This is a genomic window from Acidobacteriota bacterium (assembly GCA_009838525.1).
Lineage (GTDB): Bacteria > Acidobacteriota > Vicinamibacteria > Vicinamibacterales > UBA8438 > VXRJ01.
In genome coordinates, this window is record VXRJ01000014.1 from 57672 (window position 1) to 115083 (window position 57412).

The window sequence follows — 57412 nt, forward strand, 5'->3', positions numbered from 1 at the left end:
GCTGCAGCGCGGACCTCCGCGACCGCGCCGTGGCGCTCGGCGCCGACGACAGTCGCGCCGAGACGCTGCTGCATGGCGTCGATGCCGACCGGTTCACCCCGAACGCCGATACGCGCGCCCGCGTGCGCGCCGCACACGGAATCGGAGCTGACGATCCGATCGTCTTCGCCGTCGGGCGCCTAGTCCGCAAGAAAGGATTCGAGTACCTGATCGATGCCATCGTGCGGCTGGCGCCACGCCATCCGCGGCTGCGGCTCGTCATCGCGGGCGGTGGCGATCTCGATACCGAGCTGCGCGAGCGGGCGGCGAGCGGCAGCGTGACCGACCGCGTGACGCTCCTCGGCCCCGTGGCGCACAGCGAGGTCGCCGACTGGCTGGCCGCCGCCGACATCTCCGCCGCGCCGTCGGTGGTGGACGACGCGGGAAACGTCGACGGCCTGCCGAACACCGTGCTGGAGGCGCTGGCGTCCGCCACGCCGGTGGTCGCCACCCTGGCAGGCGGCATCGGGGCCGTGGCGGTCGACGGTAAGACCGCACTCATCGTCCCGGAACGTGACGGCGGGGCGCTCGCCGGTGCCATCGAAACGCTCGTGCAGGATCCCGCGCTCCGCGAACAGATCGGCCGGACCGCGCGCGGACGGATGCAGACCGAGCAGACCTGGGCGCGTGTCGCAGAACGGTTCGAGCGGGCCTACGCGTTGGCGACCGAACATCGAGCCTCGCTGTCTTGATACGCTAGCGAAGCATGTGGCGCCTCGCCATCGCCCTACCCCTGCTGCTCTGGCTGCCGGGCTTTCTGCTCTACCGTCTGCCACGCGGAAACCGCGCGCTCCGCGCCGCGCTCCCGGCCGAGGAACGGGTTTTCTGGACGGTCGGGCTGAGTGCCGCTGTCACGTCCATCGCCGCCCTGGCCCTCGCGGCCGCGGGGGCGTACAGCCTCAACCGGGTCCTCTTGGTCAGCCTGGGACTCTGCATCCTGCTGGCCATCAAGGCCCGCGGCAACCTCCGCCTCGGCCCCGAGGCCGCACCAGTCACGCGCACCGCAGCCGCGCCAGCAGTCCTTCTGCTGCTCGCCGCAGGCATCTTCTTCTACGTGCCGCCCGCCGAGTACATCAACGGCGGACGAGATCCTGGCCTCTACATCGCCGAAGGCATCCAGCTATCGAGATCGGGATCGTTCTTTTCGGTGGACCCGCTCGTTCGCGACCTGCCGTCCGAGTTTCGCGATGCCTTCTTCATCCCGGTCAGGCGGATCTACGTGTCTTACGACCTGCGATTCCTTGGCTACAACATCGCCGATATGGACCGGGGCATGGTCGTGGGTCAGTTCCCCCACTTCTACCCGGTCTGGATCGCGATGGCATACGAGCTGAACGGCCTGACCGGCGCTCGGTACGTACATGGCCTATGGGCCATCGGGGGAATCCTGGCCGTCTACTTTCTAGGCGCCGCGCTGTTCGGCCGGCGCGCCGGGTTCGCTGCGGCGGGATTGCTGACACTCAACGTGGCGCAAGTCTGGTTCGCCCGCTACTTCATCAGCGAGCCATTCCTGCAGTGCCTCGTCTTCGCCGCCCTGTTAGCTTTCATCCGGTCGCAAGACAACCAGCACCGTTTTTTCGCTCCTGTGGCCGGAACTCTGTTGGGGCTTACCATCTTCGTCCACCTGAGCAGCGCCGTCGCCATGGCGGCACTGGCGGCCGCGGCCATCGCAGGACGACTACTCGGCGACCGCCTCCGTGCTTCCTTCTTGCTGCCGCTCTTCGCAACGGGTGCGTTGGCCGCCGCCTACTACCTGGCCGTCCTACCGCACTACGCCTTGGCTGCACCCGTGAGAACCGCTGCCGGACGACAACCGCTGCTGCTCATGTTTGTAACCATCATCGGACTGGCTGCCGGCATGCTGTTGGTGCGGTCCGCCGGCCCCCGGCTCGCCCGCCTGATGGATCGGTGGCTGCCCCCGGCGACTTTGGGACTCCTCGTGACGCTCGGCATATACGCGTTCTTCTTTCGAGAGTCGCGAAGCCTCTGGACGCAACCGCCCTTCGAACGCGAAGGCATCATCACGTTTACTTTGTACTACCTGCAGCCGCTTGGTCTCGTCGCGGCGCTTGCCGGCTGGGCGGTTGTCTCGGGGGCTCGATTCCGCCGCGCAATGCCCTTCCTGGCTGTAGCGGGAGCTTACGCGCTGTTCTATTTCTATGACGCGCGCATCACGCCCGATCACTTCTGGGCGGGGCGACGCTATATGCCGGTGCTGCTTCCCGCGGCGCTGTTGCTCGCGAGTGCTGCCGTCTTCATGCCGCTGGACGCCGGCGCACGCCGCTGGATGACGTGGTGCGCCACGCCGCGCGCCACCGCCGTGCGTGCCGCCGCAGGCGGCCTCGTGCTGGCCGTGCTGGCCGTACAGTACGGCGCCGCCACGCGCCCCATCCTTCGCCACACCGAGCATGCCGGCATGATTCCCGCGGTGGAATCGCTCGCGCGGCGGATTGGGCCGGATGATCTGCTGCTGATGTCGTCCCGCAATGCGTCGGACGCCCAGACCTTCGCCCTACCGCTCGCCTACATCTACGCCCGGAACGTCCTGCCCCTTCGCTTCAACGATCCTGATCCCAAGGAATTCAGCGCTTTTCTCGACTGGGCCCGGCCGCGCTACGACCGGATCCTGTTCATGGGGAGCGGCGGCACGAATCTCCTGACGCGCCAAATCACGCCGAAGCGGATCAGCACGGACCGGTTCAGCGTGCCGTTCTATGACCGGACGCTCAACGCGTACCCCCAGGGTGTCGATTCGTGGGAGTTCGACTTCGGCCTCTACGAGCTGTTGCCGGAGCCGGTCGCGCCAGGACCTGTCGAGATTGATGTCGGTTCGGGTTTCGATCTGTACGTCGGCAACATGCACGGGAAGGGTACGTCGAGCGAGGGCAGGTCGTTCCGCTGGACCCGCGGGACATCCACCGTGCGGATCGTCGGCACGCATCCGGAGGCCAGCGAGCTGGTCCTGACCCTGTCCGGCCGGCTGGAACAGGCAGGCATCGCGCCGGTGCAGATCGTGCTGAACGACCATCTCCTCGCCACGCTGTCGCCGGGCGACGGCTACGAACGCTACACGTTGCCGATCCCGCCTGACGTCGCTCGCGAGATGGCGGAACGCGACGAGGCGTCGGAACTTCGTATCGAGACCCAGCCGTGGGTACCGAGTCGGTTGCTGGGCTTACCCGATGATCGCACGCTGGGGATCCGGCTCGACCGCGTAGTCATCCACTGACGGTGCGCCGGCCTCCGGGCCGGCGTCCTCCGTCAACGACCACTCCGCCGCGATAGGATCGCCGACGGCATTGGACGTGTTCGAGCACCTGCAGATCGACAAGCGCTATGAGCGGTGGCTCGCAGGCACTGCCGACTTGGCGCTGGCCCCTTTGGCGGCAATCAATGCCTGGCGGCAGCCCGCAGCGAACCACGAGGCGCCGCCCAGGCGCGTGTTGCTGTTCCGGCTGGAGCGGATCGGCGACCTGCTGATGACGCTCGGCGCAATCAGCGCCGTCCGGGCGCGGCTGCCCAAGGCCGAGCTGCGGCTGGTGGTGGGAAGCTGGAACGCGCCACTGGCGCGCTGCATACCGGCGGTGGACGCGGTTGAGACGTTCGACGTGCCTTGGCTCTCACGCGAACGACCCGGATCGACACTGCGGGCCGCTACCGCGCAGTCGACCGCTTGGCGCCAGCACGACTACGAGCTAGCGATCAACTTCGAACCGGACATCCGAAGCAATGCGCTTGTGGCGGCGAGCGGCGCGCGGCATCGCGTCGGTTACGCGAGCGGCGGCGGCGGCGGCTTCCTGACCGTTGCCCTCGACTACGACAGAAGCATCCACTCCGCGGCGAACGCGCAACGCCTAGTAGATGAAGCGCTGCCGGCCGAGCGGTACTCGCCGGTGGTCGACGCGTCGAACGCCGTCCCGTTCGTCGTTCCGCAGTCGGCCCGCGAGACGGCAGACCACCTGTTGGCCGCATACCGCGGCAACGGACCGCTGGTTGGCATCAATCCCGGCGCGGGCCGGCTCGTCAAGGAATGGCCGCCGGAGCGTTTCGCCGCGGTCGCGGCGGCACTTGCGGCGGACGCCGCTGCCACCATCGTTCTGCTCGGCGGCGAAGGTGACCGTCAACAGGCGGAGGGCGTCCGGCAGGCCCTTCCGTTAGACACTGCCCTGGTTGACCTTGTCGGGCAGGCCCCGCTCGTCGACCTAGCCGCCGTGCTGTCGCGGCTGTCGGTCCTGATCACCGGCGACACCGGACCGGCCCATCTAGCCGCGGCGGTCGACACACCGGTGGTCACCATCTTCGGACCGACCGACCCGAACCGCTACCGGCCGCTGACCCCGCGCGCGGAGGCAGTACACGCCGATCTCTGGTGCCGCCCGTGCGGCCGGCTACGCCGCCCCCCCGCGCGGTGCGCCCACGGCGCGCCAGACTGTCTCACCGGAGTGGAAACCGGGGCCGTCCTCGCTGCCGCCCGGCGCTATTTGGCGTAGCTGGGAAGCCGTCGCCCCAACGCACTCCAACAGCCCCCCCCATTTGGGTAGTGCAAGGCAGCGCAGGCTTGCCTTAGGCTGCCTCGTCAAACGAAGCCCCGATACCCAATACGTTTCTACTCGTCCGCGCGGCGCTCATAGTTGCAGGTGCTGTCTGGAAGTCGTTCCCTCCTCGTTGATTGGCTCGCGCTCATCCTGATTCTGACCGCACTGGCCGTGGCCTCGTCAAAGACAAGCGGCCTGACTGCACCACACGACTTGGATCACTTCAGAGACGTCGCGCTGGCACAGACAGCTCGTGACGGCGCACCGCTATCGGACCAGTACTACCGTGACGAATGGGTCTGGTACAACCCACTGCTCCCCTGGACGCTGGCACTCGGGTCGGCGCTAACCGGCACCACCGTTGAGACCTTTCACGTTCGGGCAGGGCCATGGCTGAATCTCCTCGGCCCGTTGGCCTTCTACCTCCTGGGGATCAGATGGGTGGGTCGCACTGCCGCTTTCATCGCGCTCGCCATCTACCTGTTCTTCGCGATAGGCGACGGACCTGGCTGGGCCTACGCCACTTACTCCCCCTGGCTGTATTCGAACGACCTCGCGGAAGGCGTCTTCTTCATCTCGGCGCTAGCACTACAGGCGGCGTCCGACAGGCCCACACTGACTCGCGCCATTAGCGCGGGCGCGTTAATCGGACTGACGTTTCTCACCCACACGGCACCGGCCCTGATTCTGGTTGTAATGGCCTGCGCAGTCTTCGCCCGCCGCTGGAACATACTTCTTCTAACGGGCGCGGTAGCACTCGTCGTTGCTTCTCCATTTCTGTATTCCATCGGAGCCCAATATCACTTCCAGGTTGTCCACACGCGTCCGCTTTCCTGGACGTGGGATGCCTTGCCCACACTCAACGCGCTCCCGCAGTTCCTGAAGGACAATGCGATCCTGGTTAGTCTGGGGGTCTTCGGCGCGATCATCACAACGTCCCGTCTTCTTCTCGTGTGGCTTACCACCGCGGTGGTGCTTCTGCTGTACACCGTCTCGCCTGCCGCTCCGCTGATTCCGGCCTTTCATTTCTGGAAGTGGACGACTGCGGCCATGGCTCTTCTTTCCGGCGCCACGTTGGCGTGGCTCGGCTCCAACGCCCCAGCACATGCATGGGCAGCCGTACGCCAGCCAGCAGCCCTGCCTTCCCGCCAAGTCAACCTCCTCGCAGTCTCGCTAACCGTGGCGGCAGTGGCCTGGCATTGGCCCGTCTATGTGAACCGTGGCGACTTCTCGCCCGAGCGGACCCAACTGAGTCGCGACGACGTGGCAGCGGTGAAGTTCCTTCGTGGAGTTACGGAGCCCCAAGATGTCGTGCTCGGGGACGTTCACGCCGTGCTGAGGATCATCGGACCTGCCGGTCGGAAGACGGTTGCCCCAGATGCGTACCTGGCCAATCCGTATGTGCCATTCGCTCGACGCGCGCAAGCCCGGGAGAGCATGCTGGCCGCGATCGAGACAAGGGATGTCGGTACGTACAACGTTCTCGCACGCCAGTACGCCGTGACGATCGCAGTCACGTTGGGCTCCGACGCATGCGCCGCGGCGTTCAGCATGCTGCCCCCGCGAGCACGCTTCGGTGACGTGTGCATCGCCGGCTACAGCCACTCTGCCAGAACCGATCGCCTCGCTGCCGATCCGTGAAGTTGGCGTGCGGCCCACCCACCTGACGTGGTTTACTTGTGGCGGCCCGGACGCCGCACGACTAACAGCCCGCGATGAGCCCACCACTAGGATTGAGCATCTTTTTTCCGGCCTACAACGACGCAGGCACCATCGCCAGTATGGTGGTCGCCGCTGAGCTGATAGCCCGTGAGCTGACGGACGACTACGAAGTCATCGTCGTCAACGATGCGAGCCGCGACTGGACGCCTCACGTGCTAGAGGAACTGACCCGGGTCTATCCCCGCCTCCGTGTCGTGACGCACGCCCAGAACGGCGGTTACGGCGCTGCGCTGCGCTCGGGCTTCCGGGCCGCGACGAAGCCGCTCGTGTTCTACACCGATGGCGACGCGCAGTACGACCCGCGCGAACTGGCGCTCCTGTGGCGCCGCATGATGGACGAGCCGGACCTCGATGTCGTGAACGGCTACAAGATCAGCCGGTCGGACCCGTTGCACCGCGTCGTGATCGGCCGCATCTATCACCACACGGTGCGCCTGATGTTTGGCCTCCAACTGCGCGACGTCGACTGCGACTTCCGCCTGATGCGGCGCGCGATCTTCGATCGGGTGACGCTGACGAAGAACAGCGGCGTCATCTGTCTCGAGATGATGAAGAAGGTGCAGGACGCGGGGTTCCGGATCGCGGAAGTACCGGTCCACCACTTCCACCGCGCCTACGGCGTCTCGCAGTTCTTCAACGTGGCGCGCGTCGTCCGGGTGGGCTTCGACGTCCTGCGACTCTGGTACTTGCTCGTGATCCGCCGGAGCCACCTGACCGCCAGCGCTCCAGCGGACGACACGACCGACTCTAGCTGACTATTCCGTAAACCAGGGGACGACGACGCCGTCGATGGCGAGAATGATCGCGGCGTAGCGCAAGCCACGCCCAATCGCCACCAGGACGCAGAACGGAACGATCCCCATGCGCATCACCCCGGCCGCGACGGTAAGCCCGTCTCCGAGGCCAGGGATCCAGGTGAGGAGCAACGACCAGATCCCGTAGCGCTGGAACCAGGCCTGCGCCCGGGCGAGTTGCCGCGGGCTGGCGGGAAACCAGCGACGGTCCCGGAACCTTTCGATGAAGCGACCGAGCCACCAGAACAGCACGGCGCCCAGCGTGCTGCCAGCTGTCGCGGCCATCACCAAGCCGGGCCACGCCGCGCCCCCCGCAACCGCCGCGGCGAGGGCGGCGTCCGCGACGAGCGGGACGACGGTCGCGGCGAGGAACGCCGACGCGAAGGCGGTCAGATAGAGCAAGGCCTAAGCTGCGGGGGAAACGGACCGGACGGCGACCCTCAAGCCAATGCGCTGGGTCTCGCCACCGACCCCGGATTCGGGGTCGCGCCGCACGTGGCTGACGAACACCCAGATCTGTTCCTGACCTGCCAGCGCCTCGGCGGGCACTTCGACGGTTCGCGTCTCGGGCTGGTCGGGCGCGAGGCCCTCACAGAGGTCGCGCGACTGCCAGCCCGGCAGTTCGAAATGGCAGGACTGCGACGTCCACGGTGTGGAGACGTCGAGCGTCAGTGTCACGTCGCCTCCCTGTCCGACGGAAGACCCCGTCGCCGTCGACGGATCGAGGGGCAGGCGCGCCACCCGCGACCGGACGATCCCCTTCACCACCTCGTACTGCGGCTCGCTTTCGACCCGCGCGCGGACCGGCCGAGTATTCGCCAGCAGGGACGGCAGTTCGAAGACGGTCACCTGTGGGCTCCGCGGAATGGGCTGCGGATAGGTTTCTCCCTCGAAAACGCGCTGGACCTGCATCAAGGCGCGTGCTTCCTGGTTGCCTTCAGCGTGGTCGAACTCCGGTCCGACCACCAGCCGGTCGTAGCCCTCGAGGAAGAGTTGCACCGGGTCCATCAGTTGTTCGGTGCGGGCGGGCGACACACTGGGAACGCGATAGTTGGCTTGGGGCAAGCGCAGTTCCACCGCCATCGCGGTCTCCGGCGCCGGTTCAGTCTGGTCCAGAAGCCACGCGCTGGCCAAGTGGCGGCTCTCCGTTGCCACCGCCGAGCGGCGTTCGTCCAGCGCCCGAATCGCCGGCTGCGCCGCCAGCGCGACCACGCAGGCCGGCGCCAGTGCCAGGCCCGCGGCGCGCGGAAGGCGAGCACGGTACTGCAACACCAGTTGGACGGCACAGGCGGCGGCGATGGCGAAGAAGGGCGGTGTAACCAGCATGTTGCTGAAAGCGAAGACCCGTTGACCCAGCATCAGGGTAAGGAATCCAACCGGGAACGCCAGGATGACAAGTGCAGCCCGCCAGCGTGTCGCCAACATGACGGCCGCCCCGACGATGCCGGCGTAGGTCAGGACAAAACCGCCACCGGCCCTCGACATCCGCCCCAGGTAGCGTTGCGCGTGCTCCCAGCCCGGTTCGACCGTCGCGCCAACGTGGCCGAGGATGCCGTAGTGGATGATCTCCGTTGCCATTCCGTTCAGGAAGTCGGAGACCGCCAGCAACGCATACGGCGTGCCGATCAGGAACCCCACTGCCGAGAGACCGAGCGCGGCGATAACGGTGCGCAGATTGCACCGGCCCGACAGCGCGCACGCCAACAGCGGCGCCGCGACAATCGGCAATCCGTTGTACTTGCTCGTGACGGCCAGACCCGCCGCCAGTCCGGCCAGCGCGGCGCGTCCGGCCGTCGGATTCTCCATGACCCGTAGCGACAGCCAGACGCATAGCAGGCAGAACGCCGCCATCAGAGTGTCGACGGCAATGCGCGACGACTCGGTTATCAGAAAGGGAACGCACGCCACCAGCAACGCCGCGAGCACGGCGGGCCACGGCGACGCGACAACACGCCGGGTGATGCCATAGGTCGCGAGGATCATCACCAAGCTAAAGAAGGTGCCGACCGCCCGGGCCCACATGACGATGCGCGGGTGGGACGCCGTCCACAGAATGCCGGTCGGATCGTTTTCGTCGCTCCGTTGGATCTCTTCGATCCACGTGATCTCCCCTTCGCGGGCCGACCACAGAAACCCGCCTGCGATGGCCGGCAGGCGGATATAGAAACAGAGCGTCGGTTTCAGAAAGTAATAGGGATGGTAGTCGTTGTTCTGCAGCATCCGCACTGCGCGGTAGAAGTGGCCCGCTTCGTCCGCGTGATAGAAGTAGGGCATTCCTTCGCTGACTCGCGGGGCGCGAAACCAGAGCCCGACGAGGACCACAACGGCCAGTGCGACGAGATGCGGATGGCGGCGGAGCGCCGCGAGATTTCTCATGTCCGAGACGCTCGCCCGAGTCGGAATTGCACGGCCGGTGACGGGCGGAGTCTAGCATGCACCCGACGGGAGCAGACCGCCGCTATACTGCCCCGCCATGCAGTTCCTGGCGCGGCTCGAGCGGCTGCTCTTCAGGCAACTGGAGGCCTGGCTGGTCCTCCTGCTCCTCACGATCGTGCTGGTCGGCGCCCTTCTCTTCGCCGCCGTCGTCAAGCACCACACGGAGGGTCGGCGAAGGACCGGCGTTATCGGCGAAGTGGCCTTCTACGTGGCCGGACTTCCCGAAGAGACGCTACGAGTCTTTTCGGGACTGCGGGCCGGGTCGCGCTTCGCGACCGCGGAGTCGCGCTTCAACACCGGCGGGCTCACTGTCCACGCCGCGCCCCCGGCGGGCGACGACGGCTATCTGCTGGTGGCGCGCCACGACCCGGAGCGTAATCGCGGCGTGCTCGAACTGATGGACCTGGAGCGGCAGGAGACGATCCACGCCTGGCGACCGGATCTCGATCGGGTTGCCGAACGCATGCGCGCTGACCGCGGTCGCGTGCTGGATCGACAGCAGGGAATGACCCCGTACGTCTGGCCGGACGGATCCCTCGCGTTTCGCGGACTCGATGCATTCCTCGTGATGCTGGACCGTTGTTCCAACGTCGAGTGGGCAATTGGCACACCTCGCATCCACCATTCCGTTGAAGTGGACGCCGACGGCTACCTGTGGGCACCGAATCGACCCGAACCGCCCGTCCTACCCGGCGCTGTGGGCAGTATGTTGGACGAAGCTCTCACGAAGGTGTCACGGTCTGGCACGATCGTGTCGTCGATTCCTCTCGGCGACCTCCTGATTCGCAACGGTTACGGATCGCTCATCTACGTCATGGACCAGTACCCGATCGATCCAATGCACGTCAACGACATTCAGCCGGTCCTGAAAGATGGTCCCTACTGGCGTCGGGGCGATCTCTTCATCAGTCTGCGGACAAACTCGGTGGTCCTGCTCTATCGCCCTTCAACCGACAGGATTGTCTGGCTGCAAAGCGGTCCGTGGCTGCACCAACACGACGTCAACGTCCTGAACGACCACGAGATTTCTATTCTCAGCAACAACACGGCCCGTCTCGGTGACGGACAGTGGCACGTGCTCGGCGCAAACGAGGTCTACATCTACGACTTCGCCACCGGCGAATCACGGTCACCGTGGCGCGACGCTCTGCTGCAGCATGACGTGCGCAGCGAAACCCAGGGCCGCGCCACCGTCATCGACGAGGACGACGTTTTTGTCGAGGAGAGCGACCATGGTCGCGCACTACGCGTTTCAACCGACGGGACGCTCCGCTGGAGCTACGTCAACCGTGGACCGAACGGTAGAACCTACCAGCTCTTCTGGAGCCGCTACCTGAGTGCGGAGGAAGGCGACCCCATCGCCCAGGCGGTTACGGCGCACCCCTGCCCATGACTGGTGCGACGGCCTCACTGTGCGCCGGCCTCCAGGCCGGCAACGTGAGTCTATCTTTGTGCCGGCCTAGAGGCCGGCGAACCGGTGGGTTGCGCCCTCTGCGAACCGGCGAGCGTCTCCGCGTAGAGATCCAGCAACCGCTCGGTGACGGCCGGCCACGAGAACTTCCGCTCGACCAAGGCGCGCCCCGCCTCGCCCATCGCTAGGAGCCGCGCCGGGTTCGACAGTGCGCCGGCAATGGCGCGGGCCAGCGCCCCGGCGTCACCGGGCGGCACGAGCCAACCCGTGACGCCTTGCTGCACCTTGTCGGGAATGCCCCCCGCGGCGCTGGCGACTACCGCGCAACGATGCGCCATCGCCTCGAGCGTCACGAGCGAGCTGCCTTCGTAAAGCGTGGGATGGACGAATAGTGTCGCGGCGGCGTACCACCCATGTACGGCCTCGTCCGCCAAACGTCCGACGAAACGGATCTGGTCGCCCAAATCCGCTTCCTGTGCCTGCTTCTCCAGCGCGCCGCGCCGCGGCCCGTCCCCGACGAGCACGAGGCGCCACGCCGTCGCGCGCGGCTCGGCCGAAAGCCGCGACAGTGCCTCAATCAACACATGGAAGCCCTTGTTCGCTTCGAGGCGGCCGACGGCGAGCAGCGGTACGCTGCCGCCGTCACGCGGCACCCGTCCATTGCCGCAGGCTCCGATTCCCGGGTCGTCCGCACTCGCGTTCCCGGCGGCCGCCAGAGTGTCGATGGCATCGAGATCGACCGCATTCGGGATGACGCGGAGCCGGTCCTCCCTAACTGCGAGATGTGTCCGCACGACCGGGGCCAGTACTTCGTCCGTCGCAATCACGCGGTCTGCCGCATCGGAACATGTCCGCACCGCCGTCCGCAGCGGTCGATAGGCCAGTGTTTTCAGCCAAGCACGCGAAGGATCGGTCCCGCCGAACTCCTCCAGGCCATGGGGATTGAAGATGAACGGTACCGTTCCGATCGGATCTCGCATCCGGGCCGCTGCGTAGCCCAATGTGCTCGCGCCGTGGCCATGCACGATCTGCACGCCGCCGCCTTCGACCAGCCGGTACGCCAGCCGCCCCGCCCGCCGTCCGAAGTACGGGTAGGCGGTATTGCGATCGAGGATCGTCGTCCCGCGCCGACCGGCGAACGGAAACGTGACGTAGGGAACGAACTGCGTCTCGAATCGCCCGTCCGCGCGGGCGTCTTCAAGCCCGGGCAGCGTAGCGCCGTCATCTGCCCTCCCCTGCACCTGGGGGGTGGGCGGCGGCGTCACCAGCGTCACGCGGACGCCGCGCCGCACAAGGTGCCGCGTCATGTCCGCGACGTGCCGTTCCAGGCCGCCGACGCCGTGCCACGGCGCGACGGCCCGCGACAGCAGAACTACCCGAAGCCGTTCCGGGTTCACGCGGGCTCCCCGGTCGCCCGCGCGCAGCGCTCGACCAGCGACCCGTACACGTCTTCATGCTGCTCCGCCACGACCTCCGTGTCGAAGACGGCATCCACGCGTCGCCGCGCCGCCGCGCCGAGCCGCGCGGCCAGATCCGGATCGTGGCGCAGCCGACGCGCGTGCGCACGCAGCTCGTCGACCGTCCGGGCCAGCAGCCCCGTCTCGCCGTCGACGACGACATCGCTGACCCCGCCGGTATCCATCGCGACGATCGGGCACCCGAGCGCGCTTGCTTCGATCAGCACGCGCCCCAGCGGCTCCGGCCAGGTGGAGGGAAAGACCAGCAATGCGGCGTGCCGCATCCAGCGCAACAGCTCCGGCCGCTCCAGCCAGCCGAGGAACCGGACCTCCCGGCGAGCCGCGTGGGCCTCCGCCTCCATTCCCGCACGCGCGGGTCCATCGCCAGCCACCACCAGCGGCAGACTGAGATCTGCGGTCACCGGCAGCAGGGCGGAAGCCCCCTTGTTGGCCGCCAGCTTGCCCGCGAAGAGGACATACGGCCCGCGGTCCGGCGGCCCCGAGTGCTCGGTCTCGGCGCGGATAGCCGGTGCGTCCACCGGATTCGGGATGGTCGTGATGTCCGTGGCCTCCGGTTCCTCCAGCCGGTTGCGCAGCGTCTTCGCCACTGCGTGACTGATCGCAATCAGGGCGTCCGCCTTCGCCAGCGCCTGCCGCTTCCGGCGGAGATTTGCCCGCATGTACGGAATGAACGGGGTCGCGAGCGGCCACGCCGCACCCGCTCGCGGGCGTACGCAATGGCTCATCTGGCCCGGCGTGCACTCGGGGCAGACGGTTCCCACCGCCGGATTGAGCATCAGGTCGGTCCAATAGCAGAGCGGCCAGTAATCGCGGATGGTGCAGACGGAGGGGATGCCCGCGGCGCGCGCCGCCGTAACGCTGGGAGGCCCGCTGAGGGCGTGCTGCGCATGTACGAGTTCGATCTCGTGCTCGCGGATGACGCCCCCCAGCGCTTCGGCGAAGCGAGGCCAGTACTGCTCGTTCCGGAACCAGTTCCGGACGAACGGGATGCCTGGCGCCGGCGCGAAGACCGTGATGGGGCGGAAATCGTCGAATTCGTCCGGAGTCGCGGCGTTCCCCAGCCGTGGCCGCACGATGGTCAATTCGTGCCCCCGCGCGCGGAGACCACGCGCCAGCTCGTAGGCGCTCCAGCCGCTTCCGCCGCAAATGGGGGGGAAGACGTCGGTCACAATCAGCAGACGCATCGCTCAGACCCGCCGCCTCCGTTCTCGCGCCGCCTCGATCGCTGCGGCGAGCCGCTCGCAGTGGCGATCCCAGCCGTAGTCGCGCACCGCGCGGTCGCGCGCTGCCGCGCCGAGTCGCTGCCGCAGCGCCGGATCGCACAGCCGCTCGATCGCGCAGGCCAGCGCGGCGGGCTCTCCTGCATCGTACAGGACGCCCTCTTCTTCGTTCCCAACCAGTTGCGTGATCCGATCGATCGCCGGCGCCACCACGGGTAGTCCGGACGCCATGTACTCGAACAGCTTGAGCGGCGACCAGAAGAAGCCGAGCGACAGGGGCGGATGCCGGCCGACGTCGAAGGGAGCCACGCCGACGTCCGCGGCGGCGAGACACGCCGGCATCGCCTCATGCGCCACCGGACCAACGCACGTCACGCCGTCGACTCGCTCCGCAGCCTGCCGCACCACTGGCAGCTCCGGCCCGTCGCCGATCAGGACCGCATCGACGTCTTCACGGCCGTGTTCGCGCAGGCGCCGTATCGCGTCGACCAGGAGCGTCGCTCCGTGCCAAGCGCGGAAGGCGCCGGCGAAGACCGCCAGCGTGCGGTCCGGTCGCCGCTCGAACGGTACGTCACCGGTCGCGTCCGGCGTAAACCGCGCCGTGTCAGCGCCCCACTCCAGGCGCACGATGCGCTCCACCGGCACCCACGCCGGCAGGATGTCGGTCTGCGGTGTTACGAACAGGTCGGCGTTCCGGCACTGCCAGTCGCGCCAGCGCCGCATCGGTTCGACGAGCAGCGCCCGGTCGATCCGGCGCTTCGCGGAACCGAGATAGTCGATGACCGGCGCGTTCACCTCCAGCAGCGTCAGGGCACCGACCGCCTGCGCCGCCCGAACCCCCTCACCGCCGAAGTTGAAGTAGCGCTCGATGACGACGTCGGGTCGGATCTGCTCCGCCAGCGCGCGGATGCGCGAGGCGAGCGCCCAGCGCAGACGCCGCGCGCCGAACGGCGGACGCACCTCGATCCACGTGGCGCCGTCGTCGGGGAATGGGCCGTCGCCGCGAGTCACCGCGACGTGCACATCGTGGCCCAGGGTCGCCAATCCCCGCGCCACGGCGGTCACATGGACCGTTCCGCCGACATGGCCCGGCACCTGCTGATCGGTAGCAACGTAGAGGATGGTCACCGGCGAATCACGGTCGTGAAATCCGCAGGGCTGTTGCGGGTTCTCATGATACTCCGCAACAGCCTTGCGGATTGCCAGCACGCCTGGGCCGACCGAATGACGCGGCTCGAGGCCGTCGTTGCCACGAAGGACGAGCGGTACCAGTAACTCAACCTTCGAACAAACCGGGTTGCCCGGTCACCTTCCTGAACGCCGCAGTCGAGAGTTCGGGGTGCCGGGCTGGGATTCCGGCCTGCTTGCGGGCCGCGTGAAACATGTCGGCGATGGTGTCTGCCCAGACGCCGGCGCCGCGCATGCGCTCGCCGAACGCGGGAGCGGTGAGCTTGCCGCCGCGCAGATCCCGGACGCGGTTCAAAACCTTCTGCTTGCGGTCGGGGAAGTGCTCGTCGAGCCAGGCTTCGAACAGGTCCTTCAGGCCGTAGGGTAGGCGGAGCATGATGAAGTGCGCGAACTGGGCGCCGGCCTGGGCGGCACGAGAGAGGATGGGCGCCATCTCGTGGTCGGTGAGACCGGGCACGATGGGAGCGATGCTGACTCCGGCGGGGATGCCCCGCTCGCGAAGCTGCGCCAGCGCCTGGAAGCGCCGCTCCGCCGTCGCCGCGCGCGGCTCCATCGCGCGGCGCAGGTCCTCGTCGAGGGTGGTGATCGAGAGGGTGACGCTGACGGTGCGATGCGCCGCCAGCTCGGCCAGGATGTCGAGGTCGCGGGTGACGAGCGTGCTCTTGGTGATGACGCCTACGGGGTTGCGGAACTCGGCGAGCACTTGCAGGCAGCCCCGGGTGATCTCGAGCCGGCGCTCGATGGGCTGATAAGGATCCGTCACCCCGCTCATCGCGAGCAAGCGGGGCTTCCAGGAGCGCCGCGACAGCTCGGCCCGCAGCAACTCAGGCGCGCGCGGCTTGACGAAGATGCGCGTCTCGAAGTCGAGTCCGGCGGACAGGCCAAAGTACTCGTGCGTGGGCCGCGCGTAGCAATAGATGCATCCGTGCTCGCAGCCGCGGTAGGGATTGACGCTGCGGTCGAACGGAACGTCGGGACTGTCGTTCGACGTGATGATCGATCGGGAGGCGTCGCGGAAGTAGAGCGTCGGCTCGCCGCGAGTGAGCGTCGTATCTTCGGGATCAGCGCGAGCGTCGGCCCAGACGCTTGCGTCCGGGTCGGGCTCGACGTGCAGGATCTCGAAGCGTCCTGGCGGGTTCTTCGTCGCGCCGCGGTGGTGTCCAGGCGACACGCGACGATTGTCGCCGATCACGCGCCCGCGACGACTTCGTCGAGCAGGACTTCTATCCGTTCCGCGCGCCGCGCCCAGGTGTATTTGGCTACCTCTCTGAATGCGGCCTGCGCCATGCGCTCGGCTGCGGCCGGATCGTTCAGGACGCTACGGATGCCCGCCCCTAGCGCCGCCGCGTCTCCAGGCGCGACGAGGCGCGCGGTGCGACCGTCCTCGAAGATCTCCTGGAGCGAGACGAGGTCGGAGGCGACGATGGGCCGGCGCAGGGCGAGGTATTCGAAGAGCTTCATCGGCGAGTCGTACCGTGTATGCGGCATGTCGAGGAGCGGCGCCGCCAGCACGTCGGCCGCGGCCAGACGGTCGAGCACCTCGCCGGGCGGCACGAGGCCAGTGAACGTGAGTCGATCCGCCACGCCGTGGCGCTGGGCGAGCTCATCGAGCCGGGCGCGGTCCGGCGCGTCGTTCGGATGCCCGCCGATGATGAGGCCGTGCGCCTGCGGGACGTGCGCGAGCGCCTCGACCACGGTGTCGACTCCCTTGTAGGGGTGCAGCGACCCGGCGTAGGCAACGACCGGCGGTCCCTCGCGATGCCCTGGCGCGGCGACCGCAGGGATGCGATCGAGCCGGACGCCGTTGGGCGCGGTGGCGACGTGTTTTCGGTCGCCGAAGCGTCCGGCAAGGTCGGCAGCGAGAACACGGGTGGTGGTGACGTAGCCTTCAGCGCGCCTCCATACCCGGCGTTCGCGCCGCGTCAGCCGGCCGAGCTTCATGGCGCTCGCCCCACGTGAGCCTGTTTCGAGATGCGCCGCGGCCTGGGCGAACGACGGGCTGAAGTTGTGCGATTCGAAGACGACCGGCGGGCGCAGCGACCGCGGCAAGCGGAGGGCGGCAGCGGCCAGGATCAGGTTTGGCGTGTATACGGCGTCCCATCGGCGATCCGGCAGCCGCATCGCCATCCGCGCCAGGTAGGCGGCGCGCCGGACGGCGGGCAGACCGGGGGCGGGCGCCCGTTCGATGGTGATCCGCGGCGACGACGGCACGCCGTAAAAGGCGAACGGGTCGCGGGGCGGCGCGACGGTATCGCGCCGAACCAGCATGTGGACGTTGTGGCCGCGCTCGGCGAGCGCGGCGCACGTCTCCATGGAGTGGACGCCGTTGGCCCGCTCCAGCGGGAAGCGGATGTCGGCTAGGTAGAGGATGGTCACGGCGTCCCGGACGGCTCGTCGTAGCGTTCCGGGTCGAGGTAGAACGAGCGGCGGTCGAAGAGGTAGCGGTACGCGAGGGACGGCAGAACGCGCGGCAGCACGAACGTCGTCGTATAGGCGTTGCGGGCCAGCTCCACGCGCCCGCGATCCATCAACTGGGCGCCGTACTGTGCCATCAAGCCCACGTTCCAGATGACCCCGACGATGGCCACCGCCGCCACCGCCCGCCGCCAGACGGGGCGTTGCGCCAGCTTGAACAGCGCGGCGAGCCCTATCACCAGGATGATCGTCGTTCCGATGAAGCGCCGCTGGCCATACGTTCCTGACAGCTCCCACCGCAGGATGGAACCCGCGATATAGGCCTGCGACGCGAACATTGCGAGCAGGCAGATGCCGATCCGCCGTGCCCGCGCGTCGCCCCGGCCGTCGCCGGACCAGGCAAACCAAGTCAAACCGCCGACCGCCACCAGGGCCAGCGGCGTCCAGAAGAAGAAGCCGTGGTTTGGGTGGAACAGGACGTCGAAGAAGTGCGGCGCGTGCCACAGCATCCGGTCGTCGAGAGTGTAGGGCGTGGTGAGCTGGCCGTAGAGGGTCTGGTAGATCAACAACTGCGGCGAGTAGCAGAGCAGCGAGACGGCGGCGCCGGCCGTCACTCGCAGGACCAGCGTCCGGACCCGCGCCCAGTCGGCCGCCCGGGCCGCGCCGGCAACCGACCAGAGGTAGTCGATGGCCGGGCCGACCACAAAGAAGACGGCCTGCTCGCGCACCATCACCATCAGCGCGCAGACAGCTCCCAGCCCCATCAGGCCGCCGAGCAACCACGTCTCGCGCACACGCAGCCAGACCGCGACGAACAGCGCCGCCGCGAACGCGCCGCAGGCGTGGCTGAAGCCGGGCGCGATGTACATGTAGTGGAGTAGGGGCGTGCCGAGCCAGATGGCGAGTCCGGCGGGATGCGCCTCCCCCACCAGGCGACGCGCCGTGACAATGGCGATGCAGATGGCGAGGAAGCCGTAGAACGCCGAGCCCAGCGTGACGGCGCGCAGGTACGGCCGCGAGTAGCCATCGGCCGGCACTTCCGATCCGAACGCGCGCCGGACGCGCGTCGTCACGTCGGCCACGGCGTAGAACGGCGACCAGAGGATTGCCGGTCCCACCGTCCAGTAGCTGTAGCGAAGCCCGGTCGCCGTCTCCCGCACCAGGTAGCTCTCGTAGAAGGTCCACGCGGTGGCGATGCCGCGGTCGTAGAAGTAGCGGTATTCGTTATCGAACGAGACGTCGTGGTCGAACCAGAGTGACCGGAGGTTGGCGAAGTAGCCCACCTCGTCCGACGCATAGAGGCGCGGCGTGATGGCGGGCAGGGCGAGGACGAACAGCAGGACCGGCACGACCCACTGCCGGCTGTGGCCCAAGACGGACCGGCTGCGGCCTGCCGTCGTCATCGGCGGTCAGTATATCTCGCCCACTGAAGCGGCTCCGAACCCTGTGCTACGATGAGATCCACCCTCGCGACCAGCCGATGAAGAAGCAGTTTTCTTCGGTCCCAAAGGTGTTCCTGAGCTTTTCCATGGAGCACAAGCCGCTCGTCGAGTTGTTCCGGGATCAAGCGGTGGGCAGCAGATCTGGGCTGGTTTTTCGGGACTACTCCATTAAGGAGCCCGTTGAAGGCGCGTGGAAAGCTCAAGCAGAACGACTGATCCGGAAATCGAGCGTGACGATCTGCCTGGTCGGCAAAGACACTTGGCGCAGCGAGCCGGTGAATTGGGAAATCCGGAAGAGCGCGGAACTCGGCAAACGCATCATGGCCGTCTACCTGCAATCGCACGCCGTACGAACTCCCCCGGCGCTACTCGAGGCCGGCATAGCCCCCATGCCGTGGGACGTAGAGGCGATTGTGGATAGGCTGTACGATGACCAACGAACAGTCCATTGACAACGAACTGTTCGCCGGCCGCAAGCCAGACGACACTGACTCGGAAGCGTTGCTGGCACAATACAAGCTGTTCGTGCAGACGTCCGAGGCTTTGGCCGCTCGGCGCCAAGGCGTGAATACCTTTTTCCTCTCAGTGAATTCCATCGTGCTCGCAGCCTCTGGCCTGCTTCTGCGCGACGGGTTGCTTAACCACCTGGAGTCATTCGCACTGATCTGCCTGAGTCTCGGTGGTAGCGTGCTGTGTTTCGCTTGGTGGCGACTGATTGTCTCGTACCGCCAATTGAGCACAGGCAAGTTCGCTGTCATTCACGCGCTTGAGCGACGGCTGCCGGCACGGTTGTTCGCGGCGGAGTGGATCGCCCTCGGCTGCGGCAAGGATCCCAACAAGTATCGGCCTTTCACCCGAACAGAAACTGGTACGCCATGGGTATTCGTCGCGCTCCACCTGGCCTTTGTATGTGCTGGCCTCTATGTACTCAAGGTATAGGTCAATGAGCACACACCGGATCCACGTTTTCATCAGCCACTCATGGGCGTACTCAACCCACTACGACAAATTGACTGAATGGATATTCGGTACCAAGTGGCGCGTCGGCCAAGCGTCACTGGTTTTCCTAGACTACTCGGTTCCGAAGGATGATCCAATTCACAACGCGCCCACGCAGAAGGCACTCAAGGACGCCATCTACAGAAAGATCGCGCGCTGCCACGTGGTGGTCATTCCGACCGGAATGTATGCGAACTACAGCAAGTGGATCCAGAAGGAAATCGATGGAGCCCAAGACCGAGGTAAGCCCATACTGGCCGTGAATCCGTGGGGACAACAGAGAGCCTCGTCGGTCGTGGCGAGTGCCGCAGACAAGGCGGTTGGATGGAACAGCAAGTCGGTCGTCCAGGGGATATGGCAGCTCTACCGGGGCTGACCGTCGACAAGACAGGGTTCTGAACTGCGATGCTCGCCAACGTCCGCCGGGTCTTTTCGCACCTGGCGGTTTACGGATTGGGCGAGATCCTCCTCTTCGGCATCGGCTTTCTGCTGGTCCCGGTCTACACGCGCGTCCTGACGCCGGCAGAGTACGGCGTACTCGGCCTGCTTCTGCTGCTCCGCGCTTTTCTGCGACCGCTAAACCAGCTTGGGCTGGACGAGTCGTTTCTGCGCTTCTACTACGACTGCGGCGACGATGCGGCGCGCCGGGCGCTGACCGGGACGACGCTGGTCACCATCGGCCTCGCGAGCGGCGGCGTACTTGCCGTGCTGCTCGCCGGCGCGGACACGATCAGCCGCCTGCTGCTTGGCTCGGCCGAGCATGCCTGGACGCTCCGGGTGCTCGCCCTGAACGGCTTCCTGCAGGCGTTCCTGTGCGTCCCCCACGGCCTGCTCCGGATCCGGAACGAGCCGGCACGGTTCGCCCGGTGGACGGTGGGCGGCGGCCTCGGGGCCACGGCGGGACGCCTGCTGCTCGTGGTCGGCTTCCGCATGGGCGTGTTCGGAATCATGCTGGCCGACCTGCTGGTCTCGGTCGTGTTGGTCGCCGGCCTCTCCCGCGTGGTCGAGCGTCCCGTCGGGGGGTTCTCGTGGCAGCGGGCGCGCGAGATGCTGCGCTTCGGCCTGCCGCGCGTGCCGAACGTGCTCCTGCAACAGGTCACGATGATGTCCGACCGGTTCTTCCTGCGGTTGTCTCGTCCACTGTCGGACGTCGGCGTCTACCAATTGGGCGGCACCGTCGCCAACGTCCTGCGCATCTATCCGGAAGCGTTCCGCCGCGCTTGGATGCCGTTCGCGTTCGAGAAGATGGACGAGCCGGACGCGCCGCGGCAGTTCGCCCAGCTCGCGACGGTCGCGTTCGCCGTGCTGGTGTTCGGGACGCTGGGCATCGCGGTTCTCGCCGGACCGGTCGTTCAGATCATGACGCCGCCCGCGTTCCACGGCGCCGCAGCGGTCGTTCCATTCCTGGTGCTGGGCGTCGCCTTCCACGGCGCCGCCGTCTTCCTGACGACGTCGCTAAACGTAGCCAAACGGACGCGCGCCCTGCCCGTCGCCGCCGCTGTTGCGGCCACGGTCACGGTGATAGGCCACGTGACGCTGATCCCGCGGTTCGGCCTGCTCGGCGCGGCTGGCGCCACCGCGGCGGGTCAGGCGGCGCGCGTCATCGTGATGGCGGTGGCGGCACAACGCCTGTTCCACATCCCCTACGAGATGGGCCGGCTGCTACGCACCGCCTTCGTGGGCCTTGTCTTCTACGGCGCCGCCGGCTTTGCGCCCGCGGACGTCTCCGCGGAGGCCCTCCTCGTGCGTGGGGGCCTGCTGGCCCTGTTTCCGCCGGCGTTGCTCATCGCCGGCGTGGTCGACCAGGACGCGCTACGGCGGCTGCGGGCCCGGACGGCTGGACAAAGTGCGCCGCCGCCTTCCGAACCGGGAGAACTGGAGTGACCATCGCACGAACGGTCGAGAAGCGGTTCAAGCAGTTGCGCTCACTCGCCAGCCGCTGGACGAGCCGGTTTCCCGACGAACGCTTCATCTTCATCAGCGGCTTTCACCACTCGGGGACCACGCTCGTTCAGGAGGTGCTGCGCCAGCAGGGCGCCTTCATGTTCGTCGATGAACGCGACGACGGCGAACCGGGCCGGCCGCAGGAAACGCACCTCCGCGAACTCCATCGGCTGCGGCGGGAGGCCTGGCAGGGTGGGCACGCTTGGGCCGCGATGAAGTTCCCGAGCAACACGACGGAGGCCGTCGGGCGGCTGACGCGCGAGCTGCCGCTCCTCGCCCCGCGCTGTGCGCTGGTGCTCTGCTACCGCGATCCGGCGGCTACGGTGCTGTCGCTCGCCGGCCGCCACGGGTGGGATCCCGATCGCGCGTGGCGCGACGCCGCCGCCCAGCAGGCCGTCGCCGATGCCTGGCAGGCCTACACGGACGGGCATCGCGGTCGGGTCGTCAGACTCGCGCTGGAGGACTTCACCGCGGATCCCGAGTCCTACGTCCGGGCCATCCTCGGCCTCCGGATGGATCAAGCTCTTCCTACTGCCATAGGCGACAGAAAACGGGACCAAGGAGAAGAGTTACCAGAACTTCCCGATTCTGCTAGTCATGAGGATCGTCGCCGTATTCAGACACGCCTACCAATTTATCCGGTCGGACGCGACGACTGGCAAGACACGGCGACCGACGCCGCAGTTCTGGAAGTGCTGCACGCGATCCGCGAGCGCTACGGCACCTCGCCCGTCTTCCCGCCGACGAACTAAACTCGGCCGGGCCGGTTGGCCCACAGCCACGCCTCGTGGAGGGCGAGCGCAATCACGACGGCGCTGACCGGAATGAAGGGATAGGCATACCGCTCGAGGAAGTGCGTCCCGACGGCGAGGCCGACCGCCGTCCAAGCGACCGGCAACAGCAGGAAGGCGAGGGTGTACTCACGGCGGCACCAGACCAGGAAGGCGACGAGCCCGGCCCCTGGAAGCCAGAGTCCCCACGTGCCCCGCTGTGCAAACACCGCAGTCAGGACGAGCTGTTTTGGCCAGTTCTCGACGTAGACTTCGGCCGCAACCGCCCGCAGTGTGTCGTCCTGCCGCGCAAGACCAGCGGTGCGCCAGCCTGGATCGAGTTCGTCGGCACGGGCCGCCACCTCCCCTGTACTGTTCCGCACCCGGCGGTAGAAGCCCTCGTCGGCGTCGCGGTCGAACCGGGCGTAGCCGTAGGTGTCGGGCGTCAGCCATCGCATAGCCGGCTCGCGAAGGGCTGACAGTTGCGGCGGCAGGAACCAGGGGAACGCGCCACGCAGTTCCGACCAGGTCATCAGGCCGTACTCCGCGCGATGGGCAAGCACCTTGCCACCACCGCCGGAAATGGCGAACGCGCCGTCGTGCGTCCAGTTGCGGACCATCCACGGCAGCGTCACCGCCCATGCCGCGACGGCCAGCGCGGCAAACGCCGGCGCGGTGGACCGCCGTCGCTCCGGATGCAACCAGACGCCGGCCAACCAGATAAGTGGTACGCCGATGAGCGAGTACTGGTAGATCGCGTTCACCAACACGAGCAACCCGAGCGCAACCCCACTCGCCAAGCCGGTCAGGAGGCGCGGTCGGTTCCACGTGCTGGCCGCCAAAGCGGCATGCGCCAGCAGCAGCAGGCCGGCCAACAGCGTCGGCGTGTCCCGCTGCAGCAGGAGCAGACACAACAGGCCGCCGAGCGCGGCAGGCGTCAGACGCCCGGTGAACAGGAAGACGGCCAGTAGTGTGGCCCCTACAGTCAATCCGCGAACCGCTGCCGTGACGAAGCGTGCCCGCCATCGCACCCCGCTTCCGGCAGCGCATGACGCGTCACGAATGCACGGCCACGTGAGACTCGTAAACTCCGGAGCGGAGGCGAGGATCGCCGCGAGGTACGCGGAGTAGCCTGGAGGTTGCGGCGAGTAGGGCCCCGCGGGGGCGCCGTGCGGACCGTCGGGCTCGATAGGGCCCGGAAACCTGAATTCACCGTGTTGCGCCAGATGGTAAGCCTGCCGGCCGTGCAACTCCGGATCGGCCACCTGCGGCAACCCGTCCGCGTTGCCCGCGCCGCGCGACGCGATGGCGGCTGTCGCGCCCAGCATCAGCGTCAGCAATACCAGCAAGAGCCGGGACCTGCGCTGGGCGAATCGATCCATCATCGCGAGCCGACGGCAGCGTATCCTATTCCTCCAGATGCTGCGCTGGAGCACGATGCACTGGTGGGTGGTCGCAGCCCTGTTTCGGGAGACTTCTGCTTCGGCCTGCCAATGTCATAGGCGTGTTGACATACAACCGGTTACCGTATAGACGAGCTTTCTGGAAGCGACGCGAGGTGAGCTCTACGCCCGCGGTCGCCCTCGATGGGCCGTTGGGGTCCTGTGTGATCGGTGCCTGATGACGAGTAGCGCAGAAGATTCAGTGGAACGGGAGGCGATCTATGTCGTCGTCCCCGCCTACAACGAGGCTGCAATGGTCGGGTCGGTAGTGTTGGCGTTGCGCCAGCGCTACGTCCATGTTGTGGTGGTCGATGACGGTTCTTCGGACGATACCGCCGGGGTTGCTACCCGGGCCGGCGCGATCACGCTACGGCACTCTATCAATCGCGGCCAGGGCGCGGCGCTGCAGACGGGTCTTCGCTACAGTCTCCAGTGTGGCGCGCACTGCATCGTTACATTCGACGCCGATGGCCAACATGACCACCGCGACGTCGAGGCACTGACTCGTCCGATCCTAACGGGCCAGGTAGACGTTGCCCTCGGCTCTCGCTTCGTGGAATCTGGCTCGGCGGAGGGTCTGCCATGGCCCCGGCTTCTGCTGCTGAAGGCGGCCGTGATGTTCACTCGAGTCGTCTCGCGGGCAAGAGTTACGGACGCCCACAACGGTCTTCGGGCGTTCTCGCGGAGGGCGGCGGAACGCATCAACCTTACTGTCGATCGCATGGGGCATGCGAGTGAAATCATCGACCAGGTCAGCGATTCGGGATTGCCCTACATGGAGGTGCCGGTACATATCCGGTATACCGAGTATTCGCGGCTAAAGGGGCAGACCGAGCTGGGCGCTGTTTCCGTTCTCGCCGGATACCTCCTGGGAAGGTTGCGCCGATGAGTGGGTTTCAAATCGCCGGTCTCATGCTCGCGACAGTCATGGTGACTGTCATCCTGGCCGGCATGTTCCGTCAGCGGCAACAGACGCGCGTGCGGCTTGGCCTGATCGTCGTCTGGCTGACCGCGGTGGTCGCTATCCTCTTTCCTGACTTGACGATGAGCGCAGCGAACGCGCTGGGCATCGGTCGTGGGGCCGACCTTCTGCTCTATGTCGCCCTCTTGGCCGCCCTCGTAGCGCTGTTGGTCATCTACCTTAGATTCGCCGCTCTGGAGAGCCAGATCACGGAACTCGTTCGACATGTCGCGATTTCCGAGGCGCGACGCTCTCAACCGAGCGAGCCCGACTCAGGGAGAGAGTAGAGCGTTCGAGTTGTTGTACGTAGTTGGGTCCGGTCCAGCCGGTCTCTCGTCCGCGCGCGCCCTTCTCGCAAGCGGCCACGAAGTGACGATGCTCGACGCGGGCAAGGAGCTGGAACCCGGCGCCGGTGAAATCGTCCGACGCCTGGCTGCCTCTGAACCGGACGGCTGGAACACATCGGACATCGAGCATCTGCGAACCGGATCGATGCCGTCGTCACGGGGGATTCCGCTCAAACGCATCTACGGTTCGGACTTTCCCTATCGACCGGCTGGAATTCACCGTCTGATCGAAGAGTCACCGGAGATCGGAATCCGGCCGTCGTACGCTCGAGGCGGCTTTTCCAACGTCTGGGGCGCTGGCGTGCTGCCATACGCGGAGGATGAGCTGGTTGGTTGGCCCTTTTCTCGGACGGGCTTGGCGCCGCACTTCAGGGCCGTACTTGATGACATGCCGTTGGCGGGGCGCCGTGACGGTCTGGCGGACGCCTTTCCACTCTATACCGACCGGTTGAGCGTCCTTCGTACGAGCCGGCAGGCGGAACGGTTCCTCTCGGACCTCGACCATAACTCCACGGAACTCCGGCAACGCGGGTTCACCTTCGGCCGGTCGCGCCTTGGAGTGCGATCACGGGCCATGGGAGATGTCACGGATTGCGTCCATTGTGGACTCTGCCTCTACGGCTGCCCGTACGGGCTCATCTACAATTCGGCATCGACGCTCCGCTCGTTGATCCTGGAGGCTCCGAAGTTCCGTTACGTACCGGGAGTCATCGTTCACCGAGTAAGGCAGGTAGGTGAAACGGTCATCATCGAGGGTGCGGACCTGCAAGGGAGCCGTCGCTCGTTTGTGGGTTCGCGCGCATTCCTCGCGTGCGGCGCGCTCTCCACGACCCGCATTGTGCTGGAATCACTAGGCGCCTATGGCTCGCCGCTGTCACTCAGAGACAGCCAGTACTTTCTGCTGCCACTTCTGCGATACCGGACGGTCCCGGCCGTGGCATCCGAGAAGCTGCACACGCTTTGCCAGGTCTTTCTGCGCCTTCGGCGGCCCGAGTTGGGGAACCATGCGATTCACTTGTCCGTGTATACGTACAACGACCTCTACCGCGGCGCTCTCGCGGCGCTGTGCGGTTCGGCGGTGGCCAACGCCGACCATCTGACGAATCCGCTCTTCGGTCGTCTTCTCGTCGTTCAGGGACATCTCCCCTCCGATCGATCATCAAGTATCGTGGCGAATCTGTTCGCACAAAGAAACGGGGAAGCTTCCATTCTCCGGCTCTCGTCGCGTGACACGGATCAGACGAGGCGGACGATCGGGATGGTTCAGAGAGAGCTGTTTCGGGTGCGTCGCCTTCTTCGTGCAATCCCTCTCCCGCTGATGACCAGAGTGGGGAAGCCAGGAAGTGGATTCTATGCGGGTGGAGGTTTCCCCATGCGGCAAGATCCCGGTCGTCTCGAAACCGACCCGCTCGGGCGGCCAAAGGGCTTCCAACGGGTACACCTGGTGGATGCCAGTGTGTTTCCGTCAATTGCCGGTACGCCGATCACGTTCACGGTGATGGCGAATGCTCACCGAATCGCCTCCGAGACCGCCCGGCTTCTCGATCCGGCGGTCGGTGGCGAGAAATAGAGGTCGGAATCGAACCGAATGAGGAATGAGTGAGCCGAGTTCCCGGCGCGTGATCGTCACGGGATCGACCGGTTACGTTGGATCCGCTCTGTCGACCAACCTCCGATCCGCCGGGTGGCTGGTATGCGAGGCGCGCCGACCTGGCCGACCGAGCGATGAACCGTCGATTCCGTACAGGCTTGATTCGGCGCTTGATCCGGAGTGGTTTCAAGGAGTGTACGGGTTGGTGCATTGCGCCTACGACTTCACCCTTACCGATCCTGGCGACATCTGGCGGGTGAACGTGGACGGAAGTGTCCGTCTGTTCGAGGTTGCTGCGTCTGCTGGAGTTTCGAAGAGAATCCTGCTGTCGACCATGAGCGCGTTCGAAGGTTGTCGCTCGGACTACGGTCGCGCGAAGCTGGAGATTGAAACACGAACGGCTGCGCTCGGTACAGCGATCATCCGCCCCGGACTCGTATGGGGCGGAGCTGGTGGTGGGTTGTTCGGCGTTCTGGAACGCGTTGCAGGCACCCTGCCCGTCGTGCCGCTGGTTGCCGCGGACAGGCGAGTCCTGTATCCAGCGCATATCGAGGACCTGAGCGAACTTGTCCGGTCGATCCTGTCCGGCGATATCGACCATGGGAAAAGACCGATTATCGCGGCGGCGGGCGAACCGATCTCTCTACGGCAGTTGGTCCGTCATCTGGCAGCCCAAGCTGGACGAAACCCGATGGTTCTTCCCGTTTCCGCCAATGTTGTCGAGTTCAGCCTGAGATGCTGTGAGTGGCTCGGGATGCGACTTCCGTTTCGCAGTGACAGTCTTCGCAGTCTGGTTGGCCTGGACGCCGACCGGATGTTCATCGGGGCGGCTCTGGAAACACAGCGGTTCCGCCCCCTCTTGACCGCCACGTCTGGTTCGACGGGTAGTTCCTGACGTTCACGACGGTTGATGAAAGACGTGGTCGCGGTTGTTTGGCAGTTGCCTCGCTATGGTCGCGTCCCATCGCGACGCACAGCTACAAACAACGTGCCCCTGCTGGTCCTGAGCATTTCGTCGACGGCGTAACCACTGCGCTCCAGTACTTGCGTAACCTCGCGCCACGCAGTGGCTTCTCGATAAGCCACGAACCACACGCGGCGACCACTGAATGTCCGAAGGAATCGCTGCACGAGGTGGCCCTTGGGTTCGGCAATGCGGTCCTCCCTTGGCGGCAGGTGCAGAGTATTGGACCGATCAATTCTCACCTGCGTCCCATTGACTGCCTGGTCGTCGGCGGCGACTTCGAGCGGCCACTGGCCGTAGAATGCGATCAAGAAACTCGCAGCTCTCGTCATGATTACGCCATCGTCCGGCCGCTCGTTCGCGGCAAACGCTTTTACCAAAGGGACGTCGTTCCTCACGTTTTCGCCGTAATCCGAGGTAGGAGACCAAACCAGGGCCGCCGTAACCGCCAGGGCCGCGATGGCGAGTCGGAACAGCCGCGTTGCGGGCAGCGCTGCGGTTACCAGGTGAGCGCCACTAGCCAGGCACAGGATGCCCACCGGAAACGCGAAAATGTCCGTACGACCGGTGCCCAGTGGGTACACCTCGAACGCGCTCGCCAAGAGAAACGCGGCGTAGAAGCCGACGACGATCAGCCCCAGCGTTCGCCAGGAGCGGCGCGCAAACAACCAGAGACATCCCAGCCCGATGAGGGGCAGCCAGAGTTCGGTTTGTCCCATTTCCAGCAGTCGCTGACCGTTCGTGGTGAGGAAGCCCCCAGCCCCGGATAGAGAGTTCAGCGGCATGAAGCCGTCGGCGAAACTTCCGCGAAGCGTCTCGTTGGTGCGACTTCGCAGAAGGAAATAGCAGGCGAGCACCGCGAGATCATAGGTTGCAGTGGCACCCAGAATACGTACCGCTCGCGAACGATCGAGACGCCAGTCACGGATGGCGTGCAGGGCGCCCACATGCATGATCGAAAAGGTGATGAAAACCGACGGCACCGAAAAGAGCGGGGCGATGCCGCCGGCAAGTGCGACCTTGGCGAACCGCCCCGGATCGACACGCGACGTGTCGGCGAAGAGCATCACCGCCGCCAGCAGAAAGAGGGCGGTCACGAGAAAATCGAAGGAATACGCGTGAACGGTCATGCTGTACGTCGCCAACAATGGATTCAGCGCCGCCAGGCCAGCCGCCACCAGGCTCAAGTTGCGGTCCTTGGTCAGGTTCCGTACTGCTAGCGCCATGACCGGAACGGAGGCGATGGCGCAACCCAGGGGCAGGACCTGAAGCGACCATTCCGGATCCGGGAACAACTCGTAGAACCCGCTCCAGATGACGAAGAGCCCCGGCGCCACCGGGATTGGCGCCGTCAACATGCTCCACAGGTCGGAGCGTATGATGGTGGCGTAGACCAAGTCGTCGCCGCTTAGCGATCCGGGGTTCCAGCCGGGCAGGCGGCCAAACATCCCGCCGAGCGTGATGATGGCAACTCCAATGCCAGTCGCCACGCTGGCTACCGGCTGCCAGTAGCCTTCATGGGTAAGGGCGTAAGCCTCAAGATCGGCGCGGAACTTCGAGATGCGGCGCATCGCGAAGGCGGCGCCGAGAAAGGCAGGCGCGATCCAGACGAAGAGCACAAGTCGTTCGAACCACACGGCGCGCCAGGCTGATCTGACGTCGTCCAATGTGGGCCGACCCGGGAATAGATAGTGGGGAGGCAGGGGTCCTTCCGGACCGCCGAAGAAGGAGTCCGGCAACGAATACGCCAAGCGCATATCAGCTCGGCCGCCGTACTGTTCGTATTCAACGACGAGATGGTGGGCGCCTGCCTCCAGCGACAGGGAACGCACCTGGGTACGCATCTCGGCCGGCGCTCTGCGTCGCATTACGAGTTCGCCGTCCACCCAGACATCGAGACGGTCGTCACCACTCCCATGCAGGTTGATTGTGGTCGGCTCCGGCAGGTACCAATACCCCTGCCAACGGACGCTGAAGAAACGCCAGGGGAGATCCGGACTGTCTCCAAGGAAGTCGAGCGTGACGGTGTCGCTGACATTGTCGAGGATGGGTCTTCCCTGGAACCCGACCTGCGAATACACCGTGCGATGAAGGCCGTTACGCTCCAGAACCGGCGCGCTCACCGTGAGGAAGGTCGCGGTGGCGGAGATGGCCGTGGCGGCGTAGCCGACCGCGACAAGAACCCCGTTACGCCGGAGGAACGGGATACGGAGCATGCCCGACAGAGACATCTACTAGATTAGACTCCTATCGCCGCCGTCATCAAATCGCTCCAACGACTCCCAGAGTATTCTGTTCCGAATGTCGCTCTCCGGCACAATGCGCGCCCTTGCGGCGGCGTATCTGGCGATCACGGTGGCGTCGACCGCCGCATGGTTCCTACTCGACCAGCGACTCGAAGAACAGACCGGACTGCGCCGGCAGGTATGGCCGGTCAGCGACTTCCAAGGTGTCCCGTTGATCAACGACATCGGCCCAGCCGGTACGCTGGACTTTCTCGAGGACGATCCACAGGTGCCTCGCGAGTTCTTCAGCGCGCGCTGGCAGGGCTATTGGTACGTGCCGAGCAGCCAGTTCGTCATCCTGCACGTCGAGGCGGACGACTATGCGAACATCTGGTTCAACGACGAGCTCCGGTTCGAAAGAAGCACCGCAGCGGCACGGGGCATCCGACCGGACGCCGGCGTCCACCAACTACGCATCGATTACCAACAGTACGGAGGCGCGGCCCACCTATCGCTGCTTGCACGACGAGGAGATGCATATCCACGACCGTTCCGAACGGACTATCTGTTCCCGGATATACCCACACCCGCCACCCTGCGGTTGGTGGCAGTGGTCGGTTGGTTGCGCGTCGCCGTACCACTTACCTGGATCGCAGGCGCGCTGGCGCTCGTGTTGTTCCGGCGGCGACGCACGCCAACTGCCGACGACGACCGCCGTTTGCTGCACCCGGCAGGCCCATACGACGCGGCAGCATTGACCGCCCTATGCCTCGCGCTATTGATCTACGGCTACGGCAACCTCTCATTGAGCCAGTCGGGCGCCGACAGTCTGGAGAACCTAACCCTCGGCATCAGGCTGGCGCAAGAAAGCGTGTACCAGCAAGCACCCGGCCAGTTCGGTGACCATCGCCGGGAACCGTTCGGACCGTCTCTGGTCGCGGTCGCTGACCTCGCCGCCGGCGCACTCGGCCGCGGTGCCCTGCCCCCGGAGTGCTTAGGCGAATCCGTTTCCCGCGGCGATTCCTGCCAGCGGGCCTACGTCCCCTACCGCGCGTTGAATCTCGTGCTGTTACTCGCCGGCGCCCTCGGCGTCTTCTGGCTCGTTCTGCATCTGACAGGCTTGCGCGTGCTGGCGTACGGTGGGTTCCTGATGACGGCGCAGAGCGCCGCTCTATTGGGCAATGCCGACTCCTTTCTGACGGAGGTGCATGCCGCAGCCCTGATCGTGGCGGTCGCAGCGCTCTCGTGGAAAACGGCAACATCGCGACGCCCCGTCTACGCCTCGCTGCTAGGGCTGGCATTGGCGGGGCTGACGCTGACCAAGGTGGCCTTTGCGTACCTATGGATCCCGATCGGATTGTTGATGGTGGCCTCCGACTGCCGGCAACGGCGCTTCGGTTGGTCGACCGTCGGACTGGTCGCTGTTCTGTTCATCGCCCAGGCGGTCCCCATCGGCGGCTGGATGGTTCGCAACTATCTAACGTCCGGTGATTTCTCCATCAGCGAGGCCCGGTCGGCTGCCGTGCTCCGCCACCGCGCATCGTTCAACACGATGCGTCACGATGAATGGGTCGCAGGCTTTCGCTACTACCTTCCGGCAACAGGACTCGGCCAGGAAACCGCCGATCCAAACAGCGAATCGTACGAACGATTCGACAGCGAGAACGAAGCGGGCTTCTGGCGCACGTCTCGTCGAGACTATCCTCGGCGCCGGGCCGAGCTGTGGACGGACGATAACCCGGCCCTTGCGGGACTGGACGAACTCGGCAAGCGGCGCCGGGTCAACGACGAGATGGCCGACGAAGCCATCGCCCACCTCGTAGCCGATCCTCTCCAGCATCTCAAGGTTGGACTGTTACTTGCGTGGCGTGGCGTCTTTGCGGAGACAGGACTGGGTTTTCTAAGCGATCCGCTGAATCGCCGCCTCACCGACCTCGCCGGCAGGAATGACTGGGTGCGCTGGCGCCACGGCTATGGACCCATCGGCGCCACGCTCATTAATCTCGGCGGCTTCCTCGCGCTAGTCGTCGCCCCGGTGTGGCTCTGGTTGGGGCGCGGACGCTTTGAAGCGATCCTCATCTTTCTGCCAGCGCTCTATGCCCATGGTGCGTACGCCATGGTGACCCGGTTCGTGCCGCGCTTCGCCGAGCCCCAGATCCCGCTACGCGCGGCCGCCACAATGGTGCTGTTGTATCTCGTCTGGACCGCAATCCGTCGGACGCGTTCGGCACACGATACGATCTCCCGCCAATAGCCCGGTTCGCCCCACCTCGAGCAACTTGCCTCTAGCTCATTGCAACTGTAGCCCAATCATGTGGAGTGTTCCGCGACCATCCCGCCGCACTACGATTTCCTCTCCGAAACGCAAGACCACCCAGTTAGGGTCCGGACTGTCAAACGGCATCCACAAATCCGGGCCGAACAGGACCGCGTACTCAAACGCTCGCACCGCCTCCTCCGCTGTTCGCGCACTCGGACCAATACTGAAGTTGACGCCACGTTGTTCGAGATAGCCCGGCGGCGGTGTCCGATCGTGCGCGATGACCCGCTCTGCGTTGGGTGTCGTCACTGGATGCCGCGCCACTGTCCTGTCTGTCAAACCCCGCATATCCACTACTCGAAGATCCGGAACATAGTAGAACGGAATGCCAATAGCTTCGGCGGCCATTAACGCATCATCCGGAATCAAGCCTCGCTCCATCCCTGCGTATTCTTGCCACTCACCGATCCTCTGTTTGGCATACTCCCGGTGCTCAACAAACGGCGCGGCCACACGTTGTCGGCTCATTTCGAGTCGCAGACGGTTGGAAGTCTCGGCAATCGCCGGCATTCCGGGTGGGCCGAAGAGCCACTTCGCGTTGTGTTCGCCAAGCTCTATGTGGACAAGCCGCACCCGGGTGCGTATGGTCGTTGATCCCTCAAAGAGCAGCGCACCCTGCAATGCGCTGCTGTAGAACAGAACTACCGCAAAGACCGCGACGGCCCACGTCACGACATGGGCCGGACGCCGTATTCCGGCGCGTCCCCGGACGGCCATTAAGCGTCGGTGGAGCACCGATCCGAAGTCAACAATCCCGGCGGCCACCGGGATAACCAACACCGGCCAGTAGAAGTCCATTGGACGATACTCGAAGTGATCTCCACCGATCCGAAGAAGATAGGCCATGTGTGGCACGATACAGAGCAACGGCAACGCGTACCGGGCGTCTCGTCGCTCGCGCCACGCCGTTCGTAGCGCCAGAGCCGCCAATGGCAGCCACATGTAAAGCCCCGTCTCGAGTGTCGCGGCCGAAAGGTACCGAAAACCGGATTCGTACCATGGTCGGACGTGCTTCGCATAGTATGTGTTGGGCAGCCAGTCACCGTAGTAACCGTAGCGGAAAAGAAAGTGTGCCGCGACCAATACGATGAAAGGGACAACCAGCCAGCACAGGTCCCGCCCGAGCTCTTTTCCACTCTTCGTGCCAAGACGCGTGGCGGCGAACCAACTGAAGCAACACGCCGCGATCAGCGGACCCTCGGGCCGGGTATACGAAGCAGCCGACAGGCTCAACGACGCCAGGAGCAAACCCCAACGGCTGTCGGCCCGGACAATCAGACAGGCAACAGCCAAGGCGACAAGGAACGTAAACTGCCGTGTCTCCAATCCCCCGCCGGATGTCCAGACGGCGAACGTCGCACTACTGCACAGCAGACCCAGCGCCATCCAGGAGACCAGCCTCCTTTGCTGCAGACCCGGCATGCGCGCCGCCCACCATAGAACCACCATGAGCGTAGCAACCGTCAGGCCCACGGACAGCCAAGGGGCTACATGCTCGGGCCGCAAGTCAAGAACCGCCCAGAGCGCGGCCAACTCCAACACCCAGAGGAAGTTCGTGTAACCCTCTACCCTTTCGCCGGGGTTGAAGACCAAGCCGTGACCATCAATGAGGTTGCGTGCGTATCGAAAACTGATAAAGGCGTCGTCCGTGAGAAACCACGCCTCCATCGCCAACCAGGCCAGCACGGCCAGCCATGGCAGACAGAACAACACGTGGAGAATGAGAGCTCGCCGCGACATGCTATGGGCAGACGCGCGTCGAAACCGCCTCCGCAATGCGATCACCCTCGTCCGCAGGCAGATAGCGGCTCCAGGAAAGTTGATAGACCTCACCATCCGTACCGCGGTTGACGTAAGTCCAGTGGAGTTCACCGTCGGCTGAAAGACTCAGCGCCCTGCCATAGTCTGACTCTTCAACGAAGACGGTATCCTCGTCTATCATTGTCGCGCGACCTTGAGTCTCCGTCCTGACCTGATAGTCCGCTAGTGCGTCCCGCCACGGCGATCTTGTCTTGCCAGTCTCAAAGTCGTAAATGAATACGTCGCTCGCGTCCAGCACCAATTGTACTTCTCCATCGACGTACCCGACGTTGTTGCTGAAGACCGAGATCTCGTGGTTGCTCACGATGTTGACATCGTGCTGGTGTAGCCACGGACCAGTCTGCAACCAAACGACTTCGTCACTTGACGGCCGATACAGCAGCACTACCGAGTGCGTCCGCAGACTTATAAACAGGTCCCCGCGGCGCCAATACGGACCATCCCTCAAGACCGGCTGTATGTCATTCAGGTGTAAAGGGTCGTCGAGAACAGAGTCCATTGCGTAGAACAACGAGTGATATCCGTTCCGACGCAGTACGTCCTCGAACTGTATCAACGAAACGACCTCGCCGGTGCGCGACATCTTGGCGAGTCCCGTGCTGTACCTCTCCCGGGCGGAAGGAGGATTGAGGCCATATGGCACCCATAGGAAACCGTCCGCGTCCGTCTCGACAGAATGGTGGGGGGGGGGAGTACCGACTACCCATCTCACGTTTGAGCAACGATCCACCATCGCCACGTAACTGGCATGCATGGAAACAGTGAGCGAACCGTCCGGCCAGACGTAAGGAATCATGAGTCGCTCGTATACTTCATGCTCCCGCTGGGTGCGGGCACGCGCGGCCATCAGATCGAGAGCGGGCTGCCAGGAATGCACCGTCTCGCCTCGATCCAGATCGATCAGTTCCACAAGCGCTCGATCGGTATCAACATCGTAGCGACTGATGAGAAGGTAGCCATCGGTGCCGGGAGAAGCGTGGAAGGTAAGGCCACTACCTCCAATATCGGATTCGTTAGCCAAGTAAGGGGATTCGATCCTCAATCCCCTAACACGCCTCAGCGTCCATAGCGTATCTCCGGGAATGTTCGCTATGCGGTAGGCCGCTTCACCGAAGACACCAAAGGACCGTCGCTGCTCTGCGTGATTCTTCACTAGAGCGGCGAACAGCACCGTACCAATGACGCAGATCGTTAGCGTCAACAAAACGAGCCACAACTCAAGCTTCAAAAAGAGGAGACGCTCGAAGCGGTGCCTCGGGAAGTGTGACACTTGCCAGCTTGTCCCAAAGAGTGTGCGACAGGTGCCTCAGAGTTGAAGCTCCGGCCGTCTGTCCGACTGCCCCCTCAAACCGGATGGGCCGACGCTAGGAGACGCCGTCTGTGAGTATACACGTCCGGTGCGTCGAAACCGGATAGGTCTTCCTTCAGCGTAAGGTAAACAGCTTGAATTGTCAGAATTGGCGCAAGTAGCGCCGCGTACCGCTTCGGTGCGGGCGCTCGATCCAGTAGCTGGGCATATTGCGATCGGGCCTGCGGTGCAGCGTGTCGCCGCGGACAAGACGCGAAAGCAGGCCGATCGGCGTCACAACGCAGTAGTACATGACGCCCATGATTAGGTGCGAGACGGTCCAGCCGATGGGCAGCGCCGCATACATCCAGCCGACCAGAATGGGGCGGCGAAACGGTGGCACGAGCCAATAGAGTGCGGCGAGCGCGCCGCCGGCCGACCAGATGCCAGCCGCGACGGGCGGGGCGCCGAACTGCCACCGGGCGATCACGCCGACGAGGGCGACGAAGAACGGCAGCAACAGGCCGAACCAGCGTAGGTCGCGCGGCGACGGACGACGGTTGACCCGGAAGTGCGACATGGGCCTCAGTCCATCTCGAACCGGGCGAGGTGCGCCTCGGCCTCGACCTTCGCTCCTTCCGGCTGCCGTTCCTTCAGCAGGACGGACCGGCCAAGGACCAAGGCGTCCATTCCCGTCGCCATGAAACAGCGCCAAGCATCGTCGGGCGTCCGAACGATCGGCTCGCCCCGGACGTTGAAGCTGGTGTTGACCATGACCGGGCAGCCCGTCTTCGCCTCGAACGTCCGCAGCAGGGCGGCGAAGCGTCCGTGACGCTCGGCGTCGACGGTCTGAAGTCGAGCCGAATAGTCGACGTGCGTCACGGCCGGCACGTCGGAGCGAATGGCGCGCAGGCGGTCGAAACCCTGCCGGCCGTCTGCGTCCACCGCCCGCCGGCGCGCCACGGCAACCGGCGCGACGATCGACATGTAGGGCCGGTCGTCGTCCGTACGCACCTCGAAGTAGTCACTGCACCGGTCGCGCAGCACGGCCGGCGCGAAGGGACGGAACGACTCTCGGAACTTGATCTGGACGTTCATGCGCGACTGCATGCCGGGGTCGCGCGGATCGCCGAGAATGCTGCGTGCGCCCAGGGCGCGCGGCCCGAACTCCATACGGCCCTGGAACCAGCCGACCACCTGCCCCGCCGCAATCAGGTCCGCGACCGCCGCGCCGAGCGCCTCATCGGTCACATAGTCGTCGCGCGGCGCGCCCACGCCATCGAGGAACGTCCGGATCGCGTCGTCACTCCAGTGCGGTCCGAGCAGCGATCCCTGCTGCGCGTCGTGCGGTTGAGCGTTGCGCGGATGGTCGAGCAGTTGATGCCAGATGAAGAGCGCCACCCCGAGCGCGCCGCCCGCATCGCCCGCCGCTGGCTGAATCCAGATGTCGTCGAACGGCCCCTCCCGCAGGATCCGGCCATTGCCGACGCAGTTCAATGCGACACCTCCGGCCAGACAGAGGTTTCGCATCTCGGTCTGCGCGTGCACGTGGCGCGCGGTCCGGAGCATCGCTTCCTCGGTCACGGCTTGGACCGACGCCGCGATGTCCATCTCGCGTTGGGTGATCGGCGTCTCCGGCTTCCGCGGGGGACCGCCGAACAGCGCGTGGAACTTCGGCGACGTCATCCGGAGCCCCTCGCAGTAGCGGAAGTACGACAGGTCGAGACGGAACGACCCGTCGTCCTTCAGGTCGATCAGATGCTCCCGAATCAGGCCGGCGTAGTGCGGCTCGCCGTACGGGGCGAGGCCCATCAGCTTGTACTCGCCCGAATTGACGCGGAACCCCGTGAAGTACGTGAACGCCGAATAGAGCAGGCCGAGTGAGTGCGGGAATCGGATCTCGTGGGTCAGCTCGATCCGGTTGCCGCGCCCTGTGCCGTAGGTCGTCGTCGCCCACTCGCCCACACCGTCCATTGTCAGGATCGCTGCCTCGTCGAAGGGCGAAGGGAAGAACGCGCTAGCCGCGTGCGATTCGTGATGCTCGGTGAACACGATCGGCTTGCAGTAGCGCCCGTCCAGGCCCCGCGCAATCTCCCGCGGCAGGCGCAGCTTCTCGCGTGTCCAGGCGGGAGCGAAGCGGACGAATTGCCGGAAGCCGCGGGGTGCGTAGGCGAGATAGGTCTCGAGCAGGCGGTCCAGCTTCAGGAACGGCTTCTCGTAGAAGCCGACGGCGTCGAGGTCTTCCGGGTTGACGCCTGCTTCGTCGAGGCAGTAGCGGATGGCGTTCGACGGGAACGACGCATCGTGCTTCACGCGCGTGAAGCGCTCCTCCTGAGCCGCAGCAACAATCTCGCCGTCCACCACGACCGCCGCCGCCGCGTCGTGATAGAAGGCGGAGATGCCAAGCACCGCGGCCATCAGAAGAGGGTATAGACGAAGGGTGCGGCGACGGTGCCAGACAGCGCGATGAGACCACCCAGGAGCAGGAGAACAATGACAATGGGGCCGAGCCACCACTTCTTGTTGTCACGCATGAACTGCCATAGCTCGACGAGATAGGGGACCTGCTCCGCTTCATCGAGTTGTTGCGCGAAGTCGTCCCGCCGCTCTTGGCCGTTGCCCGTGCGCTCTGTCATCACTTCGTCTCCTCCGTTGCGGTCCCGGCGCGTAACCTCTGAAGTGTTTGTGGGCCGACCTGTTCCACGTACAGTGCATGCCGACTCGAGAACCCCATGGATGCGAGATCATAGACTGTCGACGCGGCTGGAGCGATGTCCTTCCGAACGCCCCACGGCCAGCCGGACAACGACTCCCGTATAGCCATGACTGCGATTCTCCAGATACGCCGCGACCTCTGGGTCGTTGCGGCATCCGGCGATGCCGGCCATCTGCCGCTGGCCGGACTCGGAGCATCCGCGGCCATGCGCCGCTATTGGCGGCACCGTTGTACCATCGCCCCGTGAGACTGGCGACAGGCTGGACGTAGAGCCGGTCGGCGCAACCTCGAACTATGGCCTTTTCTTCGGCAGGCGATAGTAAGCTCTTGCCGGTGCACTGGCTCTCCGACCTGTTTGCCAACTTCGAGCGGCATCCCGCGAGAACGTTCGTCGCCGTCGGCCTGCTCTTCATCCTGGCTTACATGGCGGCACACGTCTGGTTTCCCAAGCCGCCGGGCCGCGTCATCGACGGCGACGCTCTTGGCTACTACGCTTGGCTCCGGTCCGTCGCTTTCGACGGCGATATCGATTTCTCGAACGACTACCGGCTGCTGGACGCGGGCTTTGCCGAGGACTCGCCGGAGCTGACGCCGTTGGCGACGGGGCTTGTTCCCAACAAGTGGCCTCCAGGCTCGGCGATCCTCTGGGCACCGCTGTTTCTGGCCATCGGCGCAGTGGTTGCGTTGCTGAACCTGCTCGGAGCGCAGATCCCGTTCGACGGCCTCTCCCTGCCGTTCAAGATCTCGGCCGGTGTCGCCGGCATCGCCTACGCGGCCGCAGGGGCTTGGCTCTGCTACGACCTAGCGCGCCGCGTCTATCCTGCGGCGTCCGCGTTCTGGGCGACCATCACCCTCTGGTTAGGCGGTTCCCTGCTGTACTATTCGCTCGTCTCGCCGACCTACTCCCACGCGACGTCCCTTTTCGCGGTCGCGTTGTTCACCCACACTTGGTACCGAACCCGCGACCGGGGCAACCTGCGACGGTTTGCCCTGCTGGGCGGACTGGCCGGACTTGCGGGACTGGTCCGTTCGCAGGATCTGATCATCCTGATCATCCCTGGGCTCGAATTACTGCACGGAATCCGCGAACGGCGCTGGTCGCTGGCGTTGGCCTCCGCTCGACTCTTGGTGCTGTGCGTCGCCTGTGCCGCGACGTTCGCGCCGCAGCTATGGGTGTGGCAGACGATTTACGGCACATTGCTACTGAATCCACACACTCCCGGCGGGTCGTCGGGTTACTTTCTGTGGACGCAGCCGGCGATTCTCGAGACACTCTTCTCGACGCGCCAGGGACTCATAGCGTGGAGCCCGATAGTTCTGTTCGCCGCCGTCGGGATCGCTTGGCTGTTTCGGCATGACCGATTGTTGGCTTGGGCTACTGCCGTCACACTGCTGATCGCCCTGTACGTCAACGCCGCGGCAATCCCATGGTGGGCCGGAGCGAGCTTCGGCGGACGCCGTTTCATCAGCTACCTGCCGTTCCTGGTGCTGGGGCTGACGGCTTTCCTCGCCTCGCCGGCCATGGCGTTCCGGCCAGCGCTCGTACGCCTCGCGTCCGTCATCCTGATCGGCAGCAACGTGCTCTTCCTGCTCCAGTACCAGCTTTTCATGCGCGGATTCACCGATATCGTGGGGGAATACCCCGATGGTCTCTGGGCCGTCTTCGTAGAGCGATTCGTTGTGCCGTTCAGGCTTGTTGCTGCCTGGATGACGTCGTGAAGCCTACACTGCTCGTCCTTGCGCCCGTCTGCCTGCTCCAGGTCTACTGGACCCGGCTGGATTTCACGCTCCTGCTCGACAACCTATTGGCCGACGACACCTTTCTCTACCTGCAGATCGTTCGCAATATCGCCGACCGCGGGATGGTCAGCTTCGACGGGATCCACACAACCACGGGCTTTCAGCCCCTGTGGGCGGTCCTGCTCGTTCCGCTGGCCGTCGCCATCGAGGATCGCGTCGAGTTCGTGCGTTGGGTCCTGCTGCTGTCCGTCTTCCTCAACCTCGCCGCCGGTCTCCTGTTGGCGAATGTCGCGTCGATGCTCGGAGGGCGGAGTTCGGGACTTATCACAGCCTGTCTGTGGGCCGGCTATATGCTCGCGGCCCGGCCGGCGATGATTGGGATGGAATCGCCGCTGCTGGCGCTTGTGTTCTCGGGCTTCCTGTTGAACCTCCTCCGGGACCGCATGGCGCCGGCCGCCGTTACGGGCCTGTTCCTCGCCCGCACGGATGCACTGCTGTTCGCTCCGGTCGCCAGTGTGTTTCAGGACAGACAGCGACTACTTCGGACGGCGGCCTGGTCCCTCCTGCTCGTCTCCCCGTACCTGGCGTTTAACCTCGTGACTTCCGGCCAATTGATGCCGATCAGTGGCTCCGTGAAGATATGGTGGGCCGGCCAGGACGTCCACACCGTTCGGGACATCGCCTTCCGGCTCGTCGACGTTGCCAGGGAAATAGCTCACCAAGTCGTCCCCCTCCGAGGGCTGGGCTTGTGGGCAGTTGTGTTTGCGGTTGCGGTCGCGATCCCGGTAGCCATGGAAGTCCCCCGTCTCAGCCTAACCACCCGGCGTTTCTTCATCGCCCTATTCGCTTGCGCGACCCTTCACGTGCTGGCTTGTGTCGTCTTGCTCGGACGACTCGGCACGGTTCGGTGGTACTTCGTGCCCGAGTACATGATCGTGTGTCTGTTCGTCGGTGTGGTCCTCGGGAGGGCGAGACCCCGGCTCGTCGCTGCCGGTGTTGCCGTCCTTCTCTGCTTTCAGATGACTCAATCCCACTGGCGCATCACCGAGCCTCGGCCCGGCCTGCATCGTGCGCGGTATGAACTCGCGGCGGAAATCGGACGGACGCTACCGCCCGACGCCGTGATCGGGGCATGGAACTCTGGCGAGTTAGGTTACTTCACGCCCCAGACCGTCGTGAATCTGGACGGATTGGCAAACGACGCGCGCTACTTCCACTTCCTCCGGGACGGCGGCGACGTGCGAGACTATCTGAAAGAGGAGGGAGTCGAGTACATCGCTGACTACAACGGCCGCGATTCGTCGATGCCTGTGGACTATGACTGGGACCCTAACGAGACCTTTCGTGGACTCTGGCCCCTGGCGGAATTGGACATTGTCCTGCAACGAAGCGGGCTGCGCCGAGGCGAGCTGATGGTCTTCAGGGCAACGGCACCAGTCGAACCCTGATGGCGACTGAGGTTTGACATCTCAGGTAAGGGCAGACTAACGTGACGATCCGTCGGTCACAAACGCAATAAGGTTCCTGAAGTGCCGGGAAGAGTCTCCAGAGCGCCAGGCACGACACCGACCGCGATCGCTCGATTAGCTCTAGTCCTTGCCGGCACGCTGCTAGGGCTTTGCGTGGGTGAGATTGGCTTGAGACTCTTTGTGCCTCGCTACTCGGAACTGGCGACTGCTGTTTTCGATGAGGATGCTTTCCGATTGAGAAGGCGACCACCCAACACACGGACCGAGAGAGTCCATCCGGACAGCGGTAAGAGCCATGCCGTGATCTACAACGCCCTGGGTATGCGTCAGCACCGACCGATGTCCGTAGAACCCGAAGACGGCGAGATTCGAATCGGCCTATTCGGGGATTCTTTTACGGAGAACATTCGACTACCAGTCGCCTATTCGTTTTCGGAAGTGCTGGACTATCTGCTCCACCAGCAAAGTGACCGAATCACCGTGCTCAACTTCGGCGTGGACGGCTATGGTCTAGATCAGTCCTACCTTTACTATCTTCACTCGCCGCCCGCCCAGCACCTGGAACATGTCGTGTACTTCTTCTTTGGAAACGACATCAGGAACCTCTACGAGACCCAACTCTATGGTTTGGACGACGACGGCAGGCTCATGAGCCTCGGGATTCCCTCGAGACCGTGGTGGATGCCTATCGTTTCGAGACTGGCTCTGACCTACTTGGTGATCGATACAAGCTACTGGATGCAAGGAAGAACCGAAGGATATGAGCCCTGGTCATACCAGGCGACGAGGCAGGTGGCGGAAACGGAAAGGGCCTGGACGGAGCGATTCTCCAACGAAACCGCAACCCGGATAAACGTCGATTTCGACGCTGGTACGGAAACGGAAGAGTTGGATCACTACTGGGAACTGGCGCGAGTGATTCTGGCAGAGTGGGCGCGGGAAGCCACTGTACGTCAGGACGACTTTCGCGTTGCGCTAATTCCGTATCCTTCGGAGAGCCGCGTTGCGGATCGTTTCGCTCCACACCGGGTCTTGAATCTCTTCGAGGAATTCCAAGTCTATGGTCTCCCAAGTACGCGGTGGACGTTCGCCAACAATCCGCACTGGAACGAACTGGGAAACCTCTTGGCCGCTGTCCACCTGTACCGCGAATTGGCCCCGACGCTGCCGGGCACACCGATGACGCATCGGGAGATTCTTCGTTCGGTGCACGCCTATTATCGCGCTTTCCGTGGTTGGCGGCCTCCCATGTTGACGGAGCCCTGGGACGTTCCGGCGACGGAACTCGAGAGCGTACGGCGTCGTTATCTGGCGTTGGAATAGGCGACAAGCGATCAGCGAACTGGTTCGGGTGACCGCTCAACCGTAGCCCGATAGACCTGAATCCCCAGTTCGCGCGTGTCCTGCGAGCCGATGGACATACTCGCCGGAACGAACGGGCGGTCCACGGCAATCTGAACATCCACACGGCTGCGTTCCCCCAGCATGCCGACCGGCAGCAGGACATTGGTTTGCTGTTGACCGGCGGCGTCGGGCACGAAGGACTGCGCCACCTGATCGCCGACGGTGATGGTGACCGTTCTGGGAGCATCCGGGAACAGATCGGCGCGGGCGTCGTAGTCGAGGTGAAGGACGGCGGGAGTTCGCGGGTTCTGGAAGGACAACATCGCCGTTGGCCCCGACCACCGCCAAGCTGATCCGTTGTCGGTCTCCCGGTCGTACCAGCCATCAACGAAGTCGACCAACACCATCCGCGCCTTGTCCTCCGTCGTGACCAGCCAGCCGTCGTATTCCGCGTAGGCGTCCACCGCCGTCGCGATCCGAGACTCGCCACCGGGCTCAAGGAATGGAAACCCCCACTCGGAGACGCCCCATGCGATGGACACGCAGGCGGCGCCACCGCCCACCCCACAGAGGAACGTCCGTCGCGATAGTCCGCGTGGATCCGACGTGGTCATGCCGCCCCGGTGAGCGCATCAGCCAGTCGCAGCGAGAGCGCGACAATCGTCAGCGTCGGGTTCGCGTAGCCGCCGGTGGAGAAAACGGACGAGCCGGCGACGAACAAGTTGTCGTAACCGTGGACCCGGCAGTCCGCGTCGACGACGGAATCCGACGCGCTGGTGCCCATGCGGGTCGTTCCCATAATGTGGCCACCGCCCTCCGGTGACCGGTACAGACGCTCGTTGTGGATGCGCACACGTCCCTTCGCCGACGCGATCAACGATTCAGCGAGGAGCCGTAGCGTCTTTTCCACGTTCAGGAAGTCACCCGCGCCGATCACGCACCGGACGGCAGGCCGGTACAAGCCGGCGACGTCACGTTCCCCGGTCAGAGACACACTGTTGCTCGCGGACGGCGTCATTTCGGACCGCACGTTGCAGCGGTACCAATAGAAGGTCTTCCCGTGTTGGCTCGCCAGGTATTCGGCCATCGAATGGTGAGTCGTCCTGCCGCTAAACCCGATGGCGCATCCCAGCAACCCGTGCCGCCTCGTGTGCTGCTCATCAGGCACCAGAGCATGGGCTGCCTCCAACGGCGGCCACCACTGGTCAGCGTCCTCGTCGAACACCATCTCGGCGACTCGGAAATAGTGTGGATGCTCCATCAAGTACTTGCCGGCATGACCACTCTCGTTGCCGACCGGAACCGCTCCGTCCGAGCGCGGCTGCAGCAGCAACTGCGCGTTAGCTATACTGCCGCCCGCAACAACCACGTGCTGCCGGGGGTCGATCTCCAGCCGCTCGGAGACGCCCGACGCATGGTGGAAACACTCGACGGCTCGGACCGCGGTTCGCGCCTCATTGGCGTCCAAGCGAATCACTGACGTTCCGAGCGCTACGTCGATACTTGAGGACGTGCGAAGCGTCTCGAAGTACTTGCTCCCGAAACGGGTCGGGGTGCCGCCAGACCGGGAGAACGGCCGGTAGGCGAATCCAGGCGTCACTTGGGTTTCTACGTCGAAGATGGCCGGATCGCGGTCCAGGATGGCTGCTGCTCGCGGGTAATACGGCGTCAATGCGGACCTGGCAATCGGCCACCGAACGCCGACGGCGGGATTATCGAAGTCCAGGTCCCTGGGCGTGGCGCACGATCCCGACCAGATCCTCGAGGTGCCGCCTAGCACCCGGACGGAGTGGCGATTCCACCAGCCGTCCCGGAAGTGTCCGTGGTTGATGGCGTTCGGCATGTCCTCCCGCGCTTCGGTCGCCGTGCCGGATTCGAGCAGAAGGACGGTCCGGTTGGCCCTGGCGAGTTCCAGCGCCAGCGTGATGCCGGCTGGGCCGGCGCCGACCACGTAGCAGTCGTAGCTGCGGCTGAGCAGACCGTCAGTCAGGAACATGCAGTGCGAACATCATAGCTGTTCGCCCACGGGCGCCGACGAACGACTTGGCGAGCTGTGTTACGGAGAGAGAAGCAGGTTCACGCCGGCTCGAATGGATTCAACACCTCGACGCTCAAGGTGCGAAAGTCGGCGGCGTTGCGAGTGACGACCGTCAGTCTGTGCACCACGGCAGTTGCCGCGATCATTGCGTCCTCCATCAGCGTCGCGGGTTGACGGTGCTTGCGGCGAGCCCATTCGCGAAAGGCAGCTTCATCCATCGGCAGGACGCGATAAGAAGCAACGACCCGATCGAGCCATGCTTCCAGCTCTTCCGCCTTCGCGGGATCCTGTGCGCGCGTGAGTTCGATGCCGGCCTGGATCTCTCCGACTGTGACCGCGGACAGGAACAACTGCTCAGGACGCACGTCAGCAATCCACAACAGGACGCCTTTGTGCGGTCCCAGGCGGCGCAACTCGGAAACGACGTTCGTGTCGAGTAGATACACGGAACCTCAATCGAACGCCGGCGGTGTGCGCCGCCCATACCGCCTGCGCGGCGGTGTGAGCGCGTCGGTGCGGGCATCCGGACTCAGCAGTAGCTCCTTGAGGTCCGGCTTCGCGAGTTGCTCCAATCGCCGCCACTGATCAATAGGCACGATGACTGCGGTCTCCACACCCCGCTTGGTGACGATCTGGGGACCATCCGTAAGGCTCGTCTCAAGGAGCTCGCTAAACCGCGCCTTAGCGTCCTGCACCTGCCAGTTATTGCTCATTCTCCAGGCTCCACAGGCAATCCAAGCCCTATACTGACTAGATATAAGACTAGTCAGAATGATCGGTGAGGGTCAAGCCGGGGAAGACGTCAGAGCCGCTGAGCTGCCCTCCTCGTGGCCGGCGAGCCGCTGACCCAGACCTTGACGATGCGATTGGGCGAGCGGTACCCTCGCGCCGATGACCATACAGCTCAACGGCGAGCCGCATGAGGTGCCCAAGCCGTTAAGCGTCAGCCGGCTCCTCGAAACGCTCGACATCGACCCGCGACGCGTGGCGGTGGAGCACAACCGGCTGGTCGTCAAGAAGGCGGCCTATCAATCGACGGTCGTCTCGGAGGGCGACGAGGTCGAGGTGGTCAACTTCGTCGGCGGCGGTTAGCCGATGGATACACCCCTCACAATCGCCGGGCGCACGTTCCGCTCGCGTCTGATCGTCGGCACCGGTAAGTACCCCACGGCGGAGGTGATGGTCGCGGCCCACGACGCGTCAGGCGCCGAAATGGTGACAGTGGCGGTCCGGCGTGTGCAGTTGCCAGGGCGCCCGGTCGACGAGTCACAGCAGGCGATCATCGAGTACATCGACACGGACCGCTACATGCTGCTGCCCAACACGGCGGGCTGCTACACGGCGGACGACGCGATCCGCACGGCGCGGCTCGGCCGCGAGGCGGGACTCTCGGAGTGGGTGAAGCTGGAGGTGATCGGCGACGAGCGGACGCTCTTCCCCGACAATGCCGCGCTGGTGGAAGCGACCGCGGTCCTCGTGAAGGAGGGCTTCATTGTCCTCCCCTACACGAACGACGATCCGGTCACCTGCCGCAAGCTGGAGGACGCGGGCGCGGCTGCGGTGATGCCCCTGGGTGCACCGATCGGCTCCGGCCTCGGGATCCAGAACCCGAACAACATCCGGATCATCCGGGAGTTCGCGTCGGTGCCTGTAATCGTCGACGCCGGGGTCGGCACCGCCTCGGACGCCACCCTGGCCATGGAACTGGGCGTCGACGGCGTCCTGATGAACACGGGCATCGCCGGCGCCGAGGATCCTGTCGCGATGGCGACGGCGATGAAGCTGGCCGTCGATGCGGGACGCCTCGCTTGGTGCGCCGGCCGGATCCCGCGCAAGCTCTACGCCACGGCCAGCAGTCCTCTCGAAGGCGTTATCGGGACCTGAGTAGTGTCCCGGACGACCGTTCGCGAGGCGCTCGCCGTCATCGGCGCGTTCGGCGCCGTAGCGATCGTGGCCACGCGCCCGTTGATTCTGGGCCTAGGCGACTCTCTGCCGGTCAGCCTAGGCGGCGGGCCGCTGCTCAACACACTGCTCCTCGCCTGGGACGCCGACCGGCTGCTGCATGGCTTGCAGGGGTGGTGGGATCTGCCAATCTTCTATCCCTACACGAACGCGCTCGGATTCTCCGAGAATCTGCTGGGTATCGCCGTCTTCACGGCGCCCCTTCAGTGGCTGACCGGGGACCCGGTCGTCGTTTACAACCTCGCCTACATCGCGTCGTACGTCCTCGCTGGCGGCGGAATGTACCTGCTGGCGCGGTCGTTGACGGGAGACCGCCTGGCCGCCGGCGTGGCCGGCCTGTTGTTCGTCTTCGTGCCGTTCCGCGGTCAGGAAGCGGGGCACCTCCAGTCGCTGGTGTACGGTTGGATGCCGATCGGACTGTGGGCGCTCCATCGCTACTTCGCCACCGGCCGACGCACCGCCCTCGCCGGCTTCGCCGCCGCTTTCGTGCTCGCGGGCCTGTCCAACGGGCACTTCTTCTTTTTCTTCGCGCCGGTCGTCGTGATCGTAGCGGGCCTCGAGGTGATCTTCCGGGTGCGGTCACGTCCGCGCATGCTGATCGATCTGCCGGTAGCCGCGGCGCTTATGCTCGCCGCCGTCCTGCCGGTCATGTCGGGATACCTGGCCACGCGAGATCTGTACGGCACACAACGGTCGCGCCAGGAAGTCATCTCCTACGCGGCGAACACAGTGGCGTGGCTGGATCCCGGCACCTGCCTTGCAATGCTTGCGGTGTGCGGACTGCTGGCGGCCACACTCCGTAGAGGCCCTGACCGGGACGCCACACGCAGCGACCGCCGCATCGCCTTCATGTACGCGCTGGTCGCCGTGGCAGGCGTCGCTCTTGCACTCGGCCCGGAACCGACCGTCAACGGCGTGCGGCTGATGGCGTCCGGGCCGTACGACTGGCTGCGTGGCGTCGTCCCCGGCCTGGAGGGCCTGCGTGTTCCCCGGCGCGCGATCATCATCACGCTGCTCGCCCTCACGGTGCTCGCGGCCTTCGGCGTACGGTACCTGACGGAACGTCTGCCGCGCCGCCCCGCACGGGTGTTCGCACTCTTCCTATGCGTCGTCGCCGTCGTGGAGGACGAGAACTACCGCAGGGGGCCGCTCGTGGCGTTCGAAACGCCGCCGTCGCTGCATGCGGCCCAGCAGTGGTTGCGCACACGTCCGCCCGGTGCGGTTCTGAGTCTGCCGGCAATCGGATTGCGCCAAGGTGACTACGAGGGCGACCTTCGCGCCATGTACGGAACGCTGACCCACGGGCATCCGGTCATGAACGGAGCCAGCGGGTTCTTCCCTCCGTTGTACTGGTTCTTCTATTCGAGTGGAGCGCTGGAGAGCTTTGAGGACTACGACTACGCCGACGTGCTGCGCGGCCTACGAGCCCTCGGCGTGCGCTACGTGCTCGTGTACACGGACGCAGATCTTGCGGACGTGGAGAAAAGCCGCGCCACCCTGGGCGCCGTCCGCAACCAGCCGGAACAGATTGTGACCCACCGTGACTTCGGCGGAGTGACCGTATTCGAGCTAACGCCGTGGGACGACCGGCCTCCCGCCCCCGCGCCGGAGCGGCCTCCAATCTCTCGCGGCGGAGTCTCCGCCACAACGTCGCACAACCCGGGCGAGCTCGTGTACGCGTTCGACGGCGATCTCGGAACGCGCTGGCTCAGCGGCCAACGGCAGACAGGCAACGAGGAGATCATCATCTACCTGGACCAACCCACCGACGTGTCGCACCTCAGGGTGACGGCTGGCCGGTCGAGCCACGGCGACTACCCCAGACACCTGGTTATCGACTCGACCGCGGACGGTCGGACATGGAAGACGCTTCACAGCGGGCGCAGCTTCGAGCGGCTGCTGCACGGCGCTGTGGCGGTCGACGGGATTTCCTTCATGGATTTCCCCCTGCCGCCCAACACGTCGCGCCTCATCCGGCTGCGCCAGACCGGCAGCACGCCGAGGTTCTACTGGTCGTTTCACGAACTGGAGCTGTGGGCGCGGGATTGATGACCGCAATCCAGTTAACTCGGCGTGGTCAACGTTCAACGGCCACCCGATAGACCTGAATGCCGAGTTCGCGAGTGTCCTGCGAGTCCGGGCGGAGGTCCGCCGGAACGAATGGCCGGTCAACGGCGATCCGAACCTCGATCCGGTCTGTTTCTCCTAGCAGCGTTACGGGCAGCGACACCGTCATGTGCTGTCGGCCGGTGGCATCCAGCACCAATGAACGGGCGACCTGATCGCCCACGGTGATCGTGAGCGTCCGGGGCGAACCCTCAAACAGGTCCGTACGGGGGTTGTACTCGAGGTCCAGCGCGACGTCGGTCCGTGGATTCGGAAACGCCAACGTGGCGACCTGTTGCGTCCAGCGCCACGACGATTCACCCGCCCATTCCCGGGCGTACCAACCATCCGTGAACTCGACCAGGACGAGACTCCCCTTCTCCTCCGCCGTTACCAGCCAGCCATCGTGTTCGGCCGGAGGGTCGAACGTCGCCGAGACGGGAAAGTCGTCGCCAGCGCCCAGGAACGGCAGTCCCGCGTTCCGAAACGCCCACAGGATGGAGGCCGAAGCGGCGCCGCCCCCCATCGCCAGGAGGAGTGTCCGTCGCGAGAAGCCGCGCGTTCCGGCTGCCATGGTCAGGCTGCCGCAGCCAGTGTGTCGGCCAGACGCAGCGTAAGCGCGAGCATCGTCAACGTCGGATTCGCGTAGCCGACGGTCGGAAACACGGACGCTCCTGCCACGAACAGGTTGTCGTAGCCGTGAACGCGGCAGTTCGAATCGACCACGGAGTCGGAGCGGCTGATACCCATGCGGGTGGTTCCCATGATGTGACCGCCGCCGGTCGGCCGCTGGTACAGGCGTTCGTTGTCGATGCGTACCCGGCCCTTCCCCGACGCGATCAGCGATTCGCCGAGCAGGCGGAGCGTCCTCTCCACGTTGAGGAAGTCGCCGGCTCCTATCACGCAGCGCGCAGCAGGCCGGTACAGACCGGCAGGGCCGCGCTCGCCGGTCAGGAAGACCTCGTTACCGGGCGAGGGCGCCATCTCCGACCGCACGGTGCAGCCGTAGTGATGGAACGGCTTTCCGTACTCGCGGACCAGATGCTCTGCCATCGGATGTTCCGTAGTCCGGCTGTGGCACTCCATGCTGCACTCGAGCAGCCCATGCCGCCGCATGAGCTGATCGTCCGGCACGAGCGTGGCGGCCCGGTTTCCGAAATCGGCTGGCGCCGGATACCCGTTCAGGTCTTCGTCAAGCACCACCTCGGCCGCCCTGACGAAATGTGGATGTTCCATCAGGAACTTGCCCGCCAGGCCGCTCTCGTTACCCACCGGGGTCGCGCCATCCGCACGCGGCTGCAGAAGCAATTGCGCGTTGCTGATGCCGCCACCCGCGAGCACGACGCTCTGGGCGGGATCAAGGTCCAATTGCATCGTGGCGTCCGTAGCGTGGCGAAAGCAGGTCACGCGGTTGACCGCGCTGCGCGACGCATTGGCGTCGAGGCCGACCACCGAGGTTCCGACCGCGACGTCAACCTGCGAGGAAGTGCTGAGCGCCTCTTGGTACTTGCTCCCGAAGCGCGTAGGGCTGCCCGTCGAGAACGGCCGATACAGGAATCCCGACGCCAGCGGAGTCTCGGCGTCCAGGATGGCGGGGTGGCGATCCAGGACGGGAGCCGCACGCCGATAGTACGGAACCAGATCGGATCTGGCGATCGGCCACCGAACCCCGGCCGCCGGGTTGTCGAAGTCCACATCCCTCAGCGTCGTGCACCAGCCGTACCAGACGTGCGACGTGCCGCCCACGGCGCGGATGGAGTGCTGATCCCACCAACGGTTCCGGAAGTGCCCGTAGTTGACGACATCCGGCATGTCGCGCCGCCACTCCGTCACGGTTCCGGACTCGAACACCAGGACGGTCCGGTTCGCCTTGGCGAGCTCCAGGGCGAGCGTGATGCCAGCCGGGCCGGCGCCGATCACGTAGCAGTCGTAGCGCCGGTCGCGCAGCCCTTCGGTGAGGAACATGGGGGCAGGAACAGCATAGCCCGAAGCAACACGGTGGGGACCGTCCTCCGCCGAGGACGATTCGCGTCTCTCCGCCAGAACAAGTCCTATCGGGGCCGCTGTTGGAAAAACCGCTTGTTCCCGGCCGCGGAGCACTTGGCACGGATCTTGCTTCCGAGCAACGTAGCGCGTGCAGCCATGAATCCACTGTTGCGCACGCGCGGAAAGGACACGTCAAGATGGACACTCGACTGAATCCGTACCGAATCGCTCTGCCACTGATGGCCCTCGCGGTGATGGCGCTATCGGTGTCACCGGCCGCCGCCGACGGGCCGAAGCACGATCTGTTCCAACGAGTTCAGGAGCAGGTGCTCCGCTACTCGTTCTTCACGGTGTTCGACAACATCGACGTCGAGATCGCCGACGAGGGGCACGTCGTACTCTCGGGCCACGTCACCGGGGAACACAAGGTGAGGGCGATCGAGAAACGCGTTGACGCGCTCGATGGCGTGACGGCGGTGACCAACGAGATCGCCGTGCTCCCGGCATCGGTCTTCGATGACAAGTTGCGCTATGTCATTGCCCGGGCGATCTATGGCAACCCCACGTTCTGGCACTACGGCGCCAGGGCGAATCCGCCGATCCACATCGTGGTCAACCGTGGGCATGTGACCCTCACCGGGGTCGTCGACAGCGAGACCGACCGGCATCTGGCGCGGGTGCTCGCCGGGCAGTTCAACGCCTTCTCGGTCACCAACGAGCTTCGGCTGCCGCACGAGGTGACGGCGGAACTCGAAGCGCTCGGCTAGATGGAGAGTTCACACATTGACCCGTGCTCGGAGGATCGAGATGAAGCTACTGCAAATCGTCGTCATCGCCTTCGCCGCCATGGGCGCCATCGGCTGCAACAGCCCAACCGCCCCGACGGGAGAAGCTGGAGAAGCTCATGGCCCCGAGGGACTAGGCGGGGAGTCGGGCGAATCCGGCACGCAGTTCGCGCTGACGGACACGGCAACGGAGACGCGAAACGGGGTCGACCTGGTGGTCAACTACGACAGCGCGCGTGAAGTGTTCACCGGCACGGTCAGCAACACGACGGCGGCAACGGTTACGCAGGTCCGCGTCGAGGTCCATCTCTCGAACGGGATGGAGCTCGGTCCGACGCCGCGAACAGATGTGGCGGCCGGGCAGACGATCTCCATCGAACTCGATGCTCGTGGGCAGACCTTCTCCTGGTTCAGCGTCCACGTTGAAATCGGCTCCAGTGCGGCCTAGAAGGCAAGGTCCGCGCCGCGCTGGACGTTGCACTTGCATCATCCGACGCGGCGCGGCTCACGTCTCCGGGGCGCTTAGTCTGGGGGCCGCGGTGGCGCAGGATCGTCCAGTCCGCCGCGCCGGCCGGCGCGGCCCTCAAGAAACCCCTCGATGCTAGCCACCCGCTGGGCAATCTCGGAGAGATCGTTGCGGACGTTGGCGATGGCGGCTCGGTTTTCCCTGATGGCCGCGTCCGTGAAGCTCCACAACGTGAGTTGCATACCGCCAAGCATCAGTGTCGCAGTGATGATCGTACCGATGATCCAGTTCCGGTCGCTCATGTCGCCCGTCGCTCTCCCCCAGTCTACCGAATCGCGGCATCCAGGCAACGCAGATCCCGGTAATTCGGGACGTTCTACCCAACGCAAGATCCGTGCCGGATCGCGGGGCCGGGCCAGCGGGAGCCTCCACGGAATCCCCGGCCGGTCAGCACTAGCTACAGTAACCCATATTTATAAATATGGTAGTATGGGCACCTCAATGAAAACCACGATCGAACTGGCCGACGACTTGGCCGTGGACGCGAAGCGCTTCGCCGCTCGCCATGGTGTGACGCTCCGCTCGGTAATCGAGGAGGGCATTCGAATGAAACTCCGCACCGAGCGGACGCGGGCCGCCTTTCGGTTGCGCGACGCAGCCGTCGACGGATCGGGCCTGCAACCCGAGTTCCGCGACGCCGACTGGCCGGCGGTGCGAGAAGCCATCTACGAGGGTCGGGGCGCTTGACGGCGATCGATACCAACATCCTGATCTACGCGCATCGGACGGACTCCGAGTGGCACGATCGCGCGTCCGATTGCCTTCGCGCGCTGGCGGAAGGACGGGCAGATTGGGCGATCCCGTGGCCCTGCCTGCATGAGTTCGTCGCGACGGTGACGCATCCCCGCATCTTCAATCCGCCGTCGACGGTCGAGCAGGCGCTCGATCAGGTCGAGGCCTGGATGGAGTCACCGTCACTCACGTTGCTCGGAGAACCGCACGACCATTGGACGATCCTCCGTCAGCAACTGTTGGACGGGCACGTACGGGGGCCGGGCGTTCACGATGCCCGCGTGGCTGCGATCTGCATCGGACACGGCGTGCGCGAACTGCTCACGGCCGACCGTGACTTTGACCGCTTCCCGTCGCTCCGTCGCCGGAATCCGCTGGTTGCGCCGTCTTGACGTCCCTGACGGGCGTTAACCGCGGGAGGTGAGCCGTTCGATATCGGCGTCGACCATCATCCGGATGAGCCCGTCGAAGTCGACGGTCGGCTCCCAGTCGAGGTCGGACTTCGCCTTGGCGGGATCGCCGATCAGGTGATCCACCTCGGCGGGGCGCAGGAGGGCGGGGTCGGTTCGGACATGCTCCCGCCAGTCGAGCCCGGCGTGTCCGAAGGCGATCTCCACGAGGTCGCGGACGGAGTGGCTGATGCCGGTGGCGATAACGTAGTCCTCGGCGCGATCCTGCTGCAGCATCAGCCACATCGCGCGGACGTAGTCGCCGGCGAAGCCCCAGTCGCGGCAGGCGTCGAGGTTGCCGAGGCTGAGCGAGTCCGCCAAGCCCGCCTTGATGCGGGCCACGCCGTGGGTCACCTTGCGCGTGACGAACTCGAGGCCGCGGCGGGGGGACTCGTGGTTGAAGAGGATGCCGGAGACGGCGAACAGGTCGTAGCTCTCGCGGTAGTTGACGGTGATGTAGTGCGCGAAGACCTTGGAGACGCCGTAGGGGCTGCGCGGATAGAAGGGCGTCTGCTCGTTCTGCGGCGTCTCGCGCACCTTGCCGAACATCTCGCTGGAAGACGCTTGGTAGAGCTTGATGGAGGTGTCCACTTGCCGGATCGCCTCCAGCATGCGGGTGACGCCCTGTGCGTTGTACTCGCCGGTCAGCATCGGCTGGTCCCACGACGCGGGGACGAACGACATCGCGGCGAGGTTGTAGATTTCGTGCGGCTGGACGTCGTTGATGACCCGGATCATCGAGAGCTGATCGAGCAAGTCGGCGGGCCGGAGCGTGATGCGATCGAGGAGGTGCTCGATGCGCCAGTGGTTCGGGGCGCTCAGGCGGCGCGTGATGCCGACCACCTCGTAGCCGTGGTCGAGCAGCAGTTCCGCCAGGTACGACCCGTCCTGCCCCGTGATTCCGGTGATGATTGCCCGCTTAGACACGTCTGGGGACCCGACATCCGACGAGACGCACCCGCCGGAGTGGGTGAGAGTATCGCCCATCGCCGCATGATGGGCCAAGCTACAGTGATCGCGTCAGGCCAACCGCGACACAGATCGACGAGTCGTGCCTCCTGTCCGATGTGCCAGTGACGGGCCGTATGCGGAGACTGACAGTTGACGACCGGTCCCACATACGCTCGGCGAGCAGGCCTCCAGATCACGCTCGTCCACCTGCCCAATTGTCAGCCGGCACCAGAATTGCGCGCGCACGCTGACTTTGGCCACTCTGTGACCTTCCCATGAGTGCACTGGTTGAGTCTGGCGCACGCGGAGTTCAATAGGGCCCGTCCTCGCGTAGTCGATCGATCAACTCGTTGGTTACAGGCTTGCCGCGCTTCGGTAGCGGCCGGAATCCGTAGAAGGCCTCGTCGTCCGGCGCACGCTCTCGCGGCGGAGCGTCTGCCGGCTTCTTGCGGACGGGTCTAGTGGTCATTACTCCACTAGAGTATGGCCGTCGCGGACCCATGGAAAGCGCAACCATCGACGTGGCGATCATCGGCGGCGGCGCCGTCGGTCTGGCCGCTGCCTGCGCGGTGGCCAAACGGGGTCACGGCGCCTGCGTCCTGGAGAGCCTTCCGCGCTTCGGCCTCGAGGCAAGCACGCACAACAGCGGCGTTATTCACGCCGGCCTCTACTACCCCGCCGGGTCGCTGAAGGCGGAGTTGTGCGTCGAGGGACGCGAGCGGTTGTACGCGTTCTGCGCCGAGGAAGGCGTGCCGGCAGAGCGGTGCGGCAAGCTGGTGGTGGCGGCCGACGCATCGGAGGCGCCGCGGCTGGAGGCGCTGGCGGAGCGGGCGCGCAGGAACGGCGTGGAGGACGTCGAATTGGTCGACCGGGAGTTCGTGCGGCGGCGCGAGCCGCAGGTCGAGGCGGTGGCGGCGCTCTGGTCACCGTCCACCGGGATCATCGAGGCGGAGGCGCTGGTGCGCGCGCTGGCGCGCGTCGCCGGGCAGCGCGATGTCGCGCTGCTGCCCGGGTCCGGCGTGGAGGAGTCGGCGTCCGACGATGACGCGATCACGATCCGGACTCCGCGCGAGGCGATTCGCGCGCGAGCCGTCGTGAACGCGGCCGGCCTGTACGCCGACGAGGTATCGGCGCGGCTGGGCGGCGAGCCGTTCACGATCTACCCGGTGCGGGGCGACTACGCGGAACTGGTCCCGTCGGCGCGGTCGCTCGTGCGCCACCTGGTCTACCCGCTGCCGTTCCCGAGCGGGCACGGCCTCGGCGTGCATCTGACCCGCACCACCTGGGGAAGCGTCACGCTCGGGCCGACCGCTCGTTACCAGGCGCGGAAGGACGACTACGAATCGGATCGGGAGGGCCTTGAGACGTTCCACGAGGCGGCGCGGCGGATGCTCCCGGCGCTCCGGCTGGATCAACTCCGACCGGGTGGCAGCGGCATCCGGGCGCGTGGCGCGCCGGCCGATCATGCCTTCTCCGACTTCCGGATCCACCGCGACGCCAAGGTCCCGAGGCTGGTGCACGCCGCCGCTATCGACTCGCCGGGGCTCACGGCGTGCCTTGCCATCGCGGAGCGGGTGGCCGATCTTATCGACGACGTCCTGCGGTCGTAGTCTTGCGGGTCAGCGCCACCGTTCTTCAGAAAACTGGCGGCTACAGCCAGAGAACGGGAGCTGGGTAACGGGCGATCGCCGAATCCGGTGTCACGATCGTCAGGCCGCGCAGGATCGCCTGCGAGATCAGGCCCCGGTCGAAGGGATCCCGATGCAGCGGCGGCAGCAGGCTGTCGTGCGCGGCATCCCGTTCGTCGAATGGCAGCGGTTCGATCTGCAAGCGCACCCGGCGACTGCTGACGAACGACTCGGGCGGCTCCGGCAGCGGCAACCGACCAAGGCGGTACTTGATCGTGATCTCCAAGGCCGAGAGCGCGCTGAGGTACACGGTGTTCGACGGAGCGCGGCACGCCGTGCGGGCACGCAACGGCAGCCGCGGGTCGTCGGCCACCAGATACAGGAACGCGCAGGTATCGAGCAGGAGCGTCATGACAACTCCGCCGACCACCGCTGCGGACTCGGCCAGGGAACGCCGGTTCGCTGCTCAACCCACTGCTGGTCGCGCGGGCCATAGCCGCCAAGCCACCGCGTGATCCGAGACGCGGCCTTGTCGGTTCGCCGAAATCTCGTGCGGGTCAGACGGCCGTCCAGCGGCGGAATCTCGTTCGTGCTTTGCGCCAGCGCACCCGTCTCGCACAGCCGTGCGACGACACCCGCCAGGATGGTCGCGTCCGCCGGGAGTCGCCCGACAAACAGCACTGCCGGGTCGTCGTCGGACTCCAGTATCCGCGCGCGAGGTGCACCGGTGGCGTCGCGCCCCGGAGGAACACTCAGCAACTGCAATGTGCTGTCCGGCGCCATGCCGTGAATGGCGGCTTCAACCTCTTCCTCGTGAATGTCGCGGTTGCCCCAGAAGCGCGGCCAGCCGCGCCATCCCTCCACGAGCTCGATCTCCAGCACGTCTCCGCGCCCGCTCCACCTAACGGCCTCGGCGCTCATCAGCGTGGAAGGATGGTCCGCACCGACCGGAGCGAGTTCGTAGATGCACTGCAGCGCGAATCCCGAACGATCCGGCCACGACAGGATGTCGTCCAGTCGCTCGGTGGGCGGGAGCCACAGCAGGTTAGGTAGCTTCCCGGGGTCTCGCGCCACGGAGATCTGTTGAACATCCAGCTCAAGGGAGTGCCGGTCTCCCCACCCCGCGCGATTCAGCAAGAAGGAGGTCAGTCGACTGGTCATCGAGCGGCATTTCTCCCCTCGCCGGCCATCAGGAGCTTCTCGGCTGCAACGACCAGCGCCGCCTGGTCTACGGAGTGCGGCGACTGAAGGCTCGTGATCACTTCTTGCAAGGTTGACGGTTGCGAGGCGTACGAAGGACGGCGTTTCAACTCGAAGAACGCCTTCAACCGTTGGACCGACTCCTGCTCCAATGCCTCGCCCGCAGCCGGGCCGGATTCCTCGCTCCACGCGTCGGGACCGCGTCCCTCGAAGGCCTGCAGTAGATCCTCCGGAAGCGGCTCGAAGAAACTGTCAGGAACCACCAGGTCGGGATCAGTTCCAATAGGGCGAGATTCCGTGAGCGACACCGGAAGCCGTCGTATTTCCGCGACCGGAACGTTGCGCCGGCAAAGGACGATGGTCTCTCCGCGTTCGACACGGTCAAGGTACAGGGAAAGACGCGCCTTGGCGTCAGCGATATTCACTCG

At 65.3% G+C, this 57412-nt stretch carries 53 protein-coding genes and 1 pseudogene (2 of these 54 only partly in view); 27 read left to right on the top strand and 27 right to left on the bottom strand.

What is annotated here, in order from left to right:
* The 5 genes from F4Y45_04335 to F4Y45_04355 form a co-directional block, all read left to right on the top strand.
* Positions 1-731 carry the 3' portion of a glycosyltransferase family 4 protein gene (locus F4Y45_04335; GenBank protein MXY23736.1) on the top strand. Its footprint begins 523 nt before the window's first position, so 731 of the gene's 1254 nt are visible here — the last part of the coding sequence; the start codon falls outside the window, past its left edge; the stop codon is at positions 729-731.
* 14 nt (positions 732-745) lie between these two features.
* Complete coding sequence (locus tag F4Y45_04340) at positions 746-3268, top strand: hypothetical protein (protein MXY23737.1); 2523 nt, start codon at positions 746-748, stop codon at positions 3266-3268.
* 70 nt (positions 3269-3338) lie between these two features.
* Positions 3339-4529 carry a glycosyltransferase family 9 protein gene (locus F4Y45_04345; GenBank protein MXY23738.1) on the top strand — a complete coding sequence of 397 codons (1191 nt, stop codon included), beginning with the start codon at positions 3339-3341 and terminating at the stop codon, positions 4527-4529.
* 141 nt (positions 4530-4670) lie between these two features.
* The gene (locus F4Y45_04350; GenBank protein MXY23739.1) at positions 4671-6215 is read left to right on the top strand and encodes a hypothetical protein; all 1545 of its coding nucleotides are present in this window, start codon (positions 4671-4673) and stop codon (positions 6213-6215) included.
* Positions 6216-6289: 74 nt separating this feature from the next.
* The gene (locus F4Y45_04355) at positions 6290-7051 is read left to right on the top strand and encodes a glycosyltransferase family 2 protein (GenBank protein ID MXY23740.1); all 762 of its coding nucleotides are present in this window, start codon (positions 6290-6292) and stop codon (positions 7049-7051) included.
* Here the strand turns inward: F4Y45_04355 and F4Y45_04360 are convergent, their stop codons facing one another.
* Together F4Y45_04360 and F4Y45_04365 are read right to left on the bottom strand one after the other, a co-directional pair.
* Positions 7052-7492, bottom strand: coding sequence for a DedA family protein (locus F4Y45_04360; GenBank protein MXY23741.1), 441 nt, complete (start codon positions 7490-7492; stop codon positions 7052-7054).
* A 3-nt stretch (positions 7493-7495) separates the two neighbouring features.
* Positions 7496-9466 carry a phospholipid carrier-dependent glycosyltransferase gene (locus F4Y45_04365; protein ID MXY23742.1) on the bottom strand — a complete coding sequence of 657 codons (1971 nt, stop codon included), beginning with the start codon at positions 9464-9466 and terminating at the stop codon, positions 7496-7498.
* Between the two features lie 97 nt (positions 9467-9563).
* On the opposite strand from F4Y45_04365, the gene F4Y45_04370 reads away from it, so the two are divergent.
* Positions 9564-10919 carry a hypothetical protein gene (locus F4Y45_04370; protein ID MXY23743.1) on the top strand — a complete coding sequence of 452 codons (1356 nt, stop codon included), beginning with the start codon at positions 9564-9566 and terminating at the stop codon, positions 10917-10919.
* A gap of 50 nt (positions 10920-10969) precedes the next feature.
* Here F4Y45_04370 and F4Y45_04375 read toward each other — a convergent pair whose 3' ends face one another.
* From F4Y45_04375 to F4Y45_04400, 6 genes are all read right to left on the bottom strand, one after another.
* Positions 10970-12334, bottom strand: coding sequence for a glycosyltransferase family 4 protein (locus F4Y45_04375; GenBank protein ID MXY23744.1), 1365 nt, complete (start codon positions 12332-12334; stop codon positions 10970-10972).
* Positions 12331-13599 (bottom strand): glycosyltransferase family 4 protein, encoded by a 1269-nt coding sequence (locus tag F4Y45_04380; protein ID MXY23745.1) that lies wholly within the window; start codon positions 13597-13599, stop codon positions 12331-12333. The genes F4Y45_04375 and F4Y45_04380 overlap by 4 nt, the downstream gene beginning before the upstream one ends.
* Before the next feature lie 3 nt (positions 13600-13602).
* Complete coding sequence (locus tag F4Y45_04385) at positions 13603-14763, bottom strand: glycosyltransferase family 4 protein (GenBank protein MXY23746.1); 1161 nt, start codon at positions 14761-14763, stop codon at positions 13603-13605.
* 148 nt (positions 14764-14911) lie between these two features.
* On the bottom strand, positions 14912-15994 hold the full coding sequence (locus F4Y45_04390) for a PA0069 family radical SAM protein (protein ID MXY23747.1): 1083 nt from the start codon (positions 15992-15994) through the stop codon (positions 14912-14914).
* Positions 15995-16011: 17 nt separating this feature from the next.
* Positions 16012-17199: a glycosyltransferase family 4 protein gene (locus F4Y45_04395; GenBank protein ID MXY23748.1), complete on the bottom strand. Its 1188-nt coding sequence runs from the start codon at positions 17197-17199 to the stop codon at positions 16012-16014.
* Positions 17196-18641 (bottom strand): hypothetical protein, encoded by a 1446-nt coding sequence (locus tag F4Y45_04400; protein ID MXY23749.1) that lies wholly within the window; start codon positions 18639-18641, stop codon positions 17196-17198. Before F4Y45_04400 ends, F4Y45_04395 begins: the two co-directional genes overlap by 4 nt.
* 77 nt (positions 18642-18718) lie before the next feature.
* On the opposite strand from F4Y45_04400, the gene F4Y45_04405 reads away from it, so the two are divergent.
* From F4Y45_04405 to F4Y45_04425, 5 genes are read left to right on the top strand one after another with little or no spacing between them, the layout of a single operon-like run.
* Positions 18719-19132: a TIR domain-containing protein gene (locus tag F4Y45_04405; protein ID MXY23750.1), complete on the top strand. Its 414-nt coding sequence runs from the start codon at positions 18719-18721 to the stop codon at positions 19130-19132.
* The gene (locus F4Y45_04410; GenBank protein ID MXY23751.1) at positions 19110-19619 is read left to right on the top strand and encodes a hypothetical protein; all 510 of its coding nucleotides are present in this window, start codon (positions 19110-19112) and stop codon (positions 19617-19619) included. Before F4Y45_04405 ends, F4Y45_04410 begins: the two co-directional genes overlap by 23 nt.
* A gap of 4 nt (positions 19620-19623) precedes the next feature.
* Positions 19624-20055, top strand: coding sequence for a nuclease (locus tag F4Y45_04415; GenBank protein MXY23752.1), 432 nt, complete (start codon positions 19624-19626; stop codon positions 20053-20055).
* A 29-nt stretch (positions 20056-20084) separates the two neighbouring features.
* Complete coding sequence (locus F4Y45_04420; GenBank protein MXY23753.1) at positions 20085-21563, top strand: lipopolysaccharide biosynthesis protein; 1479 nt, start codon at positions 20085-20087, stop codon at positions 21561-21563.
* A complete protein-coding gene (locus tag F4Y45_04425) occupies positions 21560-22375 on the top strand; it encodes a sulfotransferase (GenBank protein ID MXY23754.1) in 816 nt (271 codons plus the stop codon). Before F4Y45_04420 ends, F4Y45_04425 begins: the two co-directional genes overlap by 4 nt.
* On the opposite strand, the gene F4Y45_04430 is transcribed toward F4Y45_04425, so the two are convergent.
* The gene (locus F4Y45_04430) at positions 22372-23778 is read right to left on the bottom strand and encodes a hypothetical protein (GenBank protein ID MXY23755.1); all 1407 of its coding nucleotides are present in this window, start codon (positions 23776-23778) and stop codon (positions 22372-22374) included. The two genes, F4Y45_04425 and F4Y45_04430, sit on opposite strands and share 4 nt — an antisense overlap.
* Before the next feature lie 235 nt (positions 23779-24013).
* Between F4Y45_04430 and F4Y45_04435 the strand changes: the two genes are divergently transcribed.
* The 4 genes from F4Y45_04435 to F4Y45_04450 are packed head-to-tail and all read left to right on the top strand — an operon-like array spanning position 24014 to position 27629.
* Positions 24014-24724, top strand: coding sequence for a glycosyltransferase family 2 protein (locus F4Y45_04435; GenBank protein MXY23756.1), 711 nt, complete (start codon positions 24014-24016; stop codon positions 24722-24724).
* Positions 24721-25083 (top strand): DUF2304 domain-containing protein, encoded by a 363-nt coding sequence (locus F4Y45_04440; GenBank protein MXY23757.1) that lies wholly within the window; start codon positions 24721-24723, stop codon positions 25081-25083. Before F4Y45_04435 ends, F4Y45_04440 begins: the two co-directional genes overlap by 4 nt.
* Positions 25022-26713: a GMC family oxidoreductase gene (locus tag F4Y45_04445; protein ID MXY23758.1), complete on the top strand. Its 1692-nt coding sequence runs from the start codon at positions 25022-25024 to the stop codon at positions 26711-26713. Before F4Y45_04440 ends, F4Y45_04445 begins: the two co-directional genes overlap by 62 nt.
* Before the next feature lie 25 nt (positions 26714-26738).
* Positions 26739-27629: an NAD-dependent epimerase/dehydratase family protein gene (locus F4Y45_04450; protein MXY23759.1), complete on the top strand. Its 891-nt coding sequence runs from the start codon at positions 26739-26741 to the stop codon at positions 27627-27629.
* A gap of 53 nt (positions 27630-27682) precedes the next feature.
* On the opposite strand, the gene F4Y45_04455 is transcribed toward F4Y45_04450, so the two are convergent.
* On the bottom strand, positions 27683-29929 hold the full coding sequence (locus tag F4Y45_04455) for a hypothetical protein (GenBank protein ID MXY23760.1): 2247 nt from the start codon (positions 29927-29929) through the stop codon (positions 27683-27685).
* Between the two features lie 70 nt (positions 29930-29999).
* Between F4Y45_04455 and F4Y45_04460 the strand changes: the two genes are divergently transcribed.
* Positions 30000-32177, top strand: coding sequence for a hypothetical protein (locus F4Y45_04460; GenBank protein MXY23761.1), 2178 nt, complete (start codon positions 30000-30002; stop codon positions 32175-32177).
* A gap of 36 nt (positions 32178-32213) precedes the next feature.
* Here F4Y45_04460 and F4Y45_04465 read toward each other — a convergent pair whose 3' ends face one another.
* The 5 genes from F4Y45_04465 to F4Y45_04485 all read right to left on the bottom strand — a co-directional run bounded on the left by F4Y45_04465 (position 32214) and on the right by F4Y45_04485 (position 37988).
* Positions 32214-33956 carry a hypothetical protein gene (locus F4Y45_04465; protein MXY23762.1) on the bottom strand — a complete coding sequence of 581 codons (1743 nt, stop codon included), beginning with the start codon at positions 33954-33956 and terminating at the stop codon, positions 32214-32216.
* 28 nt (positions 33957-33984) lie between these two features.
* Positions 33985-35334 carry a hypothetical protein gene (locus F4Y45_04470; GenBank protein MXY23763.1) on the bottom strand — a complete coding sequence of 450 codons (1350 nt, stop codon included), beginning with the start codon at positions 35332-35334 and terminating at the stop codon, positions 33985-33987.
* 181 nt (positions 35335-35515) lie between these two features.
* A complete protein-coding gene (locus tag F4Y45_04475) occupies positions 35516-35932 on the bottom strand; it encodes a hypothetical protein (protein MXY23764.1) in 417 nt (138 codons plus the stop codon).
* A 5-nt stretch (positions 35933-35937) separates the two neighbouring features.
* A complete protein-coding gene (locus tag F4Y45_04480) occupies positions 35938-37770 on the bottom strand; it encodes a carbamoyltransferase (GenBank protein MXY23765.1) in 1833 nt (610 codons plus the stop codon).
* Entirely contained in the window at positions 37770-37988 is a 219-nt protein-coding gene (locus F4Y45_04485; protein MXY23766.1) for a hypothetical protein, read from the bottom strand. The genes F4Y45_04480 and F4Y45_04485 overlap by 1 nt, the downstream gene beginning before the upstream one ends.
* 413 nt (positions 37989-38401) lie before the next feature.
* Between F4Y45_04485 and F4Y45_04490 the strand changes: the two genes are divergently transcribed.
* The 3 genes from F4Y45_04490 (at position 38402) to F4Y45_04500 (ending at position 42600) form a co-directional block, all read left to right on the top strand.
* Positions 38402-39787: a hypothetical protein gene (locus tag F4Y45_04490; GenBank protein ID MXY23767.1), complete on the top strand. Its 1386-nt coding sequence runs from the start codon at positions 38402-38404 to the stop codon at positions 39785-39787.
* The gene (locus F4Y45_04495; protein ID MXY23768.1) at positions 39784-41256 is read left to right on the top strand and encodes a hypothetical protein; all 1473 of its coding nucleotides are present in this window, start codon (positions 39784-39786) and stop codon (positions 41254-41256) included. The genes F4Y45_04490 and F4Y45_04495 overlap by 4 nt, the downstream gene beginning before the upstream one ends.
* 321 nt (positions 41257-41577) lie before the next feature.
* Positions 41578-42600 carry an SGNH/GDSL hydrolase family protein gene (locus tag F4Y45_04500; protein ID MXY23769.1) on the top strand — a complete coding sequence of 341 codons (1023 nt, stop codon included), beginning with the start codon at positions 41578-41580 and terminating at the stop codon, positions 42598-42600.
* An 11-nt stretch (positions 42601-42611) separates the two neighbouring features.
* Here the strand turns inward: F4Y45_04500 and F4Y45_04505 are convergent, their stop codons facing one another.
* The 4 genes from F4Y45_04505 to F4Y45_04520 all read right to left on the bottom strand — a co-directional run bounded on the left by F4Y45_04505 (position 42612) and on the right by F4Y45_04520 (position 45372).
* Positions 42612-43235 (bottom strand): hypothetical protein, encoded by a 624-nt coding sequence (locus F4Y45_04505; protein MXY23770.1) that lies wholly within the window; start codon positions 43233-43235, stop codon positions 42612-42614.
* On the bottom strand, positions 43232-44617 hold the full coding sequence (locus F4Y45_04510) for a GMC family oxidoreductase (GenBank protein ID MXY23771.1): 1386 nt from the start codon (positions 44615-44617) through the stop codon (positions 43232-43234). The genes F4Y45_04505 and F4Y45_04510 overlap by 4 nt, the downstream gene beginning before the upstream one ends.
* A gap of 80 nt (positions 44618-44697) precedes the next feature.
* Complete coding sequence (locus tag F4Y45_04515; GenBank protein MXY23772.1) at positions 44698-45105, bottom strand: type II toxin-antitoxin system VapC family toxin; 408 nt, start codon at positions 45103-45105, stop codon at positions 44698-44700.
* A gap of 6 nt (positions 45106-45111) precedes the next feature.
* Positions 45112-45372, bottom strand: a complete 261-nt coding sequence (locus F4Y45_04520; GenBank protein ID MXY23773.1) for a type II toxin-antitoxin system Phd/YefM family antitoxin — start codon at positions 45370-45372, stop codon at positions 45112-45114.
* Between the two features lie 178 nt (positions 45373-45550).
* On the opposite strand from F4Y45_04520, the gene thiS reads away from it, so the two are divergent.
* From thiS to F4Y45_04535, 3 genes are read left to right on the top strand one after another with little or no spacing between them, the layout of a single operon-like run.
* The gene (gene thiS, locus F4Y45_04525; protein MXY23774.1) at positions 45551-45751 is read left to right on the top strand and encodes a sulfur carrier protein ThiS; all 201 of its coding nucleotides are present in this window, start codon (positions 45551-45553) and stop codon (positions 45749-45751) included.
* Positions 45752-45754: 3 nt separating this feature from the next.
* Entirely contained in the window at positions 45755-46543 is a 789-nt protein-coding gene (locus tag F4Y45_04530) for a thiazole synthase (GenBank protein MXY23775.1), read from the top strand.
* A 3-nt stretch (positions 46544-46546) separates the two neighbouring features.
* A complete protein-coding gene (locus F4Y45_04535; protein MXY23776.1) occupies positions 46547-48670 on the top strand; it encodes a hypothetical protein in 2124 nt (707 codons plus the stop codon).
* Between the two features lie 28 nt (positions 48671-48698).
* Here the strand turns inward: F4Y45_04535 and F4Y45_04540 are convergent, their stop codons facing one another.
* Complete coding sequence (locus tag F4Y45_04540; protein MXY23777.1) at positions 48699-49301, bottom strand: hypothetical protein; 603 nt, start codon at positions 49299-49301, stop codon at positions 48699-48701.
* Positions 49302-49303: 2 nt separating this feature from the next.
* On the bottom strand, positions 49304-50692 hold the full coding sequence (locus F4Y45_04545; protein ID MXY23778.1) for a GMC family oxidoreductase: 1389 nt from the start codon (positions 50690-50692) through the stop codon (positions 49304-49306).
* A gap of 218 nt (positions 50693-50910) precedes the next feature.
* On the opposite strand from F4Y45_04545, the gene F4Y45_04550 reads away from it, so the two are divergent.
* Entirely contained in the window at positions 50911-51480 is a 570-nt protein-coding gene (locus F4Y45_04550; GenBank protein ID MXY23779.1) for a BON domain-containing protein, read from the top strand.
* 40 nt (positions 51481-51520) lie between these two features.
* Positions 51521-51946: a hypothetical protein gene (locus tag F4Y45_04555; protein ID MXY23780.1), complete on the top strand. Its 426-nt coding sequence runs from the start codon at positions 51521-51523 to the stop codon at positions 51944-51946.
* Positions 51947-52020: 74 nt separating this feature from the next.
* Here the strand turns inward: F4Y45_04555 and F4Y45_04560 are convergent, their stop codons facing one another.
* Positions 52021-52266 (bottom strand): hypothetical protein, encoded by a 246-nt coding sequence (locus F4Y45_04560; GenBank protein ID MXY23781.1) that lies wholly within the window; start codon positions 52264-52266, stop codon positions 52021-52023.
* A gap of 199 nt (positions 52267-52465) precedes the next feature.
* Here F4Y45_04560 and F4Y45_04565 point away from each other — a divergent pair, with 199 nt between their 5' ends.
* On the top strand, positions 52466-52711 hold the full coding sequence (locus F4Y45_04565; protein MXY23782.1) for a DUF2191 domain-containing protein: 246 nt from the start codon (positions 52466-52468) through the stop codon (positions 52709-52711).
* Complete coding sequence (locus tag F4Y45_04570) at positions 52708-53148, top strand: type II toxin-antitoxin system VapC family toxin (GenBank protein ID MXY23783.1); 441 nt, start codon at positions 52708-52710, stop codon at positions 53146-53148. Before F4Y45_04565 ends, F4Y45_04570 begins: the two co-directional genes overlap by 4 nt.
* 15 nt (positions 53149-53163) lie before the next feature.
* On the opposite strand, the gene gmd is transcribed toward F4Y45_04570, so the two are convergent.
* Complete coding sequence (gene gmd / locus F4Y45_04575; GenBank protein MXY23784.1) at positions 53164-54192, bottom strand: GDP-mannose 4,6-dehydratase; 1029 nt, start codon at positions 54190-54192, stop codon at positions 53164-53166.
* Positions 54193-54466: 274 nt separating this feature from the next.
* Positions 54467-54556 (bottom strand): annotated as a pseudogene (locus tag F4Y45_04580) (antitoxin).
* 100 nt (positions 54557-54656) lie between these two features.
* Here F4Y45_04580 and F4Y45_04585 point away from each other — a divergent pair.
* Positions 54657-55766: an NAD(P)/FAD-dependent oxidoreductase gene (locus F4Y45_04585; GenBank protein MXY23785.1), complete on the top strand. Its 1110-nt coding sequence runs from the start codon at positions 54657-54659 to the stop codon at positions 55764-55766.
* 40 nt (positions 55767-55806) lie between these two features.
* On the opposite strand, the gene F4Y45_04590 is transcribed toward F4Y45_04585, so the two are convergent.
* The 3 genes in view from F4Y45_04590 to F4Y45_04600 are tightly spaced (each overlapping or abutting the next) and all read right to left on the bottom strand, a layout consistent with a single transcriptional unit that may run on beyond the window.
* A complete protein-coding gene (locus F4Y45_04590) occupies positions 55807-56196 on the bottom strand; it encodes a type II toxin-antitoxin system VapC family toxin (GenBank protein ID MXY23786.1) in 390 nt (129 codons plus the stop codon).
* Positions 56193-56945: a hypothetical protein gene (locus tag F4Y45_04595; GenBank protein ID MXY23787.1), complete on the bottom strand. Its 753-nt coding sequence runs from the start codon at positions 56943-56945 to the stop codon at positions 56193-56195. Before F4Y45_04595 ends, F4Y45_04590 begins: the two co-directional genes overlap by 4 nt.
* Positions 56942-57412, bottom strand: partial view of a type II toxin-antitoxin system prevent-host-death family antitoxin gene (locus F4Y45_04600; GenBank protein ID MXY23788.1) — the 3' portion only. 6 nt of this gene lie beyond the right edge of the window; the window shows 471 of its 477 coding nt (coding positions 7-477); its start codon lies beyond the right edge, outside the window; the stop codon is at positions 56942-56944. Before F4Y45_04600 ends, F4Y45_04595 begins: the two co-directional genes overlap by 4 nt.

Bases quoted from the DNA above. Each gene is read 5' to 3' on its own strand.
- F4Y45_04455 (MXY23760.1), bottom strand. From the start codon at position 29,929: ATGTCTCTGTCGGGCATGCTCCGTATCCCGTTCCTCCGGCGTAACGGG.
- thiS (MXY23774.1), top strand. From the start codon at position 45,551: ATGACCATACAGCTCAACGGCGAGCCGCATGAGGTGCCCAAGCCGTTA.
- F4Y45_04450 (MXY23759.1), top strand. From the start codon at position 26,739: ATGAGTGAGCCGAGTTCCCGGCGCGTGATCGTCACGGGATCGACCGGT.
- F4Y45_04555 (MXY23780.1), top strand. From the start codon at position 51,521: ATGAAGCTACTGCAAATCGTCGTCATCGCCTTCGCCGCCATGGGCGCC.
- F4Y45_04475 (MXY23764.1), bottom strand. From the start codon at position 35,932: ATGTCGCACTTCCGGGTCAACCGTCGTCCGTCGCCGCGCGACCTACGC.
- gmd (MXY23784.1), bottom strand. From the start codon at position 54,192: ATGGGCGATACTCTCACCCACTCCGGCGGGTGCGTCTCGTCGGATGTC.
- F4Y45_04530 (MXY23775.1), top strand. From the start codon at position 45,755: ATGGATACACCCCTCACAATCGCCGGGCGCACGTTCCGCTCGCGTCTG.
- F4Y45_04340 (MXY23737.1), top strand. From the start codon at position 746: ATGTGGCGCCTCGCCATCGCCCTACCCCTGCTGCTCTGGCTGCCGGGC.
- F4Y45_04480 (MXY23765.1), bottom strand. From the start codon at position 37,770: ATGGCCGCGGTGCTTGGCATCTCCGCCTTCTATCACGACGCGGCGGCG.
- F4Y45_04380 (MXY23745.1), bottom strand. From the start codon at position 13,599: ATGCGTCTGCTGATTGTGACCGACGTCTTCCCCCCCATTTGCGGCGGA.
- F4Y45_04540 (MXY23777.1), bottom strand. From the start codon at position 49,301: ATGGCAGCCGGAACGCGCGGCTTCTCGCGACGGACACTCCTCCTGGCG.
- F4Y45_04520 (MXY23773.1), bottom strand. From the start codon at position 45,372: ATGAGCAATAACTGGCAGGTGCAGGACGCTAAGGCGCGGTTTAGCGAG.
- F4Y45_04550 (MXY23779.1), top strand. From the start codon at position 50,911: ATGGACACTCGACTGAATCCGTACCGAATCGCTCTGCCACTGATGGCC.
- F4Y45_04370 (MXY23743.1), top strand. From the start codon at position 9,564: ATGCAGTTCCTGGCGCGGCTCGAGCGGCTGCTCTTCAGGCAACTGGAG.
- F4Y45_04590 (MXY23786.1), bottom strand. From the start codon at position 56,196: ATGACGCTCCTGCTCGATACCTGCGCGTTCCTGTATCTGGTGGCCGAC.
- F4Y45_04415 (MXY23752.1), top strand. From the start codon at position 19,624: ATGAGCACACACCGGATCCACGTTTTCATCAGCCACTCATGGGCGTAC.
- F4Y45_04435 (MXY23756.1), top strand. From the start codon at position 24,014: ATGACGAGTAGCGCAGAAGATTCAGTGGAACGGGAGGCGATCTATGTC.
- F4Y45_04445 (MXY23758.1), top strand. From the start codon at position 25,022: ATGTCGCGATTTCCGAGGCGCGACGCTCTCAACCGAGCGAGCCCGACT.
- F4Y45_04405 (MXY23750.1), top strand. From the start codon at position 18,719: ATGAAGAAGCAGTTTTCTTCGGTCCCAAAGGTGTTCCTGAGCTTTTCC.
- F4Y45_04510 (MXY23771.1), bottom strand. From the start codon at position 44,617: ATGTTCCTGACTGACGGTCTGCTCAGCCGCAGCTACGACTGCTACGTG.
- F4Y45_04485 (MXY23766.1), bottom strand. From the start codon at position 37,988: ATGACAGAGCGCACGGGCAACGGCCAAGAGCGGCGGGACGACTTCGCG.
- F4Y45_04560 (MXY23781.1), bottom strand. From the start codon at position 52,266: ATGAGCGACCGGAACTGGATCATCGGTACGATCATCACTGCGACACTG.
- F4Y45_04505 (MXY23770.1), bottom strand. From the start codon at position 43,235: ATGACCACGTCGGATCCACGCGGACTATCGCGACGGACGTTCCTCTGT.
- F4Y45_04585 (MXY23785.1), top strand. From the start codon at position 54,657: ATGGAAAGCGCAACCATCGACGTGGCGATCATCGGCGGCGGCGCCGTC.
- F4Y45_04595 (MXY23787.1), bottom strand. From the start codon at position 56,945: ATGACCAGTCGACTGACCTCCTTCTTGCTGAATCGCGCGGGGTGGGGA.
- F4Y45_04565 (MXY23782.1), top strand. From the start codon at position 52,466: ATGAAAACCACGATCGAACTGGCCGACGACTTGGCCGTGGACGCGAAG.
- F4Y45_04440 (MXY23757.1), top strand. From the start codon at position 24,721: ATGAGTGGGTTTCAAATCGCCGGTCTCATGCTCGCGACAGTCATGGTG.
- F4Y45_04545 (MXY23778.1), bottom strand. From the start codon at position 50,692: ATGTTCCTCACCGAAGGGCTGCGCGACCGGCGCTACGACTGCTACGTG.
- F4Y45_04420 (MXY23753.1), top strand. From the start codon at position 20,085: ATGCTCGCCAACGTCCGCCGGGTCTTTTCGCACCTGGCGGTTTACGGA.
- F4Y45_04400 (MXY23749.1), bottom strand. From the start codon at position 18,641: ATGACGACGGCAGGCCGCAGCCGGTCCGTCTTGGGCCACAGCCGGCAG.
- F4Y45_04365 (MXY23742.1), bottom strand. From the start codon at position 9,466: ATGAGAAATCTCGCGGCGCTCCGCCGCCATCCGCATCTCGTCGCACTG.
- F4Y45_04430 (MXY23755.1), bottom strand. From the start codon at position 23,778: ATGATGGATCGATTCGCCCAGCGCAGGTCCCGGCTCTTGCTGGTATTG.
- F4Y45_04460 (MXY23761.1), top strand. From the start codon at position 30,000: ATGTCGCTCTCCGGCACAATGCGCGCCCTTGCGGCGGCGTATCTGGCG.
- F4Y45_04355 (MXY23740.1), top strand. From the start codon at position 6,290: ATGAGCCCACCACTAGGATTGAGCATCTTTTTTCCGGCCTACAACGAC.
- F4Y45_04410 (MXY23751.1), top strand. From the start codon at position 19,110: ATGACCAACGAACAGTCCATTGACAACGAACTGTTCGCCGGCCGCAAG.